The 57,671-nt window shown below is 30.9% G+C and carries 53 protein-coding genes and 1 riboswitch (2 of these 54 only partly in view); of the genes, 28 read left to right on the top strand and 25 right to left on the bottom strand.

Annotated elements, in window-relative coordinates:
- The 4 genes from H1R17_RS09525 to H1R17_RS09510 form a co-directional block, all read right to left on the bottom strand.
- On the bottom strand, positions 1 to 730 hold the 5' end (the start) of the coding sequence (locus H1R17_RS09525; RefSeq protein ID WP_163432607.1) for an aminoacyl-histidine dipeptidase. 737 nt of this gene lie to the left of the window's left edge; only the first 730 of its 1,467 coding nucleotides appear in the window; its start codon is at positions 728 to 730; its stop codon lies off the left edge, out of view.
- Between the two features lie 93 nt (positions 731 to 823).
- Complete coding sequence (locus H1R17_RS09520; RefSeq protein ID WP_163432606.1) at positions 824 to 1,738, bottom strand: Ppx/GppA phosphatase family protein; 915 nt, start codon at positions 1,736 to 1,738, stop codon at positions 824 to 826.
- Entirely contained in the window at positions 1,738 to 3,828 is a 2,091-nt protein-coding gene (ppk1, locus tag H1R17_RS09515) for a polyphosphate kinase 1 (RefSeq protein WP_163432605.1), read from the bottom strand. The genes H1R17_RS09520 and ppk1 overlap by 1 nt, the downstream gene beginning before the upstream one ends.
- Positions 3,812 to 4,312, bottom strand: coding sequence for a histidine phosphatase family protein (locus H1R17_RS09510; protein WP_163432604.1), 501 nt, complete (start codon positions 4,310 to 4,312; stop codon positions 3,812 to 3,814). The genes ppk1 and H1R17_RS09510 overlap by 17 nt, the downstream gene beginning before the upstream one ends.
- Positions 4,313 to 4,449: 137 nt before the next feature.
- On the opposite strand from H1R17_RS09510, the gene H1R17_RS09505 reads away from it, so the two are divergent.
- Together H1R17_RS09505 and kdsA are read left to right on the top strand one after the other, a co-directional pair.
- Positions 4,450 to 4,983 (top strand): DUF4199 domain-containing protein, encoded by a 534-nt coding sequence (locus H1R17_RS09505; protein ID WP_163432603.1) that lies wholly within the window; start codon positions 4,450 to 4,452, stop codon positions 4,981 to 4,983.
- A gap of 2 nt (positions 4,984 to 4,985) precedes the next feature.
- Positions 4,986 to 5,804, top strand: a complete 819-nt coding sequence (gene kdsA, locus H1R17_RS09500; RefSeq protein ID WP_163432602.1) for a 3-deoxy-8-phosphooctulonate synthase — start codon at positions 4,986 to 4,988, stop codon at positions 5,802 to 5,804.
- Between the two features lie 43 nt (positions 5,805 to 5,847).
- Here kdsA and H1R17_RS09495 read toward each other — a convergent pair whose 3' ends face one another.
- Entirely contained in the window at positions 5,848 to 6,861 is a 1,014-nt protein-coding gene (locus tag H1R17_RS09495) for an iron ABC transporter permease (protein ID WP_240453363.1), read from the bottom strand.
- Positions 6,862 to 6,864: 3 nt separating this feature from the next.
- Positions 6,865 to 7,992 carry an ABC transporter substrate-binding protein gene (locus H1R17_RS09490; protein ID WP_163432601.1) on the bottom strand — a complete coding sequence of 376 codons (1,128 nt, stop codon included), beginning with the start codon at positions 7,990 to 7,992 and terminating at the stop codon, positions 6,865 to 6,867.
- Positions 7,993 to 8,081: 89 nt separating this feature from the next.
- A riboswitch (cobalamin riboswitch) is annotated at positions 8,082 to 8,275 on the top strand.
- A gap of 27 nt (positions 8,276 to 8,302) precedes the next feature.
- Here H1R17_RS09490 and H1R17_RS09485 point away from each other — a divergent pair.
- Positions 8,303 to 10,144, top strand: coding sequence for a TonB-dependent receptor (locus H1R17_RS09485; RefSeq protein WP_163432600.1), 1,842 nt, complete (start codon positions 8,303 to 8,305; stop codon positions 10,142 to 10,144).
- Positions 10,145 to 10,147: 3 nt separating this feature from the next.
- Positions 10,148 to 11,161, top strand: a complete 1,014-nt coding sequence (locus H1R17_RS09480; RefSeq protein ID WP_163432599.1) for a YncE family protein — start codon at positions 10,148 to 10,150, stop codon at positions 11,159 to 11,161.
- A 331-nt stretch (positions 11,162 to 11,492) separates the two neighbouring features.
- On the opposite strand, the gene ligA is transcribed toward H1R17_RS09480, so the two are convergent.
- Genes ligA through H1R17_RS09465 form a run of 3 tightly spaced genes read right to left on the bottom strand, consistent with a single transcriptional unit; the run spans position 11,493 to position 14,526 of the window.
- A complete protein-coding gene (gene ligA, locus H1R17_RS09475) occupies positions 11,493 to 13,493 on the bottom strand; it encodes an NAD-dependent DNA ligase LigA (protein ID WP_163432598.1) in 2,001 nt (666 codons plus the stop codon).
- A 10-nt stretch (positions 13,494 to 13,503) separates the two neighbouring features.
- A complete protein-coding gene (locus tag H1R17_RS09470; RefSeq protein WP_163432597.1) occupies positions 13,504 to 13,977 on the bottom strand; it encodes a DUF6495 family protein in 474 nt (157 codons plus the stop codon).
- A 51-nt stretch (positions 13,978 to 14,028) separates the two neighbouring features.
- Positions 14,029 to 14,526, bottom strand: a complete 498-nt coding sequence (locus H1R17_RS09465) for a hypothetical protein (RefSeq protein WP_163432596.1) — start codon at positions 14,524 to 14,526, stop codon at positions 14,029 to 14,031.
- Between the two features lie 103 nt (positions 14,527 to 14,629).
- Here H1R17_RS09465 and H1R17_RS09460 point away from each other — a divergent pair, with 103 nt between their 5' ends.
- Positions 14,630 to 15,475, top strand: coding sequence for a universal stress protein (locus H1R17_RS09460; RefSeq protein ID WP_163432595.1), 846 nt, complete (start codon positions 14,630 to 14,632; stop codon positions 15,473 to 15,475).
- A gap of 65 nt (positions 15,476 to 15,540) precedes the next feature.
- Positions 15,541 to 16,026 (top strand): hypothetical protein, encoded by a 486-nt coding sequence (locus H1R17_RS09455; protein WP_163432594.1) that lies wholly within the window; start codon positions 15,541 to 15,543, stop codon positions 16,024 to 16,026.
- A gap of 32 nt (positions 16,027 to 16,058) precedes the next feature.
- On the opposite strand, the gene H1R17_RS09450 is transcribed toward H1R17_RS09455, so the two are convergent.
- From H1R17_RS09450 to H1R17_RS09430, 5 genes are all read right to left on the bottom strand, one after another.
- Positions 16,059 to 16,904 carry an N-acetylglucosamine kinase gene (locus tag H1R17_RS09450; RefSeq protein WP_163432593.1) on the bottom strand — a complete coding sequence of 282 codons (846 nt, stop codon included), beginning with the start codon at positions 16,902 to 16,904 and terminating at the stop codon, positions 16,059 to 16,061.
- A gap of 36 nt (positions 16,905 to 16,940) precedes the next feature.
- On the bottom strand, positions 16,941 to 17,945 hold the full coding sequence (gap, locus tag H1R17_RS09445) for a type I glyceraldehyde-3-phosphate dehydrogenase (protein WP_163432592.1): 1,005 nt from the start codon (positions 17,943 to 17,945) through the stop codon (positions 16,941 to 16,943).
- Positions 17,946 to 17,948: 3 nt separating this feature from the next.
- A complete protein-coding gene (pfkA, locus tag H1R17_RS09440) occupies positions 17,949 to 18,938 on the bottom strand; it encodes a 6-phosphofructokinase (RefSeq protein WP_163432591.1) in 990 nt (329 codons plus the stop codon).
- A gap of 179 nt (positions 18,939 to 19,117) precedes the next feature.
- Positions 19,118 to 20,629, bottom strand: coding sequence for a T9SS type A sorting domain-containing protein (locus H1R17_RS09435; protein WP_163432590.1), 1,512 nt, complete (start codon positions 20,627 to 20,629; stop codon positions 19,118 to 19,120).
- Positions 20,630 to 20,716: 87 nt separating this feature from the next.
- The gene (locus tag H1R17_RS09430; protein WP_163432589.1) at positions 20,717 to 22,333 is read right to left on the bottom strand and encodes an ABC-F family ATP-binding cassette domain-containing protein; all 1,617 of its coding nucleotides are present in this window, start codon (positions 22,331 to 22,333) and stop codon (positions 20,717 to 20,719) included.
- A 139-nt stretch (positions 22,334 to 22,472) separates the two neighbouring features.
- Between H1R17_RS09430 and H1R17_RS09425 the strand changes: the two genes are divergently transcribed.
- The 12 genes from H1R17_RS09425 to H1R17_RS09370 all read left to right on the top strand — a co-directional run bounded on the left by H1R17_RS09425 (position 22,473) and on the right by H1R17_RS09370 (position 35,705).
- Positions 22,473 to 23,759 (top strand): peroxiredoxin, encoded by a 1,287-nt coding sequence (locus H1R17_RS09425; protein WP_163432588.1) that lies wholly within the window; start codon positions 22,473 to 22,475, stop codon positions 23,757 to 23,759.
- Positions 23,760 to 23,867: 108 nt separating this feature from the next.
- Positions 23,868 to 24,617, top strand: coding sequence for a Rossmann-like and DUF2520 domain-containing protein (locus H1R17_RS09420; RefSeq protein WP_163432587.1), 750 nt, complete (start codon positions 23,868 to 23,870; stop codon positions 24,615 to 24,617).
- Complete coding sequence (locus H1R17_RS09415) at positions 24,610 to 25,137, top strand: HAD family hydrolase (RefSeq protein ID WP_163432586.1); 528 nt, start codon at positions 24,610 to 24,612, stop codon at positions 25,135 to 25,137. The genes H1R17_RS09420 and H1R17_RS09415 overlap by 8 nt, the downstream gene beginning before the upstream one ends.
- A gap of 18 nt (positions 25,138 to 25,155) precedes the next feature.
- A complete protein-coding gene (locus H1R17_RS09410) occupies positions 25,156 to 26,058 on the top strand; it encodes a hypothetical protein (protein WP_163432585.1) in 903 nt (300 codons plus the stop codon).
- Positions 26,058 to 26,639: a Maf family nucleotide pyrophosphatase gene (locus tag H1R17_RS09405; protein ID WP_163432584.1), complete on the top strand. Its 582-nt coding sequence runs from the start codon at positions 26,058 to 26,060 to the stop codon at positions 26,637 to 26,639. Before H1R17_RS09410 ends, H1R17_RS09405 begins: the two co-directional genes overlap by 1 nt.
- A gap of 1 nt (position 26,640) precedes the next feature.
- Positions 26,641 to 27,147: a mechanosensitive ion channel domain-containing protein gene (locus H1R17_RS09400; protein WP_163432583.1), complete on the top strand. Its 507-nt coding sequence runs from the start codon at positions 26,641 to 26,643 to the stop codon at positions 27,145 to 27,147.
- Between the two features lie 2 nt (positions 27,148 to 27,149).
- Positions 27,150 to 29,585 (top strand): PIG-L family deacetylase, encoded by a 2,436-nt coding sequence (locus tag H1R17_RS09395; protein WP_163432582.1) that lies wholly within the window; start codon positions 27,150 to 27,152, stop codon positions 29,583 to 29,585.
- A gap of 101 nt (positions 29,586 to 29,686) precedes the next feature.
- A complete protein-coding gene (locus H1R17_RS09390; protein WP_163432581.1) occupies positions 29,687 to 31,390 on the top strand; it encodes a sodium:solute symporter in 1,704 nt (567 codons plus the stop codon).
- A gap of 508 nt (positions 31,391 to 31,898) precedes the next feature.
- The gene (gene rfbB, locus H1R17_RS09385) at positions 31,899 to 32,948 is read left to right on the top strand and encodes a dTDP-glucose 4,6-dehydratase (protein ID WP_163433150.1); all 1,050 of its coding nucleotides are present in this window, start codon (positions 31,899 to 31,901) and stop codon (positions 32,946 to 32,948) included.
- Positions 32,949 to 32,951: 3 nt separating this feature from the next.
- Positions 32,952 to 33,506, top strand: a complete 555-nt coding sequence (gene rfbC, locus H1R17_RS09380) for a dTDP-4-dehydrorhamnose 3,5-epimerase (protein ID WP_163433151.1) — start codon at positions 32,952 to 32,954, stop codon at positions 33,504 to 33,506.
- Positions 33,507 to 33,651: 145 nt separating this feature from the next.
- Complete coding sequence (gene rfbD / locus H1R17_RS09375) at positions 33,652 to 34,500, top strand: dTDP-4-dehydrorhamnose reductase (protein ID WP_181729220.1); 849 nt, start codon at positions 33,652 to 33,654, stop codon at positions 34,498 to 34,500.
- A 587-nt stretch (positions 34,501 to 35,087) separates the two neighbouring features.
- Entirely contained in the window at positions 35,088 to 35,705 is a 618-nt protein-coding gene (locus tag H1R17_RS09370) for an SH3 domain-containing protein (protein WP_163433000.1), read from the top strand.
- Positions 35,706 to 35,791: 86 nt separating this feature from the next.
- Here H1R17_RS09370 and H1R17_RS09365 read toward each other — a convergent pair whose 3' ends face one another.
- Complete coding sequence (locus tag H1R17_RS09365; protein ID WP_163433001.1) at positions 35,792 to 36,484, bottom strand: DsbA family oxidoreductase; 693 nt, start codon at positions 36,482 to 36,484, stop codon at positions 35,792 to 35,794.
- A gap of 116 nt (positions 36,485 to 36,600) precedes the next feature.
- On the opposite strand from H1R17_RS09365, the gene H1R17_RS09360 reads away from it, so the two are divergent.
- The 7 genes from H1R17_RS09360 (at position 36,601) to H1R17_RS09330 (ending at position 43,740) form a co-directional block, all read left to right on the top strand.
- Positions 36,601 to 37,029, top strand: a complete 429-nt coding sequence (locus tag H1R17_RS09360; protein ID WP_163433002.1) for a VOC family protein — start codon at positions 36,601 to 36,603, stop codon at positions 37,027 to 37,029.
- 66 nt (positions 37,030 to 37,095) lie between these two features.
- Entirely contained in the window at positions 37,096 to 37,671 is a 576-nt protein-coding gene (locus tag H1R17_RS09355; RefSeq protein ID WP_163433003.1) for an AraC family transcriptional regulator, read from the top strand.
- 78 nt (positions 37,672 to 37,749) lie between these two features.
- Complete coding sequence (locus H1R17_RS09350) at positions 37,750 to 39,003, top strand: PKD domain-containing protein (RefSeq protein ID WP_163433004.1); 1,254 nt, start codon at positions 37,750 to 37,752, stop codon at positions 39,001 to 39,003.
- A 121-nt stretch (positions 39,004 to 39,124) separates the two neighbouring features.
- Positions 39,125 to 39,343 carry a heavy-metal-associated domain-containing protein gene (locus tag H1R17_RS09345; RefSeq protein WP_163433005.1) on the top strand — a complete coding sequence of 73 codons (219 nt, stop codon included), beginning with the start codon at positions 39,125 to 39,127 and terminating at the stop codon, positions 39,341 to 39,343.
- 7 nt (positions 39,344 to 39,350) lie between these two features.
- A complete protein-coding gene (locus tag H1R17_RS09340; protein ID WP_163433006.1) occupies positions 39,351 to 41,753 on the top strand; it encodes a heavy metal translocating P-type ATPase in 2,403 nt (800 codons plus the stop codon).
- A 74-nt stretch (positions 41,754 to 41,827) separates the two neighbouring features.
- Entirely contained in the window at positions 41,828 to 42,910 is a 1,083-nt protein-coding gene (gcvT, locus tag H1R17_RS09335; RefSeq protein ID WP_163433007.1) for a glycine cleavage system aminomethyltransferase GcvT, read from the top strand.
- A gap of 287 nt (positions 42,911 to 43,197) precedes the next feature.
- Positions 43,198 to 43,740: a hypothetical protein gene (locus tag H1R17_RS09330; protein WP_163433008.1), complete on the top strand. Its 543-nt coding sequence runs from the start codon at positions 43,198 to 43,200 to the stop codon at positions 43,738 to 43,740.
- A 63-nt stretch (positions 43,741 to 43,803) separates the two neighbouring features.
- On the opposite strand, the gene H1R17_RS09325 is transcribed toward H1R17_RS09330, so the two are convergent.
- Both H1R17_RS09325 and H1R17_RS09320 read right to left on the bottom strand, forming a co-directional pair.
- Positions 43,804 to 44,472 carry a porin family protein gene (locus H1R17_RS09325; protein WP_163433009.1) on the bottom strand — a complete coding sequence of 223 codons (669 nt, stop codon included), beginning with the start codon at positions 44,470 to 44,472 and terminating at the stop codon, positions 43,804 to 43,806.
- 3 nt (positions 44,473 to 44,475) lie between these two features.
- The gene (locus H1R17_RS09320) at positions 44,476 to 45,123 is read right to left on the bottom strand and encodes an outer membrane beta-barrel protein (RefSeq protein WP_163433010.1); all 648 of its coding nucleotides are present in this window, start codon (positions 45,121 to 45,123) and stop codon (positions 44,476 to 44,478) included.
- 93 nt (positions 45,124 to 45,216) lie between these two features.
- Here H1R17_RS09320 and H1R17_RS09315 point away from each other — a divergent pair, with 93 nt between their 5' ends.
- Entirely contained in the window at positions 45,217 to 45,927 is a 711-nt protein-coding gene (locus H1R17_RS09315) for a YebC/PmpR family DNA-binding transcriptional regulator (protein ID WP_163433011.1), read from the top strand.
- A 48-nt stretch (positions 45,928 to 45,975) separates the two neighbouring features.
- Here the strand turns inward: H1R17_RS09315 and H1R17_RS09310 are convergent, their stop codons facing one another.
- Together H1R17_RS09310 and H1R17_RS09305 are read right to left on the bottom strand one after the other, a co-directional pair.
- Positions 45,976 to 46,842 carry a hypothetical protein gene (locus H1R17_RS09310; RefSeq protein WP_163433012.1) on the bottom strand — a complete coding sequence of 289 codons (867 nt, stop codon included), beginning with the start codon at positions 46,840 to 46,842 and terminating at the stop codon, positions 45,976 to 45,978.
- Between the two features lie 89 nt (positions 46,843 to 46,931).
- Positions 46,932 to 47,495, bottom strand: a complete 564-nt coding sequence (locus tag H1R17_RS09305) for a tetratricopeptide repeat protein (protein ID WP_163433013.1) — start codon at positions 47,493 to 47,495, stop codon at positions 46,932 to 46,934.
- Between the two features lie 214 nt (positions 47,496 to 47,709).
- On the opposite strand from H1R17_RS09305, the gene rpmH reads away from it, so the two are divergent.
- On the top strand, positions 47,710 to 47,871 hold the full coding sequence (rpmH, locus tag H1R17_RS09300; RefSeq protein ID WP_007136275.1) for a 50S ribosomal protein L34: 162 nt from the start codon (positions 47,710 to 47,712) through the stop codon (positions 47,869 to 47,871).
- A gap of 143 nt (positions 47,872 to 48,014) precedes the next feature.
- Positions 48,015 to 50,864, top strand: coding sequence for a carbamoyl-phosphate synthase large subunit (gene carB, locus H1R17_RS09295; protein WP_163433014.1), 2,850 nt, complete (start codon positions 48,015 to 48,017; stop codon positions 50,862 to 50,864).
- Between the two features lie 469 nt (positions 50,865 to 51,333).
- On the opposite strand, the gene H1R17_RS09290 is transcribed toward carB, so the two are convergent.
- From H1R17_RS09290 to H1R17_RS09265, 6 genes are all read right to left on the bottom strand, one after another.
- Positions 51,334 to 51,876, bottom strand: a complete 543-nt coding sequence (locus tag H1R17_RS09290; protein ID WP_163433043.1) for a C40 family peptidase — start codon at positions 51,874 to 51,876, stop codon at positions 51,334 to 51,336.
- Between the two features lie 49 nt (positions 51,877 to 51,925).
- Positions 51,926 to 53,797, bottom strand: coding sequence for a DUF349 domain-containing protein (locus H1R17_RS09285; protein WP_163433015.1), 1,872 nt, complete (start codon positions 53,795 to 53,797; stop codon positions 51,926 to 51,928).
- 84 nt (positions 53,798 to 53,881) lie between these two features.
- Complete coding sequence (locus tag H1R17_RS09280) at positions 53,882 to 54,601, bottom strand: shikimate dehydrogenase (RefSeq protein ID WP_163433016.1); 720 nt, start codon at positions 54,599 to 54,601, stop codon at positions 53,882 to 53,884.
- 19 nt (positions 54,602 to 54,620) lie between these two features.
- Entirely contained in the window at positions 54,621 to 56,027 is a 1,407-nt protein-coding gene (locus H1R17_RS09275) for a tetratricopeptide repeat protein (RefSeq protein WP_163433017.1), read from the bottom strand.
- A gap of 81 nt (positions 56,028 to 56,108) precedes the next feature.
- Positions 56,109 to 57,299: an aspartate aminotransferase family protein gene (locus H1R17_RS09270; RefSeq protein ID WP_163433018.1), complete on the bottom strand. Its 1,191-nt coding sequence runs from the start codon at positions 57,297 to 57,299 to the stop codon at positions 56,109 to 56,111.
- A 1-nt stretch (position 57,300) separates the two neighbouring features.
- Positions 57,301 to 57,671 carry the final stretch of an OstA-like protein gene (locus H1R17_RS09265; RefSeq protein ID WP_220458690.1) on the bottom strand. 1,291 nt of this gene lie beyond the right edge of the window, so 371 of the gene's 1,662 nt are visible here — the last part of the coding sequence; its start codon lies beyond the right edge, outside the window; its stop codon occupies positions 57,301 to 57,303.

The raw sequence follows: 57,671 nt of genomic DNA, 5'->3' as shown, positions 1-57,671 counted from the left end.
CAAAACTATCAAAACCATTAAATAACAAACGGTTCATCATTTTGTTTGCATTACCTAACCCTTTGTGGATATCCATTCCAGAGTGACCTCCTTTTAAACCTTTTACAGTTACGGTGTAAGCAACAGAACCATCAGGAGTATCTTCTTCATCATATTCGGCTCTAGCAGTTACATCAACACCACCAGCACAACCTATATCAATTTCATTATCTTCTTCGGTGTCTAAATTAAGAAGTATTTCACCTTCTAATAAACCACCTTTTAACCCCATAGCACCTGTCATTCCGGTTTCTTCATCTATGGTAAAAAGAGCTTCTATTGCTGGATGTTCAATTTCTTTAGAAGCCAAAATAGCCATAATTGTAGCAACACCAATACCATTGTCTGCGCCTAAAGTAGTTCCTTTTGCACGAACCCAATCTTCATCAACATACATTTCAATACCTTGTGCATCAAAATCAAATACAGTATCGTTGTTTTTTTGATGTACCATATCTAAATGAGATTGCAAAACAATAGTTTTACGGTTCTCCATCCCTTTAGTAGCGGCTTTTTTTATAATTACATTTCCTACTTCATCTACCTTAGTTTCCAACCCCAAATCTTCTCCAAACTTTTTCATAAATGCTATAACGCGTTCTTCTTTTTTTGAAGGACGAGGGACTGCATTTAGATCAGCGAAATGATTCCAAAGTGGTAACGGTTCTAAATTGCGAATATCTTGACTCATTGTTTAAATTTTATGTATCAAATTTAGTTATTATTACTGAAAAAGCCATTTTAAAACAGGTTTAAAATGGCTTATATGATTTTAAATTATAATCTATGATATCTTATGAACTTTTATTTTGGTGTTTTCAAAATACATGGCTTTTACAATACCATCTGAAAGTCCTATTTTTGGGACATAAATATGCTTGGCATTGCTCCATTTCATAGCGTTGACATAAATTTTGATTGCGGGTATAATTACATCGGCTCGATCTGTATTTAAACCTAACATATAAATTCTATCCTCATAAGAAAGTGTACTTAAATATTTAAACTGTTGATTTAAATACAATTGCGTTAAAGGTTTATCATTGGTTTTGCCAGACATTTTAAAAATTTTATTTATGTTACCACCAGAACCAATAATATCTACAACATCTAAATCTTGTGTATGTGTCTTAATCCATTTTTCAATTTCTGTCCAAACACTATCTGTAACCATATTATTTAACAAACGAACAGTTCCGTTTTTAAACGACTTTGATACTGTTTGTTTTCCATTAGAGAAAAGAGTAAACTCGGTACTTCCTCCACCAACATCAACATATAAATAATGTCCTTCTTTTTTAATATACGAAGCTAAATCAGAATTAGCAATAATAGCTGCCTCTGTTTTACCATCGATAATATCAATCTTAATTCCTGTTTTTTTGGCAATTAATTGAGCTAATTCTTGGCCATTATATGCCTCTCTCATGGCTGATGTAGCACAAGCTGCATATTTTTCAACCTGATAAACTTCCATTAAGAGTTTAAAAGCCTTCATTGCCTTTACCATGCGTTCAGCATTTTCTTCGGTAATTTCACCTACTGTAAAAGCATCTTGCCCCAAACGAATAGGCACACGAATTAAATGGCTTTTATTAAATTGTGTGGGTTTGTTTTCCTCTTCAATTACATTAGCTATAAGGATACGCATTGCGTTGGAACCAATGTCTATAGCCGCATATTTTTTTATCTTAATCATTAATCTAAAATAACATCAATTTTGTTTCTGTAATAATTGTAAATTTCTTCTTGCGCTCTAAATCTTTCAGTACCTGTACGTTTGTATCTATTTTCTAATCGTTCAGAGTGTAAGCGTATTTTTACGTTTCCGTTCCAATAAATATGAAATGTTTCAATTAACTCATTCTTTATGGCATCATCATAAATAGGACACGTTACTTCTACACGCTCATCAATATTTCGAGTCATAAAATCGGCAGATGAAATGTAAACCTGTGCCTCTTTATCAACTCCAAAAATATAAATTCTAGAGTGTTCTAATAAATTATCAACAATACTTATGGCTTCAATATTATCACTCATACCAGGAATTCCCGGAATTAAACAGCAAATACCACGTACAATTAATTGAACTTTTACACCAGCTCTGCTTGCATCGTATAACTTATCAATCATTTTATAATCAGACAAGCTATTCATTTTTAAACGAATCATTGCAGGTTTATCATTTAACGCTTTCTCAATTTCATTATCAATTAGCTTCACAAATTTGTTGCGTGTGTAATGAGGAGATACGATTAAATCTTTGTAGCGATAAATTTTATAATTTACTTCAAAAAATTCAAACACCTTTCTTACCTCCTTCATAATACCACTGTTTGAAGTTAGTAAAGTAACATCGGTATAAATAGCAGAAGTACTTTCATTAAAATTACCCGTTGAAACAAAACCGTAGCGTTTAATTTTCTTATTCTCCATGCGCTCAACCACGCAAATTTTACTATGTACTTTTAAACCTTTAACTCCAAAAATTAATTTGATGCCTTCGGCTTGCATTATCTCAGCATAATTAATATTACTGGTTTCATCAAAACGTGCTTGTAGTTCAATTTGCACTGTAACTTGCTTGCCGTTTTTTGCAGCATTTATTAAAGATGAAATAATTTGAGAGTTTTTTGCTAAGCGATACAAAGTGATTTTTATACTTGTAACTTTAGGGTCTAAAGCAGCTTCGCGCAAAAATTTCACTAAATAATTAAATGATTGAAAAGGTGTATGTACTAAAAAATCGCGATGTTTGATTTGTTGAATAATACTTCCTTGCAAACTTAAGCCGCTAACTGGCAAGGGTTGCACTTTTCCAGCCGTTAAATCGTTTCGACCTAAATTAGGGAAATTCATGTAATCACGACGGTTGTGATACCTACCTCCTGGAATGATACTATCAACTGATTCAATATCCATTTTATCCAAAAAGAAATCCAATGTATCTTTTTCAATTTCGCTATCATAAACAAATCGAACCACTTCTCCTACTCTACGATCACGTACAGAATTGGAAATTTTTTCTAAAAATGATTTATGTAAGTCAGAATCAAAATCAAGCTCAGCATCACGTGTAATCTTAATCATGTGAGCTGATATACTTTCGAAATCAAAAATCGAGAAAATATAATCGAGATTAAAACGAATAACATCATCTAAAAGCATAATGTATTGGTTTCCGTTTTTTTCAGGAAGCTCTACAAAACGATTGATTTGCGAAGGCATTTCTATTAACGCATAGCGTGTTCTTTTACGAATTGATTTTGTGCCTTCTTCCGAATCTTTCTTAACTAATTTTACTGCTAAATAACCATAAGAATCACGCAAATGAGGAAATTCTGATAAATCATTTAATACAATAGTTACTAAAACAGGTGATACTTTATGAATAAAAAACTCTTGAATGTATTTTCTTTGCTCTTCATCTAACTGTTTTTCGTTTAAGATAAAAATTCCTTCGCCTTCTAGCTCGTGTTCAATTTCGGTTAAAATCTCTAAACTTTTTGCTTGTAATTTAATTACAATATTGGTAATTTCTTGCAAAAGCGATTTTGCATTTACACCATTAACCAACTTTTTATTGCCGTTTTTTGAAATAGAAATTCTGCGAATTGCTGCATATCGTACCCTAAAAAACTCGTCTAAATTATTAGAAAAAATTCCTAAAAATCGTAATCTATCAAGTAAAGGCACGGTATGATCTGCAGCCTCTTGTAAAACACGTTCGTTAAAGGCCAACCAGCTTTTTTCACGATCTATGTATCTATTATGTCCTAATTGCATTATTTAAATCTTTTGGAAAAAGTGTTTTTGTAACGTTGCCTTTTTGTATGGTACTCCATTGTTCATCATCAAATTCAAGAACAACCACACCAGAAGTAGGCACGTTTTCAATGTATTTGTTTCCAAATGTATTAACAAAATCTGTAATGGCATTGTTATGACCAAAAATTATTAAATTAGGAACAGTATCTTCACAATTTCTTATCAATTTGGTTAAATTAGAAGCATCAAACGTATAAAGTTCTGGTTTAAGAATGGTTAATTCTTGCGGAATATTAAACGCTTCATTAAATATTTTAGCTGTATCGTGAGCTCTTTTAGCTGTGCTAGACCATATTAAAAATCTATCGGGCAAGTTCTGCGTAATACTTTCAAAAATTTTATTTGAATTAGAAATTCCTTTATTTGTTAAAGGTCTTTCATGATCTTCAAGCGGCATTTCCCAAGAAGATTTTCCATGCCTTACTAAAATCAATTTTTTCATAGCCATACAAATTTTCAGATTTTGTTTCTTAAAATTCTTTTTTATTAAATATAGAAAAAAATGATTAAGTATTTTTTATCATTTAGCATTTTTTTTGTGATTGGATATTAAGTATTTTTGTATAAACTTAATTTTTCATGAACAAAATTGGAATAGAACTTAAATGGGCTGCAATTATTACAACATTTACCTGTTTATGGGCTAGCTTAGAAAAATCATTAGGTTATCATAAAGATTTTAGTAATATTTTAATGATGGCTTTCTTGTTTTATATTTTATTAACTTTTTTATGGGCATTTGCTTTTATTGATAAAAAGAAATCATTAGGCAAAAATGCAGTTTGGGAGTTTAAAGATGCTTTTAAATTTGGCTTGTTTTTAACAGGATTACTTACCATTTTAAACCCTATTGCGCAATACATTATATATAACACTATTTCACCCGATTATTTTAATAATGTAATTGAATATCAATTAGCAAAAGGAAAACAAACAAGAGAAGCTTTAGAATTAATACATAATATGAATTTCACTATTCGCCAAGGTGTTATGAACACTTTATCGCTTGGTGTAATCTATACCGCTTTATATGCTTGGGTTTTTAAAACCAAAAAAGCAGATATAAAAAAGAATGAAATCAAAAAAAACACCATTCATCCTAAAAAGAAATAGCTATGAATTTACAAAACATCCCAAATATTAAACATTTAGAAAGTAATAACTTTTTTTTATTGGCTGGGCCATGTGCTATTGAAGGCGAAGAAATGGCTTTTAGAATTGCTGAACGTTTGGTTGAAGTAACCAATCGTTTACAAATACCTTTTGTTTTTAAAGGATCATTTAAAAAAGCTAATCGTTCAAGAATTGATTCTTTTACTGGAATTGGCGACGAAAAAGCTTTAAAAATATTAGAAAAAGTTTCAAAAGAATTTAATGTACCAACAGTTACCGATATTCACGAAAATAACGATGCTGAAATGGCTGCTGCTTATGTTGATGTATTACAGATTCCTGCTTTTTTAGTTCGTCAAACCGATTTAGTAGTTGCAGCTGCCAATACAGGTAAAACCGTAAATCTTAAGAAGGGTCAATTTATGAGTCCTGAAAGCATGAAACATGCCGTTCAAAAAGTTTTAGATTGTCATAATGAAAATGTTATGGTTACCGATCGTGGAACGATGTTTGGCTATCAAGACATGATTGTTGATTATCGTGGAATACCAACCATGCAAAATTATGCAACAACCGTTTTAGATATTACTCATTCATTACAACAACCTAACCAAGCAAGTGGTGTTACGGGCGGTAGACCCGATTTAATTGAAACGGTTGCAAAAGCAGGTATTGCTGTAGGTGTTGATGGTATTTTTATTGAAACCCATTTTGATCCTGCACATGCTAAAAGTGATGGAGCCAATATGTTGCATTTAGATTATTTTGAACCTTTAATGGAAAAATTAGTCGCTATACGTAAAACAATAAATGGATTTTAAAACAATAAAAAAGGTTTCTTAATAAATTAAGAAACCTTTTTTATTATTGCCTTTTTAACAACAAATAAATAACCAAAGGAGCTCCTAAAATGGAAGTAACTGCATTAATAGGAAGCATTAATTGATCACCAGGTATTTGACAAATAATATCGCATAATATTAAAATTAATGCACCAATTAGCAAATTTCCAACAAAAAGTACAAAATGATTGGTTGTTTTGTATACCATACGTGTTATATGTGGTACGGCTAAACCTACAAAAGCAATAGGACCAACAAAAGCGGTACAAACAGCTACCAAAATACAAGTAGAAAAAATAATTAAAAACTTTACTTTTTTAATATTAACTCCCACTGTTTTTGCATAGTTTTCACCTAATAACAAACTATTTAAAGGCTTGTTCATTATGAAGGCAATTGTTAACCCAATCATTAAAACAGGAACTATAATAACAATTTGGTTATAAGGTACATTACCTAAACTACCTAAATTCCAAAATGTAAATTTTTGAAGTTCTTCTGCGGTAGACAAATAAGCTAATACACTTACAAAAGCACTAGTAAAACTACTAAACATTAAACCTGCTATAAGTAAAGTTGCCGATTGTTTTAAACGTTGGGAAATTGTTAAAACAATAAGCATTACCAAAGTACTACCGATTAAAGCTGATGCAATAACTGCTGATTGATTTGTAACCAAACTTTGTAAACCAACGGGCAATAAACTTGCACCTAAAATACATATTGCAACTCCTAAACTAGCGCCAGAACTAACTCCTAAAATATAAGGTTCTGCCATGTAGTTTTGAAACAATGTTTGCATCATCATGCCTGCTATTGATAAGGAAATTCCTACAAAAAAAGCAACAATTAACTTAGGTAATCTATATTCTAAAACAATATAAGACCAACTTTCTTTCCCCGCAAATTGATTGGTTAAAATAGCTAAAACATCCTTTACCGGAATTTGAACAGAGCCCACCAATAAGTTTAGCAATGCTGCTACAAGCAATGCTGCAAAAAACAAAAGATGATATTGAGAATATTTAGTAAGCACAATTTATTGTAACGGAGCTATAAAAGTAGGCTGATATCCTTTTAAAATAGTTGGATGCAAAATAGAAATTAAATCTTTTAACACTAAATCGGGTCTGTTTGTAGCATCTTCGTAAAAAATAATGCCACCAGTTGTTCCTTTTTTTAATGAATATGAAAAAATTCTTTTTTGCTTAAAAGCTTCAAATTGTTTGTAATGTTGATTAGCCGCAAGCATTTCTGCGTAAGATGTAAATTGCCCTGGTCCTATCCAAACATCTGCTTGAATTCCTTTATCTAGAACAGATTCTAATGATAATGACAAACTTCCTGTTCCTTTAGAGTCTTTCCAAATATATTGTCCTTTAGCATCTGTAATAAAATCGGCCATCCAACTTTCACCTTGAGGCGCATACCACACATCCTGAAAAATAGCTCCACTTAAAACAGTTGGAACATCAGAAACATGAGCAACAGCACTTTTAGCATTGTTGTATTCTTTCACTATATTATCAAAAAAAGCAGTTGCCTCTTTTTGTTTATTGAACAAAACGCCAAAAAACTTAATCCACTCTGCTTTTCCTAAAGGCGAATTTTCAACCCAATCTGCATTATAAAGTACAGGAATTCCTGCTTTTTCAAACTGATTGAATTTAGCTGTTTCATTATTAATACTTAAACCAACAATAACATCTGGTTTTAAATCAATTGTTTTTTCAAAATTCAAACTTTCATTATCGTTCAATTCTTTAATTTTTCCGTTATCAATTAAATTACGAACAACAGGTGATGATATATAATTTAAATTAGGGAAACCTTTAATTTTATCACTTTCACTCAATGAAACTATTGATGATATATGGGTTGTTGAGGTAACCACTACATTTTGAATAGGCGTTTTAATGAAAGTAAACTGTTGCAAACTATCAGGAATATTTTCTTTAGAATTTGCACAAACATAAGTAAATCCTTTTGTAGCCTCTGGCCAAGGTTTTGTAACCTTCATTACAGTAAAAGTACCGTAATTATGAATTTCCAATCCATTAGCAAAACTTACTTCATTATGAGCCTTAACAACTTTGGTTTCCTCATTTTTTTTACATCCAACAAAAAATAATACAAAGAATACAATACAATAAAAAGGTGTTTTCATAATGATAGATTTGAGGCAAAAGTAATAGATATTCCTTAAAATTCACAAAACCCAACAGAACTTTAATTTGCTAAATTGATAATTTAAACTACATTTGCACTGTTTTAGGTTGCAATATAATGCATTAATAGGGAAATAGGTACGATTTTTTCAATTCCTATGCTGTTCCCGCAACTGTAAGCTTTTTGTTACTAGTAACAATTGTTTTTTAAGCCACTGATTTTTTTGGGAAGGCAAAAACGCAAAGCAAGCCAGGAGACCTGCCTAATGAGTATTAATTATTTTCACCTTCGGGAAAAAAGGTAGACTAATGGGCAAACAAAAAATATATTTCTCGCTTTTTTGCATTCAACTTTCGGTACTATCTTTTGCCCAAGATATTGCGTCTACGCAGTTAGATGTGTTGATTATTGAGCAACATAAAATTTCCAATCAATCAAAATCGCAAACAAATCACGTTTTAAACGATTCTTTGATTACCCATGCAGTTGGATCTTTTACTGATTTTCTTCAAAAAAACACAACACTTTATTTCAAAGAAAATGGGTATGGTATGGTTAGTTCGCCATCGTTTAGAGGAACAACCGCACAGCAAACCAATGTGTTATGGAATGGTATTAAAATCAACTCCTCTCTTTTAGGTCAGACCGATTTTAATTCAACTGCTTTTAAAAGTTATGATAATTTGGTAGTTAAACCAGGAGGTGGCAGTGTTTTGTATGGCAGTGGTGCTATTGGTGGAACCATTCATTTAAACAATCAGTTGCATTTTAACAAAGAATTGGAAAATGAATTTCAGCTAAATTATGGAAGTTTTAACACGCAAGGTGCTCATTATAAAGTTGCTGCTGGAAATGAAAAATGGGCAATAAACGCACATACAGGTTATAACAAAAGCGATAATGACTATGAATGGATTGACAAGGATAGAAAAAATATAAATGGCGCTTTTTACAATGTTGATTTTGGAGCCGAAATAGGTTATAAAATCAATACTAAAAATACGGTTGAATTTTACTCATCAACTTATAATGATGAAAGACACTTTTCGCTGCTTACACCTTATCAAACCAAAACAAAATATAACAACACTTATTACAGAAATTTAGTAAAATGGCATTATAAAACGCACCGTTTTTTAAACACATTTTATGCAGCAAATATTCAAGAAGCGTATACTTATTTTGATCAGCTTCCTACCAATTCACAATCTGGTGGAAAAGCTAATATGTGGTATTTAAAGAACGAAAGTTATTACCTAATTACACAGCAATTAAAAATATCGGGACTTTTAGAATATCAAAAAACAACTGGCGAAGGTGTTCAATCTAGTTTGCCTTATTCTAATCAAGAAATAGCATCGGTTAGTATTTTAGGATCTTATGATTTTAATAATAGTGGATTTGAATTAGGTTTAAAAAACGAAATGGCTAAAGATTATCAAAATCCTTTTTTATTTTCGGCAGGATATTATTTGAATACTGAAAAGTATCAGTTAAAAATAAACACTTCAAAAAATTATCGCATTCCCACTTTTAATGATTTGTATTGGCAACCTGGCGGAAATTTAAACTTAAAGCCTGAAAGTAGTTATCAATTTGATATAAACAATGGTTTTGTATCTAAATTTTTCACAGCAAATGCTTCGGTTTATTACATTGCCATTCAAGACATGATTAGATGGATACCTACAAGTACAGGTTTTTGGGAAGCAAACAATACCAATAAAGTATCGGTTTACGGAGCAGAATTAACTTTAAAAGCAATAAAATATTGGCAAAAGCATTCTGTACAAGCATCGTTAAATTACGGATACACCCAATCAATCAATGAGCATACTAAAAAACAATTAACTTATACCCCTTTGCATAAATTAAACACGCAAATTGTGTATCAGTTTAAAAATTTCAGCATTAACCCATCGTTTTTATTTGTAGACAAAATTTATACGACTGATGCTAATGATGAAAACAGTGCAATGGGTGCTTACGGAATTGTAGATTTAGATATTCAGCAACAATTTTGTTCTAAGAAATTTCCGTTTACAGTTAGTTTAAAAGTCAAAAACATTACCAACACCGTGTATACATCAATGCCAGAACGTTTAATGCCTGGTAGAAATTATCATATTCAATTTATTAAAAAATTTTAACACATGAAAAAATTAATTATTCCCGTTCTTGCCATTGCTAGTTTGTACAGCTGTAGCAATTCTGATGACAATTCTGTTATCACAAATCCTGATGAAAAATATTTAAACGGCGTATTTGTTTCTAATGAAGGTGGCTTTACAAAATCAAACGCATCAGTATCGCACATTAATGGTGATTTAAGTACCATTACCAACGATATTTTTAAAACAGTAAATGGTAAAGGTTTGGGCGATGTAGCACAATCTATGGTTGTTACAGATAAATATGTTTTTGTAGTGGTTAATAACTCTAACACTATAGAAGTAGTTAACAAAAAAACATTTAAAAGTGTTTACACTATTTCTCAAAACTTAAACTCGCCTCGTTACGCGGTAATTAAGAACAATAAGTTATATGTAACTAGTTTAAAAGATGCAAAAGTAAATGTATACAATGCGGAAACTTTTGCTTTTGTAAAAGCAATTGATTTAGATTATACAGCAGAAAATATTGTTGCTACTAATGATTATGTTTATGCAGCAAACGGTTTCTATTCTACAGGAAAATTAGTTGAAGTTATTGATCCTAAAACCGATACAAACACTAAAGATTTAGCATTTGACAATGCAGTAAGTGGTATTACAACAAACGGACAATTTGTGTATGTTTTAGAAAGTAATGATACAGCAAGTAAAATATCTCAAGTTCAAGGTAGTACAATAGGAACATCGGTAGCATTAACACAAGCTAGTGCGCGTAATATTGTAATTGATGGATCAACCATTTATTACACTGCAGCAACAGGTATTTATAAATTAAACAACTCTTTAAGCAGCGCTGGTACTAAGTTATTTGATGTTACTTCAACTGATCAATATTCTTTATTTTATGGTTTCAATGTAATAAACGGAACTATTTTTACTGCTGATGCTAATGGTTTTACAAACAATAGCACAATTACTTTATTTAAAGAAGATGGTACAAAACTAAAAGAGTTTACAGCAGGTATTGCTACCAACGGATTTTATAAATTCTAACCCAATTTAACACTTAAATACAAAAAAACGTTCGGCTTAACACCGAACGTTTTTATATTCTAACTAACTAATTCAAATTTAAAATGATTATTATAAAATAATCATTATGATTGTAAGCTTAGGCTGTACCTAAAAAACCCTTAAATGCTTGAAAACACTATCAACATTAAACCAAGATAGGCTAACAAACACATTACTCCTTTAAGAACCGGACTCATTTCAATAGATTTCATATTGTTTTTTTATTTTTACAATACAAAACTACAGCAGTTACATTATTTGAATATTGTTTAAAGTTTAAGTAATTATTAATCTATTTTTTGAAGAATTTTTAATGATTTAGTTGATTTACAAAATCTTCTTCAGTCCAAATAGGAATTCCAAGTTTTGTTGCTTTCTCTAATTTTGCAGGTCCCATATCGGCACCAGCTACAACAACCGATGTTTTTCCTGTTATAGAACTACCATTTTTACCACCGTAATCTTCAATTTTTTGTTTGATTTCGTCTCGTGAAAATTGTTCAAACTTACCCGAAACAACCATAGTCATTCCTGAAAATTTATCAGATACTTGCGTGCTTTCTTTATGCACAACTTCAAATTGTAAACCAACTGCTTTTAAGCGATTGATTAACATTAAATTCCCTTCGTTCTTAAAAAATGAGCGAACGCTTAATGCAATTTTATCTCCAATCTCGTCTACATTTACTAATTCATTGTAATCGGCTTGCATTAATTGATCAATTGATTGATAATGTTGCGCTAGTTTTTTAGCAACCGTTTCTCCAACAAATCGAATTCCTAAAGCAAACAAAACTCTTTCAAAAGCAATTGTCTTAGACTGCGCAATACCATTAATTAAATTATCTGCCGATTTTTCAGCCATACGCTCTAAAGGCAAAATTTGTTCTTTGGTAAGGTCGTATAAATCAGCATAATTCGTCACAAGTCCATTTTTATAAAGCAATGCAACCGTTTCTCCTCCTAATCCATCAATATTCATTGCTTTTCTACTAATAAAGTGTTCAATTCTACCAATAATTTGCGGAGGACATACGTAAAAATTAGGACAATAATGTTGAGCTTCGCCTTCTTTTCTAACCAATAAAGTAGCACATTCTGGGCAATGAGTGATGTATTTTGTAGGTTCAGAACCATCAGCTCTTTGATTAAAATCAACACCAATAATTTTAGGAATAATCTCCCCTCCTTTTTCAACAAAAACCATATCGTTAACACGAATGTCTAATTTTTCAATTTGATCAGCATTGTGTAACGAAGCCCTCTTAACCACTGTTCCCGCCAATTGTACTGGTTGTAAATTTGCCACAGGCGTAATAGCACCTGTTCTTCCCACCTGATAACTAATGCTTTCTAATTGCGTAACAACTTGCTCTGCTTTAAACTTGTATGCAATTGCCCAACGTGGATTTTTGGCTGTATATCCTAATTCATCCTGCTGATCTAAATCATTTACTTTTATAACCACACCATCAGTTTCATAAGGCAGCGTATGTCTGTGCACATCCCAATAAGAAATAAATGCAAAAACTTCTTCCAAAGAAGTTACTTTTTTTGATTGCGTAGGTACTTTAAAGCCAAAAGATCTAGCAGTTTCTAAAACATGATGTTGTGTTTTAAAAAAACGATTTGCGCCAACAATATTATAAAGCAAACACTCTAACGGACGCTTAGCAACTTCTGCACTATCTTGTAATTTTAAACTACCCGAAGCTGTATTACGAGGGTTGCTGTAAGGTGTTTCACCAATATCAATCAACTCTTGATTCATTTTTTCAAAACCAGCAAAAGGCAAAATAATTTCACCACGTATATCAAACTTGTCAGGAAAATCTCCTTTTAATTTTAAAGGAATTGATTTTATAGTTTTGATATTATTGGTTACATCATCACCCTGAAAACCATCGCCTCTTGTAACTGCTTTTACTAATTTTCCGTTTTCGTAAGTAATTGATATAGAAGCACCATCGTATTTTAACTCACATACATATTCTAACGGCATATTGCCCAAAACTTTTTGTATGCGTTTTTCCCATTCAATCAAATCTTCTTTAGAATAAGAATTTTCTAAAGAATACATACGGTTTTCGTGTGCAATAGTGTTAAAATTCTTGGTTATGGCACCTCCTACTCGTTGTGTTGGCGAATCTTCATCAAAATATTCTGGATGTTTTAGTTCTAACTCTTGTAACTGTTTGAGCTTTTGATCAAACTCAAAATCAGAAATAGTGGCATTGTCCAACACATAATAATCATAATTATGTTGATTTAATGCTGTACGTAATGCTAAAATTTGTTCTAAAACATCCATATATGAACAATTATTTGTTTAAAATTGATTTTATTTGGTGATACAATTCACCCTGACTTAAAATACCTCCTTGTTGAATAATATCAAACAATTCTCCGTTTCGGTCATTTCCAAACTTCTTTGCCCCGTATCTAATCTCAACTGATTCATCTAACAAATGATTACTTAACCATTGTAAACCTTCTTTCTGTAAAAAGTCGACATCTTCAAGCGAAGTTTTTATAACAATTGTATCAATATCAAGATCATCAAACTGAAATAAAAAGATATGATTTTTAGAAAAATGTTCGATGTATTTTGCTGATTTTAAAACTCCTTCCCAAACTAAATCCGAAAAAATATCGATTTCTTGTTCAGCAATTTCAGGTTTATTTACTTTTAATAAATCCCATTCTGATTTATCAATTTGTTGCGATGCCAAAAAATTGGCAAATTCTACATTCAATTCTTCTAACTGTTCTTTAGAAAGTCTAGCGTATTTCATTTTTAAGGCTTTTAACAAAAGTACAATCTTCTGCAATAATAAAAAAGATGATTATTCTTTACATGCCAAATTAAAATCGGCAATTAATTGATGGTTAAAATTAATTTCCTCGTATTCAGCAGTTACAATATTTAAAACAAATAGCATTTTTTGATGACGATCAAAACGATAATGTGCAATATTTGTCATGTGATCAGGATAGCTCTCATGAACAGAAATTTCATAATAATCACCTTTTTCATTTGCATTATCTAAGTTAGGATTAGGAGAAGTCTCTACCGTAAAGCCAAAACCTGTACCTCCGTTTGCAATTATGTTTTCATTTAAACCATCCGTTAACTCTTTAAAATGTTCAGAACTTTTAATGAGTTCAAAGACCATTTCTATGCAATCTTTTGATACTTTATGTAAATCGGTTACTTTTTCTACTTTGGGTAAAGAATCTTTTTTCACCAACTGCTTTTCAACCTTTGTTTCTGTATTTGATGTTTTGTTATTACACGCTGTTAATACAAATAGTAAAGCAAAAAAAGAGATTGTTTGTTTCATTGTTGCATAATCTTTTTTAAAATTAAAAATATGTTTTTAATACTTATATGTTTTGTTGCATCGGATTATTTTTGTAAATTGACTACATAAAATAGTCATCTTTATGAAAAAAATATTATTTCCAACAGATTTTTCTACTACAGCAAATAATGCTTTTATATATGCATTAAATTTAGCAAAAAGTATTGATGCTGAAATTTATGTGTTACATACATTTGAGATGCCTGTTATTTCTACAACTTCAGCAGGTCAGCCCGAACTTATACAAAATGTGTATACTAGTATTGAATTAAACCATTTTGAAAGTTTCAAAAATGAAGTTCCTAAATTAAGAGCCATTGCTGAAAAATTAAATTATTCAAATATAAAGCTTACATTTTTATTTGAAGAAGGTATAATGTTGTCAATATTACGAAAAATAATTCATGAAGAAAATATTGATTTTATTGTAATGGGCACTAATGGAAATTCTGGCTTTGAAAAAAAACTACTTGGATCAAATACAGTTCATGTAATTGAAAATATAGAGATACCTATATTAAGCATTCCTGGTAAAGCTACATTTAAGCGTTTAAATAACTTTGGCTTTGCTACTATGTTAAGAGAAACAGATAAGGCTGGGTTAAATCAAATAATAAAAATTGCATCAGCTTTAAACGCTGATGTTAAAGTTTTGCATGTTATGCGTCAGGAAAATTCTAAAACTCTTGAAACTCTTGAAGAATGGAAAAATCAATTTAATTATCCTAATGTTACATTTCATACTGTTTTAAATGAGCGTTTAGACGATAGTGTTTTCTTTTTTATTGATGACCAATTAATTGACGTAATGTGTATTGTAAAACGCCATCTGAATTTCTTTGAGAAAATTTTTGCAACTAGTCTAAGTAAACAATTATCTTATCATGCTGATGTTCCTGTTTTAGTTTTAAAAGAGAAAAAATCTTGAATATTTTAATTTCTTAAACTTTACAAAGTAGATTATTAACTCTATTTTTGTATAAAAATTTACAAATGAAAAAGAAATTATTATTAGCATTTTGTATTATTACTGGTATAACAAATATGCAAGCTCAAGAATCAGTATCTAACAATACAATTGGAATTCGTTTTAGTTACAATGATGGTGTTGGCCCAGAAGTATCTTATCAAAGATTATTAAATGACACCAATAGATTAGAGCTTGATTTAGGTTGGAGACAAAGCAAACATGTTGATGCTTTTAAGTTGACAGGTCTATATCAATGGTTGTGGAATATAGAAGGAGGTTTTTATTGGTATGCTGGTGTAGGTGCTTCCGTTGGTTCTTGGAAACATAACTATGGTAAATATAATGATTCTGGAGCTATATTTGCTGTTGATGGAAATATAGGATTGGAATATAATTTTGATTTTCCATTACAAGTATTCGTTGATTTTAGACCTGAAGTTTATTTAACAGATTATAATGATAACAATTTTGGACCTGATTTTGGATTAGGTGCTCGATTTAAATTTTAATTAACAAAACGGAATCTTAAAAGATTCCGTTTTTATTTTTGATGAAACTCTAACAATCCATCTAATGGTTTTTGGTAGAACACACCTACTATTAATTGATTCTGAATCAATAACTCTTTAAATTCATCTTGTAATAAATAGGCGGTTGATCCTATAAAATGAACAGGTACTTCTTGATAATTTTTGTATTGTTTAATGTAAAAATCAATAAAAAACTGAATTCGTTCTTTAATCATAACCTGTAAATAGCTGTGATTTTTATGTGTTATTAAAAACGGTAAAAAAGATGCAAGAAATGCATTAGGATTCGGTTTTTTATAAAAATTCTCTTTAATATAATCAGCATCTAAATTATAAGCCTTTTCAAAATGACTTTTTAAATCGGCAGGCATATCATTAAAATAATAAGCTCTTATTAATTGTCGACCAAAATCAACACCACAACAATCATCCATTGCTAAATATCCTAATGAATTAACTGCTTGTATTACTTCCGTTCCATTAAAATAACTACAATTTGAGCCTGTACCATTTATACAAACTATTCCGGGTTGTAAATCTTGACAAGTAGCGTAAACAGCCGCGTATGTATCTTCTAAAATCTCAAAAAAAGTAGCATTAAGAAAAACATTTTGTAATGCCGTTTTCATAATTTCTTTGGAATGCTTGGTGCTACAACCTGAACCGTAAAAATAAATTTCGGTAATGGATGTACGTAAATTAGCAATTTCCTCATTTGCTAATATTCTTTCTATTAAAACACTGGCATCTAAAACTTCGGGATTTAAACCTAAAGTGTTATATATGCCTAAATTATGTTTCTTATCAAAAAGCAACCAATCTGCTTTTGTTGAACCGCTATCTACTACAAACTTCATAAAAAATGTCCGAATTAAATCCGGACACAAAATACGTTATTTTAAATTATTTATATGAACAATTAAGTCTAAAAGTTTAACGGAATAACCATATTCATTATCATACCACGAAACAATTTTAAAAAAAGTATCATTTAAAGCGATTCCTGCTTCGGCATCGATGATGGATGTGCGTGTATCTGATAAAAAATCCTGTGAAACTACTGGCTCTGTTGTAAAACCTAAAATTCCTTTATAAGTTGTTTCAGATGCTTTTTTAAACACTTGCATCAAATGATCATAAGTAGTTGGTTTAGCTAATTTTACGGTTAAATCAACCACTGATACGTTTGGAGTTGGAATACGAAATGCCATTCCGGTTAGTTTTCCTTCTAGCTCAGGAATTACTTTTGTTACCGCTTTTGCTGCTCCTGTACTTGCTGGAATAATGTTATTTAAAGCCGAACGACCACCACGAAAATCTTTTTTAGAAGCACCATCAACCACTAATTGCGAAGCAGTTGCCGCATGAACTGTTGTCATTAATCCTTCAACAATACCAAATTCATCATTCAAGATTTTAGCAATAGGCGCCAAACAATTAGTTGTACAAGAAGCATTTGATAAAATATGATCTTCCTTGGTGATTTTTTCTTCGTTTACACCCATAACAAACATAGGAATATCATCAGAAGGAGATGAAATAACCACTTTTTTAGCACCACCTTGTATATGTAACGCGGCTTTATCCATTGTTTTAAAAACGCCTGAACAATCTGCAACAATTGTTGCGCCTACTTCGTTCCATTTTAATTGTGATGGATCTTTTTCAGATGTTACTCTGATCTTTTTTCCATCAATTACTAAAAAATTTCCATCAATACTGATTTCTTTTTTAAACGTTCCATGAACCGAATCGTATTTTAAAAGATAGGCTAATAAATCAATCTCCATTAAATCGTTTATTGCTACTACTTCAATATCGTTTCTATCAACAGCTTCGCGTAATACCAATCTACCTATTCTACCAAAACCGTTAATTCCTATTTTTACTTTTTCCATAATTTAAATCGATAATATATCTGATATTCTAATTAATTCTTCGTCAATTTTTGCTTTACCTTTAACTGCTTTTTCTAAAGGTGTGTACGCCATTGTATCATTTTGCATACCTATCATTACATTTTTATGACCTTTAAGTAAGGCTTCAACAGCTGCTACACCAGACTGACTAGCTAAAACGCGATCAAAACAACTTGGTGAACCGCCACGCTGAATGTGCCCTATAACCGATACACGTACATCGTACTCAGGTAAATTTTCTTCTACATAATCACTTAACTCAAAAACATTTTTGCCCGACTTTTCTCCTTCAGCAACAATAACAATACAACTTGATTTTCCGGAAGATTTACTGCGCTTTAATTTTTCTAATAATTTAGGTAAACCGATGTTTTCTTCTGGAATTAAAATTTCCTCGGCACCAGCACCAATACCAGAATTCAACGCAATAAAACCAGCATCGCGTCCCATTACTTCAACAAAGAAAATACGCTTGTGAGATGTAGCTGTATCGCGAATTTTATCAACTGCATCAATAACCGTGTTTAATGCGGTATCATAACCCAGCGTATGCGATGTGCCAAAAATATCATTATCAATAGTACCCGGAATACCAATAACAGGCACTCCAAATTCATTTGACAATGCTAAAGCACCTCTAAAACTACCATCGCCGCCAATAACAATTAAGGCATCAATGTTTTGCTGTTTAATATTTTGATACGCTTTTTCACGTCCATCTTTGGTTTCAAATTCTTTAGAACGAGCCGATTTCAAAATGGTACCACCTTTACTAATGATGTACTTTACATCTCGGGGCCCCATATCTTTCATATCATTTTCAATTAAACCCTGAAATCCACGAAACACACCAAAACAAGTAACTTCGTAAAAAGTACAAGCACGTACTACAGCCCTAATTGCTGCGTTCATACCTGGTGCATCACCACCCGAAGTAAGCACAGCAATTTTCTTTATTTTTTGTGTATTCATTTTTAAAGTAATGTTTCTAGTAAATATACAAAAAACGCTCCGTTTTATACCTCTTTTTAAAAATAGAAATTGATTAAATCATCTTTTACATTTAAAAAAATATATGAATAGAAAGTAAATATGAGCATTACCCAAAATACTTTTTTGTTCTTTATTAAAATTTGAAATATTTATATTTTTTACTTTATAACAACTTTTTTAGTAGCTTTGCCTTGATTGGTGATAACCTCTACAAAGTACAACCCTTTTGCGAGCTGACTTACATCAATAACATCTTCACTTGTCGTTTTAACTACCTGACCTAAATTGTTATAAACAGTTACTTGCTCTAAAACCAAATTATTTTCTAAACCAATGTTTAGTATATCTGAGGTTGGGTTTGGATAAATGTTGAAGTTTTGCTGAACAAATTCATTATTTGATAAAACTCCTGAAAGATCATACACACGTACGTGACCTGAATTATTATCAAATCCATCATTACCTGGTGCTCCAATTACTATTTTTTTTCCATCACCTGAAAGAGAAATACTATGACCAAATTGATCATATTCTGCTTCTCCTTTAATATCTTTTCCTTGCTGTATCCATACTCCTGATATATTTTGGTATATCCTAACATGACCTGAAGCTACACCATTAGCATCTTTATTATAAGGAGCTCCAATTGCTACAACACTACCATTAGCAGATAAAGATATGCTAAACCCACTTCTTTCCCCTATATCTTCACCTAAAATATCCTTTCCCTGTTGTACCCACACTCCTGAAATATTCTTAAATATACGTACATGACCAGAACCATTACCTGGTGACCCAATTGCAATAATACTTCCATCTGCAGATAAAGATACACTGCTACCAGAAAGATCATTTGAAACTCCTTCAATATCATTTCCTATTTGTGTCCAAATACCTGATACATTTTTAAATATTCTTACATGTCCAGAATTAACACCATTTGTGCTATTAAACTTGGACCCAATAGCAACAACTTTACCGTCTGCAGATAATGAAATACTATTTTCGCTTCCACTGCGATCATTTGTAGCTTCTCCGTTAATATCTATACCTTGTTGCACCCAAACTCCTGATATATTTTGATATATTCGTACATTCCCCTCTCCATAGTTACTCCCATTACCATTTGGTATACCGATTGCTAATACATTACCATCATTCGATAAAGCTAAACTTGTTCCAAGACTTTCATTCACCCATAAACTTTGATGCTTAACTATTTTTCCTTTTATATCTTGTCCTATTTGATTCCAAGCTGAAAAAATTGAAAAATTTTTATTTTGGTATACACGCACTTGCCCTGCTCCATTAAAATCGTTTCCATTCAATTTAGTTTTTACTCCTATAGCCCCAGTAGCTATAATACTTCCATCAAAAGAAAGTGCTACACTATAACCACATTTATCATCAATATTATCACCAAATAATCTATTTCCTATAGGTTCCCAAAATCCAGTTTTATTTTGATAAACACGCACCTGTCCTGAATTTTTCCCAACACCAATACTGTTCAGAGGTTCTCCAATAGCAATAATTTTACCATTAGCCGAAAAAAATACACTATGACCGCATTCTCCATTTGCTACTTCTCCCTCAATATCCTGCCCAATTTGTACTTGGCTGAATCCTAGAGAAGAAATTAATAAAAAGAAAAGTATTTTTTTATTCATAATAGGTGTTTATTAAGTAAAAAATAAATATAATAAAAAAAGCAGCTTCTTTTCAGAAACTGCTTTGATATTTTAACAAAATATTTATTAAGAATACATTTTTGTGCGTAATTCTTTAATTTTGGGATCATCTAAATATTCATCAAACGTCATGTAACGATCAATAACTCCATTTGGTGTTAATTCTAAAATACGGTTACCAACGGTTTGTGCAAACTCGTGATCGTGTGTTGTAAACAATACCGAACCTTTAAAGTTTTTTAACGAGTTGTTGAATGCAGTGATCGATTCTAAGTCTAAGTGGTTTGTTGGTTCATCTAACATTAAAACATTAGCACGAATCATCATCATACGTGATAACATACAACGTACTTTTTCACCTCCTGATAAAACCGAACCTTTTTTCAATGCTTCTTCGCCTGAAAAAATCATTTTGCCTAAGAAACCACGAACATAAACTTCGTCACGTTCTTCTTCCGTTTTTGCCCATTGGCGTAACCAATCAACCAAAGTTAAATCTTCTGTAAAGAAACTGTGATTATCTGCTGGTAAATACGATTGGTTGGTTGTAATTCCCCACTCAAACGTTCCATTATCGGCTTTTAAATTATCATTCAAAATTTCGTAAAAAGCAGTTGTTGCACGAGAATCTTTAGAGAAAATAACAACTTTATCTCCTTTTGCCATATTGAAATCAACATCTTTAAAAAGAACATCTCCTTCAACAGACGCTGCCAAATCTTTAATATTTAAAATTTGATCACCTGCCTCACGCTCTTGCTCAAAAATAATAGCTGGATAACGACGAGAAGATGGTTTAATTTCGTTCACGTTTAATTTCTCGATCATTTTTTTACGAGAAGTTGCTTGTTTTGATTTTGCAACGTTGGCAGAGAAACGACGAATAAATTCTTCTAATTCGGCTTTTTTCTCTTCGGCTTTTTTGTTTTGTTGTGCACGTTGTTTAGCTGCTAATTGAGAAGATTCATACCAAAACGTATAGTTTCCTGAGAAATGGTTGATTTTTCCAAAATCGATATCTGATATATGTGTACAAACAGCATCTAAAAAGTGACGGTCATGCGATACAACCAAAACCGTATTTTCATAATTCGCCAAAAAGTTCTCTAACCAACCAATGGTTTCAAAATCCAAGTCGTTGGTAGGCTCATCCATTACTAACACATCAGGGTTACCAAATAAAGCCTGCGCTAATAACACACGTACTTTTAATTTAGGCTCTACCTCACTCATCAACGTATAATGCAAATCTTCAGAAATTCCTAAGTTTGATAACATAGAAGCAGCATCAGAATCGGCATTCCAACCGTTCATTTCATCAAATTGTAACTGTAATTCACCAATTCTATCTGCATTTTCATCAGAATAATCAGCATATAAATCGTCCATTTCCTTTTTAACAGCAAACAGCACTTTATTTCCCATTAAAACAGTTTCTAAAACAGTATGCTCATCAAACATATTGTGGTTCTGGTTTAAAACCGACATACGCTTACCTGGTTCTAAAATTACATGACCAGAAGTAGGATCGATATCACCAGCAATAATCTTTAAAAAAGTAGATTTTCCTGCCCCATTTGCACCAATAATTCCGTAGCAATTTCCTTGTGTGAAAGTAGCATTTACTTCATCAAACAAAATGCGTTTTCCAAATTGAACAGATAAATTTGAAACTGTTAACATAATTATATTTTTTTATGAATTGCAAATTTACGAAATATTTATCTAATTTAAGCGGAAACTAACTGCGTACCTATTTAATAAAATACTAAATTTGAAATAACGTAACTTAATTTTGATGAAGATTTTTTGCTCAAAATACTTGATTTTTTTTATAGGCTTAGCTTTATTGATTTCTTGTAAGAAAGAAACACAAAAAACAGCAAATAATTTTAGTGCTTTTCTTGGCGGCACCTTAAACGATACACTTTACAAACACGTTTTTTTATTAAAAAATGATAAAATAATAGACACTCTACCTATAAATAATGGTGTTTTTGGTAAAAAATTCGATTTACTAAACGCTGGTTTATATGCCTTAAAAATAAACAAAGATGTATACACAGTATTTATTGATAAAAACGATAGTTTAAACATTCATTTAAACAAACATCCGTTTCAATCAACTATTTCTTTTACAGGAAAAGGAAGTGAAAAAAATGTTTTTTTAAAGCAATTAGAAGACACTTTAAAAATGGATTGTAACTTTATTTATCAAAAAAAACGTACTGCTTTTAAAACAAGTGCTGATTCTATTCGCGATAATCGTAGGGCTTATTATTTAAGAAAGAAAACTGAATTAGGTTGGAGTAAAGATTTTGATACGTATCCTCAAGCTTTAATTGATTACACTTATTTTTCTTATTTAGAACAGTTTACATTAATTTCAAAAGATAGTTTACCTAATGATTATTTTTCGTTTAGAAATAAAACCGACCTTAATAAAAATGATTTAATTTACTTTAATTCCTATAAAAATTACTTTATTACTTTTTTAGATGTTCAGGCAAAAAAATCGGTTTTTAAAAATATAGAGGAGAAAGAAATCCTTAAATTAAACATTCTAGATTCCATATCAAAAAATGAAAGTATAAAAAACCATGTATCAGCAAAAATGATGTATGATTTTTTTGTAGGAAATCCTAAGAATAATTCAAACGAAAAGTTAGTCAATACATTTAAGAGAATAAATACTGATACAGAGCAAAAAAAGAATATTGAGAGCGTACAAATTCAAATTGACCGTTTAAAGAAAACACAACAATTACCTCAAATAAAACTAACAACTATTGACGGAAACACAGTAACTAGTTTTAAAAACAGTGCTCCAAGTATTATTTTCTTTTGGTCTGTACATAATATACCTTTTTACAATAAAATGATGAAGTATATTAAAGAAAATACACATAAAAAAATCCATTATTATGCAGTAAATATCGATAATACTCCAAATTGGAAAAAATACATTTCAACTAATGATATAAATGTAACGTATTTACAAACTACAAATTTTAATGAAGTAGCAGATAAATGGGGTGTTTTTAATTTAAATCGCTTTATTTTACTGCATCCAAATGGTAATATAAAAGATGCTTTTTATCATTTATAAAATTTTAATAATTAAAAAATAAAAAAACGCATTAAAGTCTTAAAATTTTATTAAATTTAGCTAAAATAAAATTAGTTTAAAACAGGATGTTATTTTAATTTTGGTGTTATGAAAACAATAAACATCATTGGTTCTGGCAACGTAGCTTACCATTTAATTAAAAAAATACAACATTCTACACATTTTAAACTAATGAATGTTGCGGTACGTTCTAAAGAGAAAAATCAGGAATTTATAACAAATGATTTAATGGTAACCAGCATTGCTGCATTGCAACCTGTTGATATTACTATTATTTCGGTTTCTGATGATGCCATTGAACATGTATCGGAACAAATTACCTATACAAATTCTTTAGTGGTGCATACCTCTGGTACTACAAACATGCAAGTTTTAAGTAACAAAAATAAGAAAGGCGTGTTTTATCCTTTGCAAACTTTTTCCAAACAAAAGCAAATCGATTTTACAAAAGTTCCGTTATGTTTAGAAACCGAAAGCAAAGATGACATGCTTTTGCTAAAAGAATTAGCAAATGAACTTTCTAACAATGTGTATGAAATATCATCAGAACAAAGAAAAAGTTTACACGTTTCTGCCGTTTTTGTCAGTAATTTTGTCAATCATATGTATACAATTGGCAATGCAATTTGCGATGAAAATAAAGTACCTTTTGAAATTTTACATCCTTTAATTGAGGAAACCGCTCAAAAAATACAATATTTAAGTCCAAAAGAAGCACAAACAGGACCGGCAATCCGTAGAGATGAAAAAACAATAAAAGCGCATGAGGCTGCTTTAACAAATGAAACCTTTAAAAAAATATATCAACTAATTACCGAATCAATTAAAAATGTCTAAAAGTTATAAAGAGTTAATGAACAATATCAACACCTTTGTTTTTGATGTTGATGGTGTGTTAACCGATGGTACCATCCATGTATTGCAAAATGGAGAATTATTAAGAAATATGAATATTAGAGATGGTTTTGCTATGAAAGCAGCCATTGAAAAAGGATACAATGTTTGTGTTATTTCGGGAGGATCAAGTGAAGGAGTAAGAACACGACTTAGAAATTTAGGCTTATATGATATTCATTTAGGAGTTTCAGATAAAGTAGCTGTTTACCAAGAATATATAGACGTAAACGGAATTAAACCAGAACAAGTTTTGTATATGGGAGATGATTTACCCGATTATTGGGTAATGCAAAAAGTAGGTTTACCTACATGCCCGCAAGATGCTGTTCCAGAAATAAAAAAATTAAGCAAATACATTTCGCACATTAAAGGAGGCAAAGGAGCCGTACGAGATGTAATTGAACAAGTAATGAAAGTGCAAGGCAAATGGCTAGAGCACTTTGAGGCAAAGTTTGATTAACAATTAAATACATAGCTTATGAACGTTTTAAAGAAAGATCAGGTACAAATAATGCTACAAGTACTAGTAGCCACATTACTTTTTCGTTTTGTATTGTTTGAAACACTTGTAAACGATTTAGGACTTTCTAAGCTTAATTTTTTCTTATATCTTATTGCATTAGCTGTTATTATGTACGGAGGCGTTCTCTTGTATCGAATTGTTTTACAAGAGGAGTTTCCTGACAAACATATTCAAAAAAACACTGAGAAAGCATACTATTCTTATTTAGGAGTAAATGTTGTTGGTATTGTGATAAGTTTCTTTGTTTCAAGCGGAATTGAAAAAACCTATTATTTTGGATTCTTTTTAGCATTGGCAGCCATTATATATTTATACATTACTCAATGGCGTAAAATATTGGTTTTTGATAATGTTGTATATGCTTTAATTATTTCTTTTCCCTTTTTTATGTTAGTAATGGCCGATTTGATGCCTTCATTACAAACAATAGAAGTACGTGATCAAAATGATTTAAAAAGTATTCTTTTAAATATATCGCTACAAATAAGTGGTTTGTTGTGGTTATTGTATTTTGTAAAAACCATTTTGATTGATTTAAAGTTTATGGAGTTGGATATCAAGCACAAACGTAAGTCATTAGCTACTTTACATGGGCGCGAAATTGGTGCTAAACGTACAACTTTTTTATCCTTAATTCCTTTAGTTTTAATAATCGTTTTTTGTTTAATTCATTTAAACTTAAGCTACTTAGTAGGCTATGTAGCTGTAGCCGTTATTTTGCCTTATTTGTTTTATTTGTCTAAACTTTGGAAAGCAAAATCAACAGAAGATTTTAACAGTGTAAATAATATTTTAAACATAATCATTTGGTTAACTATATTTTCTATTGTAGTTTTATTTTTTCAATTTAAAATATAATGAATTTAAAAAATAAGTTAGCTTCTTACAACATCATTTTAGCATCAAATTCACCCAGAAGAAAACAATTTTTAACCGATTTAGGTTTAACTTTTAACATACAACCCGCAAATGTTAATGAAGAATATCCTTTGCATTTAAAAGATAAAGATATTGCATTACATATAGCATCATTAAAAGCGGCTGCTTTTGAAAATCCGCAACCAAACGACCTTATAATCACCTGTGATACAATTGTTTGGTTAAACAACCAAGCTTTAGGTAAACCTGAAGATGAAAAGGATGCCATAAAAATGTTACAGGCTTTATCTGGTACAACCCATGAAGTTATTAGTGCTGTTTGTTTAAAAACGGCAACTCAAAATCAGCTTTTTTTCGATAGCACTTTAGTAACATTCAATGAATTATCAAATGATGACATTCGCTATTACGTTACTAATTATCAACCTTTTGATAAAGCAGGTGCATACGGAATTCAAGAATGGATTGGTTTAATAGGTATTGAAAAAATCGATGGATCTTACACCAATGTAGTGGGTATGCCTATGGAGAAATTGTATCATCATTTAAATTTGTTGTAGTATGTTTGAGCACTTTCAATTATCAGATTATTATGGCAAAATTATAGGAACCATTATTTTATTAATTTTAGTCTATATTCTTAGGCTAATTATAAGTAAGCTTGTTCAAAAATTCACTACTTATTCAGTAAAAACGGATAATCGTAGTAAATTAATCATTAAATATTTCAATACTTTTCTCAATATTCTTTTTGTTATTTTCTTAATAATTGTTTGGGGAGTTGATTATACCAACCTATTTAGTTTTGTAGGCGCAGCTTTTACATTTATTGGGGTTGCTTTGTTTGCGCAATGGTCGGTTTTAAGCAACTTTACGGCAGGTGTTATCATGTTTTTTGCTTTTCCGTTTAAAATTGGTGATCGTATTCGTATTCAAGATAAGGATTTTCCTATTGAAGCAGAAATTGATGATATTAAAGCTTTTCATACCATATTAATTACTGCCGAAGCAGAACGTATATCGTATCCTAATAATTTATTCTTACAAAAAGCTGTTGTAATTTTATAAAAATGAAACTTAAAATCAGTTTATTACTATGCTTTTTAATAGCATTTCAAAATAGTATTGCCCAAAAACCTCAAACTCCTACTCCATCCGAAATTTATTTTAAGATGGAGCAGTTGAATGTTTTGGCAAGTGCGCTCTATATTGCGGCACATCCCGATGATGAAAACACACGCTTAATTACGTATTTAACGCATCATGAAAAAGCATACACCAATTATTTATCATTAACGCGTGGTAATGGTGGTCAAAACCTTATTAGCAATGAATTAGGTACCGATTTAGGTGTAATTAGAACGAATGAATTGTGGAATGCACGCAAAATTGATGGTGGAAAACAGTTTTTCTCAACTGCTAACGATTTTGGGTTTTCCAAACATCCTAAAGAAGCTTTTGAAAAATGGGACAAAGAATTGTTGCTGCAACAAATGGTCTATTTAATTCGCAAAGAACAACCGGATGTTATTGTTAATAGATTTGACCATAGAACTGAAGGAAACACACATGGTCATCACACCGCTTCAGCACAATTATCAAAATTAGCATTTGCATTAGCAAGTGATCAAAACTATAAAAATCTAAGTAAAGAAGATATCAAAACATGGCAACCAAAGCGCTTGTTTTTTAATGTTTCTTGGTTCTTTTTTGGCAGTAAGCAAGCCTTTGATAAAGCCGATAAATCTAAATACATTCCTTTAAATATTGGTGTTTTTTATAATCAATTAGGAAAAAACAATCAAGAAATTGCTTCATTAAGTCGCAGCCAGCATCAATCACAAGGTTTTGGCGATATATCTTCAAGAGGTGAAGAAATTGATTATGTAGAATTGGTTGATGGTTCAAAAGTATCATCATCAAATTTATTTGAGGGAATTGATACAAGTTGGAATAGAATTGAAGGCGGTAAGAATGTTCAGCCTCTTGTAACTCAATTAATAAAAGAATATGATTTTAAAGACCCTTCAAAATCAATCCTTTTATTAACAAAAATCTACTCTGAAATTGATAAATTACCAGAAACTATTTGGAAAACTCGCAAACAAAACGAAGTTAAAGAGTTAATAAAAAATTGTGCTGGTTTGTTTTTAGATGTTACTACAGATGTACTTTACGCAACGCCTAATGAAAAAACATCTATTAAAGTAGAAATTGCTAACAGAAGCAATACTTCGCTAAAAATCAATACTATAAACATTTTAAATACTTCTAACATCGTACAAAAAGAACTAAAAAATCAAGAAGTATTTTATGATTACTTTAATGTTTTACTAAATAAAAATGAGGAGACAAATTTTACCTTTTTAAATTCGTTTAATGATTTTAAAAATCAGTTTAAAGAACAAGCTGTTGCGCAAATTTCTGTAAACATTTTTAATGTAGATCTTACTTACACATTGCCTATACAATATCACTATAAAGATGTTGTTAAAGGTGAAATTTATAAGCCATTTCATATTGTTCCTGAAGTTTCGGTTCAATTCCAACAAACTACTTATATTCAAAATAGTGCAAAAAGTAAAGCAACTGTTTTATTAACTAATTATGCTGCTAAAAATTTGAATGGAACTTTGGTAGTGTTAAACAGCAAAAACAAAGAAGTAATTGCTTTACCTGTTTCATTACAAGGAAATGAAAAAAACAAAGAAGTTTTAGTTGACAACCTACAAGAAAGTGGTACCTATTCAGCGTATTTTAAAACAGCAGGTCAAACTTATTCTCAAGAAGTAAAATGGATTGATTATCAACATATTCCTTTAAATTATTATTTTAAACCTGCCGAAACTACAATTGTAAGCTTTAATTCATCGGTACTAAAAAAGAAAAAAATAGGATACATCATGGGAGCTGGAGATGAAATTGCTCCTATTTTAAAAGATGTTGGTTATCAAGTTGAATTAATAAATTTAGAAACCATTAAGCCTGATGAACTATCAAAATACGAAACTATTATTGTAGGTATCAGGGCTTTTAACACAGAATCATCTTTAAAAACAAAGAACAAATTATTGTTTGATTATACCAAAAATGGCGGAACGGTTATTGTGCAATATCAAACCAATACCAATTTACAAACCGAAGAAGTTGCACCCTACAAATTAACCATTGGTAAAACTAGAGTTACTGATGAAAATGCGGTGGTACATTTTATAAACCCAAATGAAGCTGTTTTAAATAAACCTTTTAAAATTACGCAAGAAAGCTTTAAAAATTGGGTACAAGAACAAGGTTTGTACTATGCTGATGCATTTAGTAATGAGTTTCAGCCCGTTTTTTCGTCACATGATTTTGATGAGAAAAGTACAAATGGAGCCTTAATAATTGCCAAATATGGTAAAGGACATTACGTTTATACAGGTCTAAGCTTTTTTAGACAATTACCTATTGGCAATGTTGGAGCATTAGAACTATTTATTAATTTAATAGAATTGAAAAATGAGTGATTTTAAATGGATTAAGTGGCGCAAAAGTTATACGCTTGTTTTATTGGTAAATCTTATTTACCTCCTACTTTTTTATTTTTTAATGCATTTTTTTGGATAGTATGGAATTATTAGATTGGATTATTTTACTAACCACCCTTTTATTTATAGTATTATACGGTACCTATAAAACCAAAGGCAGTAAAAATATTGAAGAATATATTTTAGCCAACCAATCAACTAATTGGTTTACAGTTGGTTTATCGGTAATGGCTACACAGGCAAGTGCCATTACTTTTTTATCAACCCCTGGGCAAGCGTATCATGACGGTATGGGGTTTGTACAGTTCTACTTTGGCTTGCCGTTAGCCATGGTAGTTATTTGCATGGTTTTCATTCCCGTTTTTCATCGCTTAAAAGTGTTTACGGCTTATGAGTTTTTAGAGAATCGTTTCGATTTAAAAACACGCACATTAGCGTCAGTCATCTTTTTAATTCAGCGAAGCATTGGTACCGGAATTACCATTTATGCGCCAGCCATCATTTTATCTTCTATCCTTAATTGGGATTTAACATTCATTATTGTTTCTATTGGTATTGTCATTATTTTTTACACTTATTTTGGCGGAACTAAAGCTTTAAATATTACACAAAAACAACAAGCCTTTGTAATTATGGCGGGTATGTTTTTAACCTTTTTTATTATCTTATTTCGCTTGCCTCAAGAAGTAAATTTTAGTAATGTTTTTGATGTAGCTAAAGTGAGCGGTAAATTTGATTTGCTTAATTTTTCGACCGATTTTAATGAAACATACACTATTTGGAATGGTTTAACAGCTGGTTTCTTTTTAATGTTGGCTTATTTTGGAACCGATCAATCTCAAGTAGGAAGATATCTTTCAGGAAAAAGCATCAAAGAAACCCAAATGGGACTATTAATGAATGGCGTTTTAAAAGTACCCATGCAGTTTTTTATCCTTTTAGTGGGAATTATGGTTTTTATCTTTTTTCACTTTTATCAATCTCCATTGCATTTTAATCCTGTAAATACTGAAAAAGTACTTCAATCTGAATATCAAGATCAATATCGAAACTTAGAAATTGAGTTAAAAAATGTTTTAAGCGAAAAAAAGGAAATTACTCAAATTTATACAGGGCAATTAAACCAGGGATATGAAAACGAAATGTTAGAAGAAAAACTGGTATTGCTTAATGAAAGTGAGACAAAATTACGAGATGATGCAAAAGATATCATTAAAAAAGTAGACACTAAAGCAGAAACCAATGATAAAGATTATGTATTTATTTACTTTATTCTGAACTATTTACCACACGGTATTATTGGTTTTTTATTAGCAATGATTTTTTCTGCGGCAATGTCATCATCAGCATCAGGTTTGTATGCAGTGGCATCAAGTTCGGCAATCGATTTATACAAAACGTACAGACCAAATCAAACCGAAGCGCATTATTTAAAAGCAACTAAATACTTGGTCGTATTTTGGGGCATTATTTGCATTTTGGCAGCTTGCATTATTACCTTATTTGAAAATTTAATTCAGCTTGTAAACATCATAGGTTCCATCTTTTACGGAACCGTTTTAGGTATTTTCTTAATAGCTTTCTTTTTTAAATACATTAAAGCAAAAGCAACTTTTTGGGCAGCCTTAATTACCCAAGTTTTTATCATTTTTGTGTATTTTCAGTACATCTACAAACCAAAATTAATTAGTTACATTTGGCTGAATCCATTAGGTGTAGTAATGGTAATTTTACTTGCTTTTGTATTACAATTTTTATTTAATAAGAAAAAACAAGAATCATAAAAAAAATCCCAATCAAAAGATTGGGATTTTTTTATCATTTAACAAAGAACTTAAAAAATTTTAGATTCCAATTTCTATTTGAAAACGAACATACCAATTATTTTTTTGATTGCCCGAGTAATATTTTAAATCAACATGTATAAGTCCCCCTAAAAAAATATTCACTTTAAACCACATTGTAGTCATTGAGAGTAGTTAACTTAGTTCAACATAGATTGTAAAACTCTTCAAGAATTAAAATTAAGTAAATACATTCATACTATTTATTACAAAACATGACTTTAATAAGCTACATTTTATAAATGATGCCAACATTACAGAGATTTGGTAACTATTGAATTAAAGAGCCTTAGTTACTGAAAAAGAAGAAATTTAATAACTGAAGGACAGGTGATAAAGTAACTAGTGACTCAAAATTCAAGCATCTTTTTAATTACATACCTTTTAAGAAACATTGCGGTTAGAAAAAAGGTAAAAATTGTATCTTTGAAAAAAAGTTTTAAACTCAATGAAACAGATTATTCTTATTACCGGCGGAGCCGGATTCATCGGTTCTCACGTAGTACGTGAATTTGTAACCAAGTATCCAGAGTATACCATTGTAAACTTAGATGCCTTAACATACGCAGGTAATTTAGAGAATTTGAAAGATATCGATCAATTGCCTAATTACATTTTTGAAAAGGTTGATATATGCGATGCTTCAGCTGTTTTAGAAGTGTTTAGAAAACACCAACCAACGGGTGTTATTCATTTAGCGGCAGAGTCGCATGTAGATCGTTCTATTGCTGATCCTTCGGCTTTTGTTATGACAAACGTTATTGGTACCGTTAATTTATTAAATGCGGCTCGTGAAATTTGGAAAGATACTTTTGAAGGCAAACGTTTCCATCATGTATCTACCGATGAAGTTTTTGGAGCATTAAGCAGCGAAGGTTTCTTTACTGAAGAAACAAGCTATGATCCACATTCGCCTTATTCAGCGTCTAAAGCGGCTTCTGATCATTTTGTACGTGCTTATCATGATACCTATGGTTTGCCTATTGTGTTAACCAATTGCTCTAACAACTACGGTCCTAATCATTTTCCTGAAAAATTAATTCCGCTTTGTATTCATAATATTATTAATAACAAACCACTGCCTATTTATGGTGATGGTAAATACACCCGCGATTGGTTGTTTGTAATTGATCATGCCAAAGCAATCGATTTGGTGTTCCATCAAGGTAAAAACGGAGATTCTTACAATGTAGGCGGTTTTAACGAATGGCAAAACATTGACCTTGTAAAAGAACTATGCAAACAAATGGATGCAAAGTTAGGTCGTGAAGTTGGTACATCAGCGCAATTAATCACCTTTGTAAAAGACCGTCCAGGGCATGATTTACGTTATGCTATTGATGCTAATAAAGTAAATAAAGAATTAGGTTGGTACCCAAGTGTTACCTTTGAACAAGGTTTAGCAAAAACGATTGATTGGTTTATGGACAACCAAGAATGGTTAAATAATGTAACTTCAGGTGATTATCAGAAATATTACGATACACAATATAAATAATAAATGACTGCTACAGAAACCCATATAAAAGGATGTTTCATCGTAGAACCACGCAAGTTTGAAGATGAAAGAGGTTATTTCTTTGAAAGTTTTAATGAAAAAACATTTAATGATTTAACGCAAACCAATACCCATTTTGTACAAGACAATCAAAGTTATTCTAAAAAAGGAGTAATTCGCGGATTGCATGCTCAAGGAGGAGAACATGCGCAGGCAAAATTAGTTCGAGTACTAAAAGGAGAAGTAATTGACGTTGCAGTAGATGCACGTCCAGGTTCACCTACATTTGGTCAACACGTTGCCATTCATTTAACAGCAGAAAACAACAAGCAATTATTTGTACCAAGAGGCTTTTTACATGGTTTTTCGGTATTAAGTGATGAAGCAGTGTTTTTCTATAAATGCGATAACTTTTATAACAAAGAATCAGAACAAGGAATATTGTACAATTCACCTGACTTAAATATCGATTGGGGAATTTCAGTAGGAATAGAAATCGTGTCAGAAAAAGACATTGTTCTACCAACATTTAACGAGTTTTTTAATGTAAAATTGTAAACTGTTTATTCATTGAATCGTTTATTTGAAAGATAGTGATAACATCATCACTTGTGGATAAAATCTAACTGAACAGAGTTAGACAACCAATTTAATTATCTGATTTTAAGTTTTATAACACAACTTTAACCATATCACCTTTAAAATGAAAATACTAATCACAGGACGTTACGGTCAATTAGGATCCGAATTACACGATTTACAAGCCAACTATCCGCAATACCAAATAGTATTTGTAGATAGAGAAGAAATGGATTTAAGTAATGCAGATCAAATTATCGAAGTTTTAGATAAAGAGCAACCAAACGTAATTGTTAGCGCAGGTGCGTATACAGCTGTTGATAAAGCAGAAAGCGATCAACAATTATGCGACGCTATTAATCACCTTGCTGTTAAAACAATCGGTGATTGGGCTGCAAAAAACAAGGTGAAAGTTGTTCATATCTCAACCGATTATGTGTTTGATGGAAACAGTGAAACACCATTGAAAGAAACCGACACTCCGGACCCTATTAATGTGTACGGTTTAACAAAATTAAAAGGCGAAGAAGCGTTACAAACTTCAGGAGCTGTGTATGTAATCATTCGTACAGCTTGGGTATACTCTACTTACGGAGCCAACTTTGTAAAAACCATGATGCGTTTAATGAACGAACGTGAAGAATTAGGCGTTGTAGCGGATCAGATAGGTACACCTACGTATGCTCGTGATTTAGCACAAGCTATTATGGATGTAATCAGCGCACAAAATTTTGTTCAAGGAATTTACCATTACAGCAATGAAGGTAAAATATCTTGGTATGATTTTGCAGTAGCTATTAAAGAAATAAACGGCTATACCACCAAAATGAATGCTATTGCTAGTGATGCTTTCCCAACACCAGCAAAAAGACCAAATTTTTCGTTATTAGATAAAACCAAAATAAAAGATACATACAGCGTACAAGTACCCAATTGGCGTACTAGTTTAGAAGAAATGATTGCTAAGTTGTAAGGATTTCTACCTCCCAAAGAGAAAAACTGTAACTGATCCCTCTAAAATAACTATACATGTTTTTAAATAAATCCTATTATAATTATACCCCAATCGATCTTAATCTTACTATATAAGGGAGTGTTGGTAATTAAAACTTCTATTATAGTTTTTCCATCTTTTCTTTAATTTTTCTGATTATAAGTGTACAGCATTTGAAATTAAATAATCACAACTTGCATATAGCCACAATTCATTATGTGATTTAATACTATTTTAACTTTAATCTTTGTCTAATCAAAATCTAATACACTCTATTGCAATAACTTGCGAAAGTCCTTTTTCAATTGCAATTACTTCTTGAAGTAAATATCTTCATCAATTAAATTACTTTCTTTATGCCAAAAAAAATCATAATTTACGTGTCTAGTTTTGCCAAAAAATCCACATAAAACAGCTATTTTAATTAAGGACTACACTCTTTGTATTTTTAAAACTGCTTGACACCATACTTTTTATAACATCAATTTTCAATTGTTCGCTTACAACGAAAATCAGTATATTTAAAGATTTTATTTGAAGTTCTGCATTCTGCAAAGCAATTTTTTGTGAATTTGCGAGAAAACCCCAATGCAAACAGCAAAATTGTGGGTACTATAAAATCAAATGAATTTGTGTATGTTTTTGATGATGCCGACGCTAATTGGTTCATGGTTGATTATCCCAAAACAGATACAGAAAGTTTACACGGAAATATCCATAAATCGCGCGTGGTTTTATTAGAAAATTTTTTGGCTTTAAAGCAAGATTTCATTTCTGATAATGAAGTGCATTTAACAACCAAAAACATTAAAATTGTAGTTAAAGGAGAACCTTTTGATTATAAAAAAAACAAAGCAAAATTTAAAAAAGTAAAAAATAAAAAAGTGGATTATGTAGAAGAGTTTTATAACAATCAGTTGGTTTGGGGTACCGATTTTACTATTCCAAAATCACATTATAAAAGCATTGAAGTAACCTATAATAAAAGCAAAACGGTTTTACCCGCAAAAATTATCGAAAATTTGTTTAATGTAAGTATTGGTCAAACTACAGCTTATTTTGATGCTAAAACAGAAGAATTGTACCTAATTTCTTTAAATTCTGATGGTGCAGGCGCTTATTATTGCTTATTTGTATTTGAAAAAGGAATTTTTAAACAAAGAAAAGTAATTATGCCTTTTTAATTACTTCTTTACCGATAAAAAAAAGTTATTATGAACAACAAAACTTGAATACCTACTACAAGGTAATCAAGTTTTGTTAAAGTAAATTATTCGCAGCCGTCAATTCCGCAAGAATCTCCTTCTACTATGGTTTTGTTAATTACTGTTTCATTATACGTTTGTGTAAGCGCTTCTATAAAAGCATCTATTGGTTGCGCACCAGAAACTGCATATTTGTTGTTTAAAACAAAAAACGGCACTCCTGAAACACCAATATTTCTGGCTTCTAAAATATCTTGCTTTACTTCGTAATCAAAAGAATCACTTGTTAAAATATATTGAGCTTGGTCAGTATCTAAACCTAACTCTTCAGCAGCATTAACCAAAGTAGTAACATCGGCAATGTTTTTACCATCAGTAAAATGTAGTTTAAACAACAATTCTTCAGCTTCGTTTGCCTTATTACTTTTAGCTGCAAAATGAATTAGTTTATGTGCCAACATGGTATTGGCTACAATGGCTTTATTCATTTGAAAATCAATTCCAACAGCATTACCCATTTCTTTAATATGCTGTTGCATTTGCTCAATTTGTTGCACAGGCATTCCTTTTCTTTGAGCCAAATAATCGTTTATTGTTAAAGTATTAGAACTTTCATTTAAATCAGGGTCTAATTGATAACTTTTCCATTCAATTTCAACAATCTCTTTAAAAGGAAGTTTTTCTAAAGCGGCTTCAAAGTTTTTCTTGCCAATATAACAGAACGGGCACATTACATCGCTCCAAATTTGTACTTTCATTATAATAAGTTTTACTCAAAGCTACGGCTTCAAAATTAAATTTGTGTCAAATATTTGGTAAATCTTTATAAAATGAAAGAAATAGATTATTTTCGATTTTTTAAAAACTATCAATTATGGCACAAGTAAATGCATACGTAACTTTTAACGGAAATTGTGAAGAAGCTTTTACCTTTTACAAGGAAGCTTTTGGAAAAGAATTTCAATTTATTGGTCGATTTAAAGATGTTCCGTCTGAACAATCAATCCCTGAAGCAATAGGCAACAAAATTATGCACGTTTCACTTCCTATAAGTGATGAAACAATTATTATGGGTAGCGATGCTAATGAAATGTACGGCGCTTTACCAACTGTAGGTAATAATATTTCGTTATCAATCAATACACAATCTGAAGCTGAGGCTGATGATTTATTTGCTAAATTATCAAAAAACGGTACTGTAACTATGCCTATGGAAAAAACATTTTGGGGTGCTTATTTTGGAATGTTTATTGATCAATTTGGTATTAATTGGATGATTAATTACGATTACGAGCAGAAATAAACCCAAAATAATTTTTGTAAACAAAGGGTTTATGATATATTTGAAAAAATCAAAATAAAAAAATCTATGAAAACCCTACGCATTAAAAACATGGTTTGCCCACGATGCATTATGGCTGTGGAAAAAACTATGGAAGATTTGGGATTTGATGTAAATGATGTAGAGCTTGGATTGGTTGAATTTCACGAGCCGATTACTTTGGATGATCGTAATAAAATTGAAGCTAAATTAGTAAAACTTGGTTTTGAAATTTTAGAAGATAAAAAAAGTCAGACTGTTGAACGTATTAAAAATCAGATAATTGAACTTGTTTCTAAAGATTTGAACGATTTAACAATTACGCTTTCAGAATACTTATCAAGTAAACTTCAAACCGAGTATAATGCTCTAAGTACTTTGTTTTCTAATCAAGAATCGCAAACTATTGAGCAATTTTACATTCTTCAAAAGATTGAAAAAGTAAAAGAACTTTTGGTTTATGATGAATTGAATTTAAATGAAATTGCTTACAAAATGAATTACAGTTCGGCTGCGCATTTAAGCAGTCAGTTTAAAAAAATAACGGGTTTAAGTCCAACTCATTTTAAAGAAGTAAAACTCAATAAAGAAGAAGTTTTAGAAAATAAAAAACACGCTGAATAAACAGCGTGTTTTTTTGTAGTATTAAAATTTGAATATATTTGTAAACAACTACACAAAATCAACAAATATTTATTTTTTATGAAAAAAAACTACTTTTTATTACTTTTTACCCTATTATCTTTCATTGTTTGGGCGCAACAAACTAAAAAAGTACTTTTTATAGGTAATAGCTATACACATTATAATAATCTTCCTTCTTTAGTGCAACAAATGGCTGCTTCTACAAATGATGTTTTAATTCAAGATAGCAGTACTCCTGGCGGGCATCGTTTTATGGATCATGTTACCAATCAAACTACTTTAACTAAAATAAATGCTAACCAATGGGATTATGTTGTATTGCAAGAACAAAGTCAAATGCCTTCGTTTCCCATAAACTATGTAAATCAAAATGTTTTTCCCTATGCAACGCAATTGGTTTCGTTAATAAAGCAAAATTATAGCTGTAGCGTTCCATTATTTTATACAACATGGGGAAGAAAAAATGGCGATGCACAAAACTGTGCATCTCAACCGGCTTTATGTACCTATGTTGGCATGGACGATTTGCTGCAGAAAAGATACCGTACTATGGCTGAAAATAACGCAGGAGTTATTTCACCCGTAGCTCAAGTTTGGCGTTATTTAAGAGCTAATCATCCAACAATTGAACTGTACGATGCGGATGAATCTCATCCATCATTAGCAGGGTCTATGGCAGCTGCTTATACTTTTTATGTAGTTATTTATAAGAAAGATCCTACTTTAGTAAGTTTTGATGCAACATTACCTGCCGCAACAGCTGCTATTTTAAAAAATGCAGTAAAAACTGTTGTGTTTAATAACAAAGAAGATTACTTGATTGATGTAAATGACAATTTTGCAAACTTTAATGCGAATATTATTTCAGGCAATAATGTACAATTTACAAACACTTCTCTAAATCCCGCCAATGTAAGTTGGAATTTTGGCGATGGTACTACTTCTACCCAACAAAAACCGTCACACAATTTTGCTACAAATGGTAGTTATACAGTAACTTTAACCTTAACAGTTTGCGGAAAAGTATATACAAAAACAAAACAGATTACAATTTCAACTTTATCAAACGATGGTTTTGATTTGTCTAAAATACAAGTATTTCCTAACCCAACAACTGATTATGTTCAAATAACAAATCTTGGTTATGATGAAATTTCGGTTTGGGATATCAATGGAAAAAATATTCCTAATAAAGTAATTAATGGCAGCCTTTTTTATACAATTGATCTGAAGAATATTGCGGCAGGTATTTATTTTATTCGTATTACAAAAGATAGTAGTAGCACATCATTCAAAATTATTAAGAAATAAATCAACTATAAAACCGACTGATTGTCGGTTTTTTTTATAAATTATATAAATCATTTCAGAAATTATGTAAGCGCTAACCATTCATCCCAAAGTATCTTTGTACTAATAAAAATAATGAATTATGACAACAAGATATAAAATCAGCAAAATGACATGTGGTGGATGTTTAGCAAACGTAACATCGGCTTTACAAACAGTTACAGAAAATGTAACGGTAACTTTGAATCCTTCAGAAGCAATTATAACTTCTGAACAAAAAATTCCAATTGCAGTTTTACAAGAAGCTTTATCTTTAAAAGGCGCTTATCAAATTGAAGAAATAGAAGTACTATCTAAATAAAATGGGTATGAAAACAAGGTATAAAATAAATGAAATGACGTGTAGTGGTTGTCAGGCTAAGGTTACCGAAGCATTACAACCACTTGCCGAGAATGTAACAGTAAGTTTACAACCAGCGGAAGCAATTATTGAATCGAAAAAGAAGATTCCTTTAGACGATTTGCAACACGCTTTATCGCACAAAGGACCTTATACAATACAAGAAATCACAGAAAATGTTGATGGTAGCGAAACGGTATCTGAAATTGCACATCACGCAGTTCATAGTCACGATGCACACAATCAACCACCTAAAAATTTAGAGCATTTAGCGGGCAAATATTATTGTCCGATGCTTTGTGAAGGCGATAAAGTGTACGATAGCAACGTAGGTTGCCCCGTTTGTGGTATGGATTTGATTAAAATTGGTGGAAGTGCATCTGATAATGAGGAAGTTAATCATTTAAAAAAACTATTTTATCAATCATTAGCTGTAACCATTCCGGTATTCATTATTGCCATGTTTGGAATGAGCCATGATAGTTTTATATATAAACTTATACCTTTTAATGTAGCATTGTGGTTGCAGTTTATTGGTGCAACGGCTGTTTTATATATTGGTAAAAACTATTTAAAGCGCGCTTGGGTTTCATTTAAAACTTGGCACTTAAATATGTTTAGCTTAATTGGCTTAGGAGCTATTGCGGCATATTTATTTTCGTTTTATGTATTGCTTAATCCACACGCGTTTCATACGTCAGAGCACTTGCCTATTTATTTTGAAAGTGTAGCTGTTATTTTTACGTTGATGATTTTAGGTCAATGGTTAGAAGCACGTGCACATCAAAAAACCAAATCGTCTTTAGAACATTTATTGAATTTAGTACCACAAAATGCGACTGTTTTAATTGATGGAAATCCGACAGAAAAAGCGATTGATGATGTACAAATTAACGACGAAATTTTAGTAAAACCCGGAGAAAAAGTACCTGTTGACGGCGTTATTCTTTCAGGAAGTACTTCTATTAACGAAGCCTTGTTAACAGGTGAACCTTTGCCGGTTGAAAAAACAGTAAACGATGAAGTTTTGGCAGGAAGTATCAACACCGATCAGCAATTTACCATGAAAGCATCACGTGTTGGACAAACAACTACTATTGCACAAATCATCGAAATGGTAAATAAAGCAAGTTTATCACGAGCGCCAATTCAACGTTTAGCCGATACTATTTCAGGATATTTTGTACCAATTGTAGTAGCTATTGCCCTAATCACCTTTGTTTATTGGGGTTATTTATCAAGCGAAGCTTCGTTATTGTTTGGTTTACAAAATGCCATTGCAGTGTTAATTATTGCATGTCCGTGTGCCTTAGGATTGGCAACACCAGTATCCATTTCGATGGGAATTGGAAAAGGAGCCGAATATGGTATCTTAATTAAAAAAGCCGAAGCCTTAGAATTGTTACAAAAAACAAACGTGGTTATTACCGATAAAACAGGAACCTTAACCGAAGGTAAACCAAGTTTAGAACAAATAGTTGTTTTACAATCTTTTTCAGAAAACGAATTAATTAAGATTACCGCTGATATGAATGCAAGCAGTGAGCATCCTATTGCACACGCCTTTCAAGAAAAAGCAAAATCATTAAATATTTCTTTTCAACCTAATAAAATGGTGGCTAATATTGCCGGAAAAGGTATGCAAGGTATGGTAAACAATAAAAAAGTATTGTTAGGAAATGCTGCTTTGTTAGAACAAAATAAGATAATTATTTCAGAAAATGTTTTAAATCAAGTAGCAGCTATTCAAAGTCAAGGAAAAACAGTTTCGTATGTAGCCATTGATAATGAAATTGTTGGTTTAGCTGTTATTCACGATGCTATTAAACCTGATGTAAAAGAAACCATTGATTATTTACATACCAAAGGTATTGAAGTGGTGATGTTAACAGGCGATCATCAACATACGGCAAATGCAATTGCTAAACAAATTGGCATTGATAAAGTGCTTGCACAACAATTACCCGAAGATAAATTAAAGATGATTGAATCCATCCAAAAAGAAGGTAAAATCATTACCATGGTTGGCGACGGAATTAACGATGCACCCGCTTTAGCTAAAGCTGATATTGGTATTGCCATGGGAAGCGGATCTGATTTAGCACAAGATTTTTCTAAAATTACCTTGTTAAACAATGCTTTCTCAAACGTAAAAAAGGCCATTGGTTTAAGCGAAAATGTAATGAAAAACATCAAACAAAACCTATTCTTTGCCTTTATTTATAATACCATTGGGGTTGTTGTAGCAGCAGGTGTATTTTATTACGCTACAGGCATGTTATTATCACCTATGGTTGCAGCATTAGCAATGTGTTTAAGTTCGGTTTCGGTTATTGCAAATGCCCTTCGCTTACGAAATGTAAAATTATAAAAGCTTTAAAATTGTTAATCTTTTAAAATTAGCGTATTTTCGCTTCGTTTAAAAATATTTATCAGTCAACAATTATGAAACAAGTACCTTTAAATGACGTTCACGTAGCTTTAGGCGCAAAAATGGTTCCTTTTGCAGGATACAATATGCCGGTTCAATACGAAGGCGTTAATATAGAACACGATACGGTAAGAAACGGAGTTGGTGTTTTTGATGTATCGCACATGGGATTATTTAAAATTTCGGGCGAAAACGCTTTAGATTTAATTCAAAAAGTTACTTCAAACGATGCATCGGTTTTAGTAAACGGAAAAGCACAATACAGCTATTTACCAAATGATAAAGGTGGAATTGTTGATGATATTATTACCTATAAAGTTGCCGATAACGATTATTATATGGTTGTAAATGCATCAAACATTGATAAAGATTTTGAATGGATTGCTTCTCATAACTCAATGAATGCAGCTTTTGAAAATTTATCTGATGCTTACTGTTTATTGGCTATTCAAGGTCCTAAAGCAAACGAAGCTATGCAGGCAATTACAAATGTTGATTTGGCTAATTTAAAATTCTATTCGTTTGAAACAGGAACTTTTGCTGGTAAAGAAAACGTAATTGTTTCTGCAACAGGATATACAGGTTCTGGTGGAATTGAAATTTACGCTAAAAACGAAGACATTGTTGATATTTGGAATGCCGTTTTAGAAGCTGGTAAAGCCTATGGAATTAAACCAATTGGTTTGGCTGCTCGTGATACGTTACGTTTAGAAATGGGGTATTGTTTATATGGAAACGAAATTAACGATACTACATCACCAATCGCTGCTGGTTTAGGATGGGTAACAAAATTTACTAAAGATTTTGTAAATGCTGAAGCTATTAAAGCAGATAAAGAAAACGGTGTGGCAACAAAATTAATTGGTTTTGAGTTGATTGATAGAGGAATTCCACGTCACGATTACGAAATTGTTGATGCAGAAGGAAATGTAATTGGTCATGTAACATCGGGCACACAATCACCTTCATTGAACAAAGGAATTGGAATGGGGTATGTAAATAAAGAATTTGCAAAAGAAGGATCAGAAATTTTTATCCGTATCCGTAAGAATGATGTAAAAGCACAAGTTGTTAAAACACCTTTTTACAAAAAATAATCACTATATTCTTGATAAGAAAAACCGAAGCAAATGCTTCGGTTTTTTTATTGCTTTTCGGTTATTACTATATGCGTTTATTACTTTGGTATTTATTATCTTGATTATTATAAAAAGTTATGATTTAAATTTGATTTTTAAAGTAAAAAACAATTAATTTGTTTTCAAATTTTAATTATTAACAGTAATTGAGTTAAATTAAAACAAACACATTATTCAAATGAAGCAAATATTTATATTGATCATTATCTGTCTTTTACCAAATTTTTTTCATGCTCAAGAATTTGATGGAACCATTTTTTTTTAAAGATGGAACTTATAAAATTGGAAAAATTGAGGTCCCTTTAAGATGCGCTTCAAAAGTAATTGTCTTTAATGGTGATAAAATTGCTGGTGAACAAATTTCTCTTGTAAATGTTAATATAAACAATATTCCATATAGTTTTGTTTACAGCAATTATGCAAAGTATAAATCTAATAAGTATAAAGAATTTGATCGATATTATTGGTTTTTAAAAGTGAATAACATAAAAGGAGATCGTTTAGAATATTTTGTAACAAGCACTTGGTTTAATATATCTAAAAAAGGTGATTTGGTAGTTAAAGCTGTAGGTGATCCACCAATGATAATGCACATGTTAAAAAAGAAAGATGATAAAATCATGATTCTTGCTAATGAAGAATATATGGCTATTAAAATTGGTCCAAAATTACCCTTAATTAAAAATTTAATTGAAGGTTATTTAAATGACTGTGAAAAGCTTAAAAATATAGAAACTAAAGATCTTTCACTTGAAGATATTGTTAACATGTATAATGATTGTGACTAAAAACTTTTTAAATATTTCTATATATATTTTAAAAAAAAAACCGAAGCATTTGCTTCGGTTTTTTTATTTCAACAAATAAATAAATTTAAAATTAATACTTCCCTGAAGGTTTTTAATTTTCTGCTGTGTTTCTGTTTTGTTTCCATAACCATCATCAGAAATTACATTTTTAGGCACGTAAGTTAATCCTATAAAATTATCAAGGTTTACCCCAATACCTATTCTATCTGTTAGTATGTATTTATACCCTACACCATAACCAGCACCAACTTGATACTCGTTTACATAGTATTTTATATCTATATCATTATTTGTAGCTTTTCCTAGGATACCAAAAGATGGTCCTAAATAAAAGTTCCAATTACGTTGCACACCAAAATGATAATTAAAATGCGCAGGAACTGTAACGTAATTTATCTTTTGTGAAACGTAAGTTCCGCGTCCATTAAATGGATTTTCATATTGAAAACCTTCAGTTCCCATTCTAATGAAGTAAATTCCAGAGCGCAAACTAATTCTATTGGAAAAATAAATATCAACCCCAACTCCAAAATTTATCGATGATAAATTACTGCTTTCTTTGTATTCTTTAGGAATGTAATTATCTTCAGTTCCATAAAAAGCAGAAAGTCCGTAGCCAATTGTTGGGGCAATCTCAAAATCATTTTTTTCTCTTACTTGAGCATTCATAGAAGGTACAAATAGTAATGAAAATAATAAAATCTTCTTCATTGCTTATTTACTTTCTTTATTTGAACTTAAATTAATAATAGCTTTAACGTTTAAAGCTGAACTTCCGTAAAAGTAAAAATGCGTTTCACTACCATATGTAATAAATTCAGGAATTCTCGTAAAACTCTGATAATCTAAAGCAAGAGAAAAAGTCTCATTTATTGGAAGTTTATATCCTACACCAATACCTAATCCTCCATAAAAACGATCTTCAATATCATTAATATCAGTCCCAAACCCATCTGTTGTTTTATACCTTATACCATAAATAAGTGTTGGTCCAAAATTTAAGTAAAGATTGCGTTTTTTTCCAAAATGAACAGCTGCGTGAATGGGAACAGCAATATTTGATAATCTTTCTTCATATTTAGGTTCATTTCTTACAGAATACGGGTCATAAAAAGTTGGGTTCTTTAAACCTATCTCTAAAAACTCTATTCCTGATTTTAAAGACCATTTACTACTGAAGTAAAATTCAAAATCAACTCCAAAAGATGGAGAAACAATGCTTTTATAAGTTGCTCCTCCATCACTATAAAGTTTAGAAGTAGAGAAGCCAGCATAAGGTTGAATTTCAACGGATCCTTTTTCTCTCACCTGAGCATTGGTTATGAAAGATGTTAATAAAGCAATAAAAAGTGTATTTTTCATTTTGTTTTGAAGTTAAAATAATTAGTGTTTTTTTTTATTAAAGAATAACTTTTCTATAATTTTGCGTAAAATTAATAAAAAAAGTAATCAGAAATGGGAAGAGCGTTTGAATTTAGAAAGGCTAGAAAAATGAAACGTTGGTCTGCAATGGCAAAAACGTTTACACGTATTGGTAAAGATATCGTAATGGCTGTTAAAGAAGGCGGACCTAGCCCAGAAACCAATGCCCGTTTACGTGCGGTAATGCAAAATGCAAAAGCTGCAAATATGCCTAAGGAAAACGTAGAACGCGCTATTAAAAAAGCATCTGATAAAGATACAGCAAACTATAAAGAAGTTTTATTTGAAGGTTATGCACCACATGGTATTGCTGTCTTAATTGAAACTGCAACTGATAATAATAATAGAACTGTAGCTAATATTCGTTCGTATTTTAATAAATGTAATGGAACTATGGGAACCCAAGGTTCTGTAGATTTTATGTTTGATCATACATGTAACTTTAGAATTGCTAAAGTGGAGGGTTTAGATTTAGAAGAATTTGAATTAGAATTAATTGATGCTGGTGTTGATGAGATTTTTGAAGACGAAGATGGAATTTTAATCTACGCACCATTCAATAGTTTTGGCGCGATTCAAAAAGAGCTAGAAGAACGTAATATGGAAATTTTATCATCAGGTTTTGATCGTATTCCTCAAGTAACAAAAGAATTAACAGAAGAGCAGATTGCCGATGTTGAAAAATTGTTAGAAAAGATTGAAGAAGATGACGATGTACAAAATGTTTATACTACAATGGCTTAATAAAAAAAACATTCCAAATTGGAATGTTTTTTTATTTATTAACAGTTATCACTCATTTTCTAACTGAATAATTAATTTTTGAATACAACTTTCATTGTAAACGAACCAATTATCAATAAACGCTGGTGCTTCAATAACATAAAATGTGTTTTTTAGCATATTGTAAGCCTTTTCAGCATCTTTTTCATTATAAAATATGTGTTTCCAGAAATAATCTACACGTTGCCATTCGTATAAAAACAGTCCATTTTTTGCATAAAGAAACGGTGAATAAATACCTGCCGTATGAATTTCACTATAGCCACCATACATATGAACACGCATATATGCAGTAATGTATTTTAGGTTTTGAATTAAACGATTTCTGATTTCTACATCAGTTTCTTCTTTTATAGGAGGAAAACGCCACTGATTAAAAGCCAAAGAACGGATATCATTTTCTTTATTTAACTTCTTTAAATTGGTATCTAAATTAAGAAAATAATGGGTGTTACCATCCAATTCAACCATCATATCACTTTTATAGTTTTTAAAATCGCCATAAACTTGAATATAATCTCCTTTTTGTTGCATAATTTTCAAAGAAATAGAACCAAAATCTACCGATTTCAACAAAATTTCGTCTTTAGAAATTACTTCATAATTTCCATACATAAAGCTATTTCCTATTAAAAAAGTAAACTCCTTATTAGGTTTTAAAGACAAATAAGAATAGAATCGATACGATTCTTCGCTTTCTGTATTCGCTTTTATTTGATTAGGTAAATGCTCTTTTAATTCGTTGTACTTTTGTTCATTAAAAACAGATACAATTCTAAAATCTTGGTCTTTTGAAAAATCAAAATTTATTTGATTGTTAGCGTGTTTGCTACATCCTAAGACAATGCAAACTAAAAAAAGGTATAAAAATCGCATAAGATAATTCTATTAAGAAACAATGAAACAAATATTTCAATAAATAAAAAATGCCGTTAATTAAAACGACATTCTTAAATTAAAAAAATTTAAAACCCTCTTTTTTTACTATGATTGTACCACATAGGCACTTTTTGACCTTTTACTTGTTTCATTTGAGCTTCCATCATACCAATTTGTTCTTTTAACATTCCTTTGGTATCGTGTTGCTTAGCTTCTGCCATTAATTTCTGAGCCTCAGCAGGACGGTTTTTACTCATAGAAATACCAGCTAATTGCAACTTTGCTACAGCTAAATCTTCTTTTTGATTTAAACCTAAATCAATTGCTTTTCTAAAATGCTTTTCAGCCTGATTTAAATTGTTTTGTGCATCAATAATTCCACTTAAATAATAGTAATATCCTTGTTGATTTTTAATTAAAGCGGTATCTGGATTAATTTTATCTAAAATCTTCTTAGCACCTTCCATATCTTGCTTTCTAAATTTAAACAACGTCATGATTAACATTTCGTTTTTAAAATAAATAAGCACTATTATTAACATTAAAAGTAGTAGAAAAATTCCGTTTCCAATATTATTTTCAGTAAACTGCCAAATTGCAGTTGCTAATAAAACAACTATGACTACAATTTTTATATTTTTATTAATCATTTCAAAAAATATTTTAATTTTGCAAATGTAGTAAAATACTGCGAGGTACAAAACTCGTTTTTTAATCAAACTAGAATGTTTACGAAATATTAAATATTTTTTAAAAAGCATTTGTGAGAAAGAAAAGGTTTTGTATATTTGCACTCGGTTTTGAAATGATACTTTTTCAAAGCTGAACCTTTGTAAAATTTATAGATTTAAAAGATAAGAAGCAATGAGTAAAAGAACGTTTCAACCATCGAAAAGAAAAAGAAGAAACAAACACGGTTTCATGGACAGAATGGCTAGCGCTAACGGTAGAAAAGTATTAGCTAGAAGAAGAGCTAAAGGAAGACACAAATTAACTGTTTCTTGCGAGCCAAGACATAAAAAATAATGATTTGTTAATCATAAATAAAGGCGTTACTTTAAGTGTACCGCCTTTTTTTATACCCTTTTTGTTTTTACTTTTTTTTAGTGTTCATATAGCTATTTTAAGTAAATTTATAATCTATTAAATAACAACACCTTTTATATAAAATGCCTAAAGATAATTCTATTAAAACGGTTTTAATTATTGGTTCTGGACCTATCATTATTGGTCAGGCTTGTGAGTTTGACTATTCTGGATCACAATCTGCACGTTCATTACGCGAAGAAGGAATCAAAGTAATCTTAATCAATTCAAATCCGGCAACTATCATGACCGATCCTTCAATGGCAGATCATGTATATTTAAAGCCGTTAACTACAAAATCGATTATTGAAATCTTAACTGCTCATCCTGAAATTGATGCTGTTTTACCAACAATGGGTGGCCAAACGGCTTTAAACCTTTGTTTAGAAGCTGACGAAAAAGGTATTTGGCAAGATTTTGATGTTAAATTAATTGGTGTAGATATTAATGCCATTAATGTAACTGAAGATCGTGAGCAATTTAAACAATTATTAAGCAAAATCGAGATTCCTTTTGCACCTGCAAAAACAGCTACATCTTTCTTAGAAGGTAAAGAAATTGCACAAGAATTTGGCTTTCCTTTGGTAATTCGCCCATCATTTACTTTAGGGGGTACAGGTGCAGCTTTTGTGCATAAAGAAGAAGATTTTGATGCGCTACTTACACGTGGTTTAGAAGCATCGCCTATTCATGAAGTTTTAATTGACAAAGCTTTATTAGGATGGAAAGAATATGAGTTAGAATTGTTACGTGATAAAAACGATAATGTTGTAATTATCTGTACTATTGAAAATATGGACCCTATGGGAATTCATACGGGCGATTCTATCACGGTAGCTCCTGCAATGACATTATCAGACCGTACGTTCCAACGTATGCGCGATATGGCTATATTAATGATGCGTTCTATTGGCAACTTTGCCGGAGGATGTAACGTACAGTTTGCTGTTTCTCCTGACGAAAAAGAAGACATCGTTGCTATTGAAATCAATCCTCGTGTTTCTCGTTCTTCTGCATTAGCTTCAAAAGCTACAGGATATCCAATTGCAAAAATTGCTACAAAATTAGCTTTAGGATATACTTTAGATGAATTACAAAATCAAATCACTAAATCTACATCTGCTTTATTTGAGCCTACTTTAGATTATGTAATTGTAAAAATACCTCGTTGGAACTTTGATAAATTTGAAGGTGCCGATCGTACGTTAGGATTACAAATGAAATCGGTTGGTGAAGTAATGGGTATTGGTCGTTCGTTCCAAGAAGCATTACAAAAAGCAACCCAGTCGTTAGAGATTAAACGTAACGGAATTGGTGCAGATGGTAAAGGATACACAAATTATGATCAAATATTAGAGAAGTTAAAATTCGCTTCTTGGGATCGTGTGTTTGTAATTTATGATGCAATTGCCTTAGGAATTCCGTTAAGCACTATTCACGAAATCACTAAAATTGATATGTGGTTCTTAAAGCAATACGAAGAAATGTATGCTTTAGAACAGGAAGTTCAGAAATACAATTTAAACAATTTGCCAAAAGATTTGTTGCTTGAAGCAAAACAAAAAGGTTTTGCAGACAGACAAATTGCACATATGTTGCGTTGTTTAGAAAGTGAAGTTCATACCTTACGCGAGCAAATGAATATTAATCGTGTATACAAATTGGTTGATACTTGTGCGGCAGAATTTGTTGCGCAAACACCTTACTTCTACTCTACTTTTGAAGCTGATATTGAAAAAGCTGATGGAACTGTTTATTCAGCAAACGAGTCAGTTCGTACCGATAAAAAGAAAATTGTAGTTTTAGGTTCAGGTCCAAACCGTATTGGTCAAGGAATTGAATTTGACTATTCTTGTGTGCATGGAGTATTAGCTGCTGCAGAGTGTGGTTATGAAACCATTATGATTAACTGTAATCCTGAAACAGTTTCAACCGATTTTGATACGGCAGATAAATTGTATTTTGAACCTGTTTATTGGGAACATATTTACGATATTATTCGTCATGAAAAACCAGAAGGTGTTATTGTACAATTAGGTGGACAAACGGCTTTAAAATTAGCAGAAAAATTAGATAAATACGGAATCAATATCATTGGAACTAGCTACGAAGCTTTGGATTTAGCTGAAGATCGCGGACGTTTCTCTGAATTATTAACCGACTTACACATTCCTTTCCCTAAATTTGGTGTTGCAACAACAGCTGATGAAGCTTCGGCTTTGGCAGATGATTTAGATTTTCCATTACTAGTACGTCCTTCTTATGTATTAGGAGGTCAGGGAATGAAAATTGTTATCAACAAAAAAGAATTAGAAGAACACGTAATTGATTTATTAAAATCGATTCCTGGAAATAAACTACTTTTAGACCACTATTTATCAGGTGCTGTTGAAGCTGAAGCTGATGCTATTTGCGATGGCGAAAATGTTTACATTATTGGTATTATGGAGCATATTGAGCCTTGCGGAGTTCACTCTGGAGATTCAAACGCTACCTTACCTCCTTTCAATTTAGGTGAGTTTGTGTTACAACAAATTAAAGATCACACTAAAAAAATTGCAGTTGCTTTAAAAACAAAAGGTTTAATCAACATACAGTTTGCTGTTAAAGACGATACGGTTTATATTATTGAAGCTAATCCACGTGCTTCTCGTACTGTTCCTTTTATTGCAAAAGCATACGGTGAACCTTATGTAAATTATGCAACCAAAGTAATGTTAGGAGCAAAAGTAACTGATTTTACATTTAATCCTCAACTAAAAGGTTATGCTATAAAACAACCTGTTTTCTCTTTCAATAAGTTTCCAAAAGTAAACAAAGCTTTAGGACCAGAAATGAAATCAACAGGTGAAAGTATTCTTTTCATTGATAGCTTAAAAGATGATGCTTTTTACGATTTATACGCTCGTAGAAAAATGTATTTAAGTAAGTAATTATTATTAATAATAAAAAAAGCTCCAATTTACTTGGAGCTTTTTTGTTCCATTAACTTAAGACTATAAATAGAACTCTAAATTCTTTTTGTATTGTTCTATTTCAGGATATTTTTCAATCAACTGTTCTGTTTATCTTTCACCTTCTTCGAAAAAAACAATATAAAATGCATGAATGCTAAATAATTGTAGATGAATTATCACCCAATACAACTACTACAATGTCAATAAAAGGTTTTAGCTTAGTAGATGGTAAATATACAGTTTCAAGTGAAAATTAAAGATGGTGGTCTACATATAGAGATTATATAGAGCGTGGAGATACGGTTATAAAAAGAAAAGGAAAACTAATTTTTAGCATTTATAAAAAAGACACTATTCTTTCTTATAAATGGGAATGTGAAGGAAAAGTATCTGAATAATAAACTTATTAACTCTTTTTAGACAATAAATAACACATCTTTGCTGTTTATTTTAAACTACCACACTTTACCAAATAATCATTATACCATGGTTCTGTTAGGTCTGATATAATAACTCCTTTAGAAGTAGATGCATGTACAAATTTATTATTGTGTAAATAAACACCTACATGGTTAATTGTTCTTGACTTACCGAAAGCAAAAAAAACTAGATCGCCTTCTTGTAAATCTTTTGCATATTTGCGGTTGGTTTCTTCTGCAATATCTTTTGATGATCTTGGAAGTTGTTTTTTGTAAATTTCTTTATAAAGTACATTTGTAAATGCAGAACAATCAATACCATCTGATGTTTGTCCACCATATTGATAAGGTGTTCCGTACCAATTAATGATAAACTGGTAAAGCTTTTTGTTTTCTAACACACTAATATCGGTATCTAATAATTTAGCAAAATCGTTTATTGAATTAGGCTTTTCAACAACCGTTTTTTTGACCGTATTTTTACTTGATGTTTTATTTTTGTTGTAATTATCGCGCCAATCGGTTTTTGATTTACACGAACCTAAAAATAAACATACAGCAAAAATCATTAAAATTCTTGAAATGAAAAAAACCGGTACAAGCCGGTTTTTATCTTTTTTAGTTTCTAGAGTTAACATTTTTTAATTGTGTTAATTTTTCTTTCCACATATTTAATTCATCTCTTTGGCGCTCAATATTTTTATTAATTTCTTTTACCAAAGGATTATCAGCTTTTGCATTTGAAATAAACTGAACATTGTTTTCTAATTGAAAGATTTCATGCTGAATTTCTTCTACTTTTCGTTGAACAAAAACAGTTTCATTTTGAATTCGTTTATTGTCATTGTTTTCAATTAACTGCTCTATTTTGTTGTTAAACTTAACCAATTCAGCTTCTTTCTTTGTTAAGCTTAATTTGTCAAATAAAGCATCTAAAATTTTATTGAATTTACCTTCAATATGTCTACGTGTTTGTGGTACGGGTCCAAAAGATTTCCATGTTTCAATATGTGCTTTTATAGCATCTAAATCTTCTTTATGACTTCCTTGTAACTGAAATTCTTTTAACGATTCTAAATATTCTTTCTTTTTTTCAAAATTCCCCATTTCAGCCTCAATCTCTTGGTTTTTAACCGAATGTAATTTATCAAAATAACTGTTGCAAGCAGCTTTAAACTCTTTCCATAGTTCGTCTGAATATTTACGAGGAACATGCCCAATATGTTTCCATTCTTCTTGAATTTTCTTCATTATTGGTGTAACATTAGCAAAATCATCACTTTCATTTAATGACTTTGCTTTAGCAATAAGCTCTTGCTTTTTTAACAAATTATCTTGCTGCTCTTTCTTAATGTCTTTGTAAAAATTATTTTTTAAAGCATTAAAATTACGTGTTGCATCTTTAAAAGCAACCCAAGTTTCTTCATTTTGTTCATTAGGAACTCTACCCAAATTAAAAAACTGTTGACGTAATTCTTCTACTTTTTTAATACTGTTTTGCCAATCATTATGAGCAACTATTTTTGTATCAGCAAATTCTTGAATTGCCTTTATTACCTCATTTTTCTTTGCAAGATTTTCTTCTTCTTTTTCTCTGAATTCGTTTTGTAAAGCTTCACGCTTATCATGCAATTGTTTGGTAATGCCACTAAATTCTTCCCAAATAGTTTCTCTAATATCTTTAGCTACTGGCCCAATTTCTTCTTTCCAAACTCGGTGTAAAGTTTGTAACTCTCTAAAAGCTTTGCGAATATCAGGTTCATTAATAAGATTTTTGGCTCTATCTATTAATTTTTGCTTTTGCTCTAAATTGTGTTTAAAGTCGTTATCACGTGCTTCACGATCTAAATGTAATTGATCATAAAAACGTTCTAAATGAAAATGGAAGTTATTCCAAACGTGGTTGTAATTATCTTTTGGTATTGCACCAATTTCTCTCCAACGCTCACGCATTTGTTGAATATCCTTTAAAGCAGCATTGTAATTTTCAGTATGATCAACTAATTCTTTTAACTCGGTAATGATTTGGTTACGAGCTACTAAGTTCTTTTTTAATTGATCTTGAATTGATTTATAATGCGTATTTCTTTGTTCTTTATATGCTTGATATAATGTATCAAATTGATGTTTGGCTGGCATATCATATTGAAAATCAGACGCAAAAGCTTCAGGATTCTCTTCTAAGAATAGCTTTCTTTTTTCGTCTAAAATTTCATGATATTTATGTAAAAAACTACGTTTTATTGCTTCTACATGATCACGTATAACTGTGATTTTATGATTTTTAAGCAAAGAGTCTAATTCTGTATTAAGTGCGTCTAAACTTAAATCATCGTAATTTAATAAAGGAATTTCTTTACTTTCTGTTATTGTAGTTTCTTCGCTGTGTTCAGCATTTGTGCTATTTATAGCATCAACAATAGTATTTTCAACTATTTCAGGATTCATTCCGTCTGCATTTTGCAGGTTATCATTCTTTTCTTCTAACATTATATGAATGTTTAAGTTTAACAAATATTGTTGAAAGATAAAAAAAATCTTGAGAAATTCAAATCCTGCAGTAAAAAAATCTCTTTAAAGATTCCAAATTTTAAAAGCTTCTTCCGCTTGAATTTCAAGCATTTCTAGTCCATTTTTAATTAAGGCACCTTGAGATTCACATTTTTGTAAGAAAGTTGTCTTTTCTGGGTTGTAAATTAAATCGTAAGCTAAATGATTAGGCGTTATATATTCATAAGGAATATCCGGAAATAATTCTGTATTAGGAAAAGTACCTAAAGGCGTACAATTCACAATTATACCACAATCTAAAATAATTTCTTTAGTTAAATCAGTGTAGGTATAATCACCTAAAGTTCTTGAAACTGTAACGGTTGCAATATTTAACTGTTTTAACGCATAAATAATTGCTTTACTTGCACCGCCTGTTCCTAAAATTAATGCTTTTTTATTATGCGATTTTAGCAAATGTTCAATTGATTTTTTAAAACCAATCCAATCTGTATTATAACCAATTACCTCTTTGTTTTTTACTTTAATGGTATTTACAGCGCCAATTTGTTGTGCATGAAAATCTAATGAATTTAGAAAGGGAATAATGACTTCTTTATAGGGAATAGTTACATTAAAGCCATCGTAATTTTGATTAAACAAATTAGTTACATGATTAACGCTATCTATATCAAAATTAACGTATTGAGAGTTTAAATTTAATTCGTTTTTAAACTTATTATTGAAGTAATTTCTTGAAAAAGAATAATCTATATTCTTACCAATTAAACCGTATGTTTTCATAAATAAAAAATCGTTATTTTCATAACGATTCATCAGAGTTAAATTTAGAAATATATTGTTGAATGAAGTCATTTTGCCAAACCGTTGGAAAAAGTTCTTCAAGTATTGTGTTGTTTTTGAAATTTAAAGTTAAGGCATTTGTTAAATGATATTGCGCCTTTTCTTTTTCATTAACCAAAAAATACAAACCTGCTAAACGATATTCAATTTCATATTCATCATTAAAAATATCGCGTGCTTTTAATAACTTTAAAATTGCAGCATCATCTTCATTAAGCGCATGTAAAGAATCGGCCATAAATAACCAAGAATCAATAAAATCATCGCCATTTTCAATTGCTTTTCTAAAACCAAGTTCGGCTTCTTCAAAAAAGGTTAGTTCTTTGTTAATAATAGCAAATCTTCTCCAATACAAAAAATTATGTTCATCAATTTCAAGTGCTTTACTAACAAAATGCAATGCCTTTTTAAAGTTGTCTTTCTTAATGTACAAATCTGCAATGGCAATCCATGTTTTATCCATTAAAGGATCTTCATGAACCGATTTTAAATAATACTTTAAAGCCTTATCTAACTGTTTTAAATTTTCAAAACAACTTCCTATTCTTTGTAAAACGTAAGCCGAAGCATCATCAATTTGCAAGGTTGTTTTATAACAATCTATGGCAGCTTGATACATTTTTAACTTTTCATACGATTTTCCTTTTTCAATGTAAGCACCAATAAAGTTTTCATCAATAACACAAGCAAAATCAAACGATTCAACTGCTTTTTTGTAATCTTTAATAGCGTAATACTGTTTTCCTAGCTGATGCCAAGCTACTTCAGAATAAGGGTTTTCATCAATAAATTCATCTAAAAAAACAATGGCTTCTTGATGTTGATCCATAAAATCAAAACAATAAACCACGTTGTATAAAGACGATTGATCTTCAGAATCGTATTTTAAACATTTAATAAAAGATTCTTTTGCTTGCTGTAATTCATCAATATAAAGATATTCCATTCCTAAAAGGGAATAAACATCTGCAAAATCTTCTGTGTGTTGTAAGGCAATGTTTAAACTATCAATTGCCTTAGCGTGTTCTCCTTGTTTAGATAAAATATTAGCACGTTGTATGTATATTTCATCATTAGAAGGATCAATTGCTTGCAATTCGTTCAGTAGTTTTTCAGCTTTGTCTAATTTATTTTCAAAAACAAGCAATTCAACCTGAACCAATTTTAAACCTATAGAATTGGGATGTTGCTCTAATCCTAATTTTAGTGCTTTTTTAGACAGATTTACTTTACCTGAATCTAAATAATGCAATATGATGTTCTCAAATTCTTCTGAATCAAAAAAACAAATTTTGTTTGTTTTTAGCATATTCTCGAATTTAGAGATAGACATTCTAAAATATTCTTCTTCGTCGTTTGTAAACATAATCGACTGGTTTTATTATTAAATATAGTGCTAAAAAGTCATTTAAATAATTGCTTTTTGCCTATATTATTAACATTTTAATTAACAAAGTTCAGCCTGAACTTCATCTAAGGCTTCTAACAAAATAGCACAACCTTCTTTAATTTCTTCTTCTGAAATGGTTAACGGAGGCGTAATGCGAATGGCTTTTCCTTCAAACATCAACCAAAATAATACCAAACCTTTGTCTTTGCATTTTAAAATTACTTTGTTTGTAATTTCCTCAGAAGGTGTCATGGGCGCTAACATTAATCCAATACCATGAATATCTGTTATTAAAGGATGTTTTAAAAGCGATCTAAACAATTGTTCTTTTACCAATGTTTGTTCCATTAAATTGGTTTCTAGCAATTCTTGTAAGGTTGCTAACGAAGCTGCTGCAATTACAGGATTTCCACCAAAAGTTGTAATGTGTCCACATTTAGGATCGTGTGCTAATAAATCCATGTGTTTTTCGTTTGCAGTGAAAGCACCAACAGGCATACCGCCACCCATGCCTTTACCCATAACTAAAATATCAGGAACAGCATCGTAGTTTTGAAAGCCAAAAAGTTTGCCTGTACGCCCAAAACCTGGTTGAATTTCATCTAAAATAAGCATAGTTCCCGTTTCATTACAACGATTTCTTACCTTAGTTAAATAATTATTCTCTGGCGCAACAAACCCTGCACTACCTTGAATGGTTTCTAAAATAATAGCAGCCGTTTTATGTGTTATTTGTTGTAGTTGTTCTTCATTGTTAAAATCTACAAAAAGCACATCTGGTAACAAAGGTCTAAAAGCACGTTTTCGCTCTTCGTTTCCTAAAATGCTCATAGAACCTTGCGTATTGCCATGATAAGCATTTGTACAAGAAATGATTTGCGAACGCCCTGTAACTCTTTTTGCAAGTTTTAATGCTCCTTCAACAGCTTCGGTACCCGAATTTACCAAGTACGTTTTGTTTAAAGAAGCAGGTAGGTTTTGCGCTAATAATTTACAGAAATCAACAGCCGGTTTTTGAATGTATTCTCCATAAACCATTACATGTAAATACTTGTCTAACTGATCTTTGATAGCGTTAACAACACGCGGATGCTTATGGCCTAAGGTACAGGCCGATACACCTGCAACAAAATCTAAATGTTTTTTACCATCGGTACTATAAATATAACTGCCTTGGGCATGTGAAATTTCTACTTCTAAAGGATATAATGAGGTTTGTGCTTGGTATTTAAAAAAATCAGTTTTCATTTTATTGTCCTCGTTTTTTTATAACGTTTTGTGATCTTGAAGTTCGTTTAAAATTCAATGTTTTGTCTTGAACTTCCATTGGTTTTTCATTGATTTTATCGTTTTTAAGGACTTCTTTTGCAGCTGTTTCATCGTGCTTCAATTCTTCATCTATAAACAACTCATCAACTGTATATATTCGTTCATCGCCCCGCCAATGAAATCCTTTTAAGAGTCGAGCATTTTCTGGAAATTGCTCTGGAGGATAGGTCGTTCCTTCAGGATTTATCATACGTGTTGCAGTGGTAATTTTGTTATCTTCTAATTCTAACACAATTTTGCTGCAAATACCTTTATCAATACCTTTTAGTTCGCCTTCATCGTATAAATAAT

This window comes from Flavobacterium sp. xlx-214, from assembly GCF_013874595.1.
Taxonomy (GTDB): Bacteria; Bacteroidota; Bacteroidia; order Flavobacteriales; family Flavobacteriaceae; genus Flavobacterium.
Note: the sequence above shows the minus strand (reverse complement) of the source record. Positions and strands in the feature narration are given on the sequence as shown.

Coding starts and splice junctions, on each gene's coding strand:
- H1R17_RS09465 (WP_163432596.1), bottom strand. CDS start 14,526: ATGAAACAAACAATCTCTTTTTTTGCTTTACTATTTGTATTAACAGCG.
- H1R17_RS09400 (WP_163432583.1), top strand. CDS start 26,641: ATGTTTGAGCACTTTCAATTATCAGATTATTATGGCAAAATTATAGGA.
- H1R17_RS09305 (WP_163433013.1), bottom strand. CDS start 47,495: ATGATTAATAAAAATATAAAAATTGTAGTCATAGTTGTTTTATTAGCA.
- H1R17_RS09270 (WP_163433018.1), bottom strand. CDS start 57,299: ATGAAAACTGATTTTTTTAAATACCAAGCACAAACCTCATTATATCCT.
- H1R17_RS09405 (WP_163432584.1), top strand. CDS start 26,058: ATGAATTTAAAAAATAAGTTAGCTTCTTACAACATCATTTTAGCATCA.
- H1R17_RS09350 (WP_163433004.1), top strand. CDS start 37,750: ATGAAAAAAAACTACTTTTTATTACTTTTTACCCTATTATCTTTCATT.
- ppk1 (WP_163432605.1), bottom strand. CDS start 3,828: ATGCAATTAGGACATAATAGATACATAGATCGTGAAAAAAGCTGGTTG.
- H1R17_RS09280 (WP_163433016.1), bottom strand. CDS start 54,601: ATGAAAACATACGGTTTAATTGGTAAGAATATAGATTATTCTTTTTCA.
- rfbD (WP_181729220.1), top strand. CDS start 33,652: ATGAAAATACTAATCACAGGACGTTACGGTCAATTAGGATCCGAATTA.
- H1R17_RS09415 (WP_163432586.1), top strand. CDS start 24,610: ATGTCTAAAAGTTATAAAGAGTTAATGAACAATATCAACACCTTTGTT.
- H1R17_RS09455 (WP_163432594.1), top strand. CDS start 15,541: ATGAAAAAGAAATTATTATTAGCATTTTGTATTATTACTGGTATAACA.
- carB (WP_163433014.1), top strand. CDS start 48,015: ATGCCTAAAGATAATTCTATTAAAACGGTTTTAATTATTGGTTCTGGA.
- H1R17_RS09275 (WP_163433017.1), bottom strand. CDS start 56,027: ATGTTTACAAACGACGAAGAAGAATATTTTAGAATGTCTATCTCTAAA.
- H1R17_RS09320 (WP_163433010.1), bottom strand. CDS start 45,123: ATGAAAAATACACTTTTTATTGCTTTATTAACATCTTTCATAACCAAT.
- H1R17_RS09365 (WP_163433001.1), bottom strand. CDS start 36,484: ATGAAAGTACAAATTTGGAGCGATGTAATGTGCCCGTTCTGTTATATT.
- H1R17_RS09285 (WP_163433015.1), bottom strand. CDS start 53,797: ATGTTAGAAGAAAAGAATGATAACCTGCAAAATGCAGACGGAATGAAT.
- H1R17_RS09345 (WP_163433005.1), top strand. CDS start 39,125: ATGACAACAAGATATAAAATCAGCAAAATGACATGTGGTGGATGTTTA.
- H1R17_RS09435 (WP_163432590.1), bottom strand. CDS start 20,629: ATGAATAAAAAAATACTTTTCTTTTTATTAATTTCTTCTCTAGGATTC.
- kdsA (WP_163432602.1), top strand. CDS start 4,986: ATGAATTTACAAAACATCCCAAATATTAAACATTTAGAAAGTAATAAC.
- rfbC (WP_163433151.1), top strand. CDS start 32,952: ATGACTGCTACAGAAACCCATATAAAAGGATGTTTCATCGTAGAACCA.
- H1R17_RS09330 (WP_163433008.1), top strand. CDS start 43,198: ATGGAACCATTTTTTTTTAAAGATGGAACTTATAAAATTGGAAAAATT.
- H1R17_RS09460 (WP_163432595.1), top strand. CDS start 14,630: ATGAAAAAAATATTATTTCCAACAGATTTTTCTACTACAGCAAATAAT.
- H1R17_RS09510 (WP_163432604.1), bottom strand. CDS start 4,312: ATGAAAAAATTGATTTTAGTAAGGCATGGAAAATCTTCTTGGGAAATG.
- rfbB (WP_163433150.1), top strand. CDS start 31,899: ATGAAACAGATTATTCTTATTACCGGCGGAGCCGGATTCATCGGTTCT.
- H1R17_RS09505 (WP_163432603.1), top strand. CDS start 4,450: ATGAACAAAATTGGAATAGAACTTAAATGGGCTGCAATTATTACAACA.
- H1R17_RS09485 (WP_163432600.1), top strand. CDS start 8,303: ATGGGCAAACAAAAAATATATTTCTCGCTTTTTTGCATTCAACTTTCG.
- H1R17_RS09340 (WP_163433006.1), top strand. CDS start 39,351: ATGAAAACAAGGTATAAAATAAATGAAATGACGTGTAGTGGTTGTCAG.
- H1R17_RS09390 (WP_163432581.1), top strand. CDS start 29,687: ATGGAATTATTAGATTGGATTATTTTACTAACCACCCTTTTATTTATA.
- H1R17_RS09325 (WP_163433009.1), bottom strand. CDS start 44,472: ATGAAGAAGATTTTATTATTTTCATTACTATTTGTACCTTCTATGAAT.
- H1R17_RS09520 (WP_163432606.1), bottom strand. CDS start 1,738: ATGATTAAGATAAAAAAATATGCGGCTATAGACATTGGTTCCAACGCA.
- H1R17_RS09355 (WP_163433003.1), top strand. CDS start 37,096: ATGAAAACCCTACGCATTAAAAACATGGTTTGCCCACGATGCATTATG.
- gcvT (WP_163433007.1), top strand. CDS start 41,828: ATGAAACAAGTACCTTTAAATGACGTTCACGTAGCTTTAGGCGCAAAA.
- H1R17_RS09290 (WP_163433043.1), bottom strand. CDS start 51,876: ATGATTTTTGCTGTATGTTTATTTTTAGGTTCGTGTAAATCAAAAACC.
- H1R17_RS09430 (WP_163432589.1), bottom strand. CDS start 22,333: ATGTTAACAGTTTCAAATTTATCTGTTCAATTTGGAAAACGCATTTTG.
- H1R17_RS09480 (WP_163432599.1), top strand. CDS start 10,148: ATGAAAAAATTAATTATTCCCGTTCTTGCCATTGCTAGTTTGTACAGC.
- H1R17_RS09470 (WP_163432597.1), bottom strand. CDS start 13,977: ATGAAATACGCTAGACTTTCTAAAGAACAGTTAGAAGAATTGAATGTA.
- H1R17_RS09310 (WP_163433012.1), bottom strand. CDS start 46,842: ATGCGATTTTTATACCTTTTTTTAGTTTGCATTGTCTTAGGATGTAGC.
- H1R17_RS09450 (WP_163432593.1), bottom strand. CDS start 16,904: ATGAAGTTTGTAGTAGATAGCGGTTCAACAAAAGCAGATTGGTTGCTT.
- gap (WP_163432592.1), bottom strand. CDS start 17,945: ATGGAAAAAGTAAAAATAGGAATTAACGGTTTTGGTAGAATAGGTAGA.
- ligA (WP_163432598.1), bottom strand. CDS start 13,493: ATGGATGTTTTAGAACAAATTTTAGCATTACGTACAGCATTAAATCAA.
- pfkA (WP_163432591.1), bottom strand. CDS start 18,938: ATGAATACACAAAAAATAAAGAAAATTGCTGTGCTTACTTCGGGTGGT.
- H1R17_RS09420 (WP_163432587.1), top strand. CDS start 23,868: ATGAAAACAATAAACATCATTGGTTCTGGCAACGTAGCTTACCATTTA.
- H1R17_RS09490 (WP_163432601.1), bottom strand. CDS start 7,992: ATGAAAACACCTTTTTATTGTATTGTATTCTTTGTATTATTTTTTGTT.
- H1R17_RS09360 (WP_163433002.1), top strand. CDS start 36,601: ATGGCACAAGTAAATGCATACGTAACTTTTAACGGAAATTGTGAAGAA.
- H1R17_RS09395 (WP_163432582.1), top strand. CDS start 27,150: ATGAAACTTAAAATCAGTTTATTACTATGCTTTTTAATAGCATTTCAA.
- H1R17_RS09315 (WP_163433011.1), top strand. CDS start 45,217: ATGGGAAGAGCGTTTGAATTTAGAAAGGCTAGAAAAATGAAACGTTGG.
- rpmH (WP_007136275.1), top strand. CDS start 47,710: ATGAGTAAAAGAACGTTTCAACCATCGAAAAGAAAAAGAAGAAACAAA.
- H1R17_RS09410 (WP_163432585.1), top strand. CDS start 25,156: ATGAACGTTTTAAAGAAAGATCAGGTACAAATAATGCTACAAGTACTA.